Origin of the sequence: Kitasatospora sp. NPDC092039 (assembly GCF_044756065.1) — a bacterium.
Taxonomy (GTDB): domain Bacteria; phylum Actinomycetota; class Actinomycetes; order Streptomycetales; family Streptomycetaceae; genus Kitasatospora.
Window position 1 is genome coordinate 1 of the sequence record NZ_JBIVSD010000032.1, and the last position, 55,688, is coordinate 55,688.

53 protein-coding genes, 1 tRNA gene and 2 pseudogenes (1 of these 56 running past the window's edge) are annotated in these 55,688 nt (G+C 72.5%); 30 read left to right on the forward strand and 26 right to left on the reverse strand.

The features are described from left to right. Together ACIQI7_RS36810 and ACIQI7_RS36815 are read right to left on the reverse strand one after the other, a co-directional pair. Window positions 1–268: pseudogene (locus ACIQI7_RS36810) on the reverse strand (hypothetical protein); the annotation flags it as partial. 9 nt (window positions 269–277) lie between these two features. After that, window positions 278–1,696, reverse strand: a complete 1,419-nt coding sequence (locus tag ACIQI7_RS36815) for an MFS transporter (protein WP_401118652.1) — start codon at window positions 1,694–1,696, stop codon at window positions 278–280. Between the two features lie 114 nt (window positions 1,697–1,810). On the opposite strand from ACIQI7_RS36815, the gene ACIQI7_RS36820 reads away from it, so the two are divergent. Then, entirely contained in the window at window positions 1,811–2,785 is a 975-nt protein-coding gene (locus ACIQI7_RS36820) for a LysR family transcriptional regulator (RefSeq protein ID WP_401118654.1), read from the forward strand. Between the two features lie 78 nt (window positions 2,786–2,863). Here the strand turns inward: ACIQI7_RS36820 and ACIQI7_RS36825 are convergent, their stop codons facing one another. Continuing rightward, a complete protein-coding gene (locus ACIQI7_RS36825) occupies window positions 2,864–3,478 on the reverse strand; it encodes a YceI family protein (RefSeq protein WP_401118657.1) in 615 nt (204 codons plus the stop codon). A gap of 203 nt (window positions 3,479–3,681) precedes the next feature. On the opposite strand from ACIQI7_RS36825, the gene ACIQI7_RS36830 reads away from it, so the two are divergent. The 8 genes from ACIQI7_RS36830 to ACIQI7_RS36865 all read left to right on the forward strand — a co-directional run bounded on the left by ACIQI7_RS36830 (window position 3,682) and on the right by ACIQI7_RS36865 (window position 11,735). Beyond that, a complete protein-coding gene (locus ACIQI7_RS36830) occupies window positions 3,682–6,903 on the forward strand; it encodes an SNF2-related protein (protein WP_401118661.1) in 3,222 nt (1,073 codons plus the stop codon). Beyond that, entirely contained in the window at window positions 6,900–7,100 is a 201-nt protein-coding gene (locus ACIQI7_RS36835; protein WP_401118664.1) for a hypothetical protein, read from the forward strand. The genes ACIQI7_RS36830 and ACIQI7_RS36835 overlap by 4 nt, the downstream gene beginning before the upstream one ends. 153 nt (window positions 7,101–7,253) lie before the next feature. Beyond that, window positions 7,254–8,174 (forward strand): RNA polymerase sigma factor SigJ, encoded by a 921-nt coding sequence (sigJ, locus tag ACIQI7_RS36840; RefSeq protein ID WP_401118773.1) that lies wholly within the window; start codon window positions 7,254–7,256, stop codon window positions 8,172–8,174. A gap of 34 nt (window positions 8,175–8,208) precedes the next feature. Next, on the forward strand, window positions 8,209–9,306 hold the full coding sequence (locus tag ACIQI7_RS36845) for a MerR family transcriptional regulator (protein ID WP_401118667.1): 1,098 nt from the start codon (window positions 8,209–8,211) through the stop codon (window positions 9,304–9,306). Window positions 9,307–9,400: 94 nt separating this feature from the next. Beyond that, window positions 9,401–10,204, forward strand: a complete 804-nt coding sequence (locus ACIQI7_RS36850) for an alpha/beta fold hydrolase (protein WP_401118669.1) — start codon at window positions 9,401–9,403, stop codon at window positions 10,202–10,204. Between the two features lie 134 nt (window positions 10,205–10,338). Then, entirely contained in the window at window positions 10,339–10,746 is a 408-nt protein-coding gene (locus tag ACIQI7_RS36855) for a helix-turn-helix domain-containing protein (protein ID WP_387752766.1), read from the forward strand. Window positions 10,747–10,748: 2 nt separating this feature from the next. Next, window positions 10,749–11,264, forward strand: coding sequence for a hypothetical protein (locus tag ACIQI7_RS36860; RefSeq protein ID WP_401118672.1), 516 nt, complete (start codon window positions 10,749–10,751; stop codon window positions 11,262–11,264). A 117-nt stretch (window positions 11,265–11,381) separates the two neighbouring features. Then, window positions 11,382–11,735, forward strand: coding sequence for a DUF2516 family protein (locus ACIQI7_RS36865; protein ID WP_401118674.1), 354 nt, complete (start codon window positions 11,382–11,384; stop codon window positions 11,733–11,735). A gap of 161 nt (window positions 11,736–11,896) precedes the next feature. Here the strand turns inward: ACIQI7_RS36865 and ACIQI7_RS36870 are convergent, their stop codons facing one another. After that, window positions 11,897–13,393: a PP2C family protein-serine/threonine phosphatase gene (locus ACIQI7_RS36870; RefSeq protein ID WP_401118677.1), complete on the reverse strand. Its 1,497-nt coding sequence runs from the start codon at window positions 13,391–13,393 to the stop codon at window positions 11,897–11,899. A 237-nt stretch (window positions 13,394–13,630) separates the two neighbouring features. On the opposite strand from ACIQI7_RS36870, the gene ACIQI7_RS36875 reads away from it, so the two are divergent. Further along, window positions 13,631–14,191: an O-acetyl-ADP-ribose deacetylase gene (locus ACIQI7_RS36875; RefSeq protein WP_387753184.1), complete on the forward strand. Its 561-nt coding sequence runs from the start codon at window positions 13,631–13,633 to the stop codon at window positions 14,189–14,191. A 188-nt stretch (window positions 14,192–14,379) separates the two neighbouring features. Here ACIQI7_RS36875 and ACIQI7_RS36880 read toward each other — a convergent pair whose 3' ends face one another. Next, entirely contained in the window at window positions 14,380–15,213 is an 834-nt protein-coding gene (locus ACIQI7_RS36880) for a class I SAM-dependent methyltransferase (protein WP_401118680.1), read from the reverse strand. A gap of 214 nt (window positions 15,214–15,427) precedes the next feature. Between ACIQI7_RS36880 and mshA the strand changes: the two genes are divergently transcribed. Next, the gene (gene mshA / locus ACIQI7_RS36885; RefSeq protein ID WP_401118776.1) at window positions 15,428–16,798 is read left to right on the forward strand and encodes a D-inositol-3-phosphate glycosyltransferase; all 1,371 of its coding nucleotides are present in this window, start codon (window positions 15,428–15,430) and stop codon (window positions 16,796–16,798) included. Between the two features lie 54 nt (window positions 16,799–16,852). Then, on the forward strand, window positions 16,853–17,425 hold the full coding sequence (locus tag ACIQI7_RS36890) for a YbjN domain-containing protein (RefSeq protein ID WP_401118682.1): 573 nt from the start codon (window positions 16,853–16,855) through the stop codon (window positions 17,423–17,425). Between the two features lie 9 nt (window positions 17,426–17,434). On the opposite strand, the gene ACIQI7_RS36895 is transcribed toward ACIQI7_RS36890, so the two are convergent. Beyond that, window positions 17,435–18,736, reverse strand: a complete 1,302-nt coding sequence (locus ACIQI7_RS36895; protein ID WP_401118684.1) for an MDR family MFS transporter — start codon at window positions 18,734–18,736, stop codon at window positions 17,435–17,437. Between the two features lie 175 nt (window positions 18,737–18,911). Between ACIQI7_RS36895 and ACIQI7_RS36900 the strand changes: the two genes are divergently transcribed. After that, window positions 18,912–19,670 carry a phosphoglyceromutase gene (locus tag ACIQI7_RS36900; RefSeq protein WP_387752783.1) on the forward strand — a complete coding sequence of 253 codons (759 nt, stop codon included), beginning with the start codon at window positions 18,912–18,914 and terminating at the stop codon, window positions 19,668–19,670. A gap of 271 nt (window positions 19,671–19,941) precedes the next feature. Beyond that, window positions 19,942–20,538: a lytic polysaccharide monooxygenase gene (locus ACIQI7_RS36905; protein ID WP_387752786.1), complete on the forward strand. Its 597-nt coding sequence runs from the start codon at window positions 19,942–19,944 to the stop codon at window positions 20,536–20,538. A gap of 73 nt (window positions 20,539–20,611) precedes the next feature. Here the strand turns inward: ACIQI7_RS36905 and ACIQI7_RS36910 are convergent, their stop codons facing one another. Further along, entirely contained in the window at window positions 20,612–20,791 is a 180-nt protein-coding gene (locus ACIQI7_RS36910) for a hypothetical protein (RefSeq protein WP_387752789.1), read from the reverse strand. A gap of 184 nt (window positions 20,792–20,975) precedes the next feature. Then, the gene (gene phoU / locus ACIQI7_RS36915; RefSeq protein WP_401118689.1) at window positions 20,976–21,665 is read right to left on the reverse strand and encodes a phosphate signaling complex protein PhoU; all 690 of its coding nucleotides are present in this window, start codon (window positions 21,663–21,665) and stop codon (window positions 20,976–20,978) included. Window positions 21,666–21,971: 306 nt separating this feature from the next. On the opposite strand from phoU, the gene ACIQI7_RS36920 reads away from it, so the two are divergent. Next, the gene (locus tag ACIQI7_RS36920; protein ID WP_401118691.1) at window positions 21,972–23,381 is read left to right on the forward strand and encodes a sensor histidine kinase; all 1,410 of its coding nucleotides are present in this window, start codon (window positions 21,972–21,974) and stop codon (window positions 23,379–23,381) included. A gap of 2 nt (window positions 23,382–23,383) precedes the next feature. Continuing rightward, window positions 23,384–24,079 (forward strand): response regulator transcription factor, encoded by a 696-nt coding sequence (locus ACIQI7_RS36925; RefSeq protein ID WP_031069385.1) that lies wholly within the window; start codon window positions 23,384–23,386, stop codon window positions 24,077–24,079. A gap of 100 nt (window positions 24,080–24,179) precedes the next feature. Here the strand turns inward: ACIQI7_RS36925 and ACIQI7_RS36930 are convergent, their stop codons facing one another. After that, window positions 24,180–24,821: a DUF461 domain-containing protein gene (locus tag ACIQI7_RS36930; RefSeq protein WP_401118694.1), complete on the reverse strand. Its 642-nt coding sequence runs from the start codon at window positions 24,819–24,821 to the stop codon at window positions 24,180–24,182. A gap of 440 nt (window positions 24,822–25,261) precedes the next feature. Between ACIQI7_RS36930 and ACIQI7_RS36935 the strand changes: the two genes are divergently transcribed. The 7 genes from ACIQI7_RS36935 to ACIQI7_RS36965 all read left to right on the forward strand — a co-directional run bounded on the left by ACIQI7_RS36935 (window position 25,262) and on the right by ACIQI7_RS36965 (window position 32,389). Further along, window positions 25,262–25,744: a CarD family transcriptional regulator gene (locus ACIQI7_RS36935; protein WP_014136563.1), complete on the forward strand. Its 483-nt coding sequence runs from the start codon at window positions 25,262–25,264 to the stop codon at window positions 25,742–25,744. 297 nt (window positions 25,745–26,041) lie between these two features. Next, window positions 26,042–26,797, forward strand: coding sequence for a 2-C-methyl-D-erythritol 4-phosphate cytidylyltransferase (ispD, locus tag ACIQI7_RS36940; protein ID WP_387753189.1), 756 nt, complete (start codon window positions 26,042–26,044; stop codon window positions 26,795–26,797). Further along, window positions 26,787–27,287 carry a 2-C-methyl-D-erythritol 2,4-cyclodiphosphate synthase gene (ispF, locus tag ACIQI7_RS36945; RefSeq protein ID WP_401118696.1) on the forward strand — a complete coding sequence of 167 codons (501 nt, stop codon included), beginning with the start codon at window positions 26,787–26,789 and terminating at the stop codon, window positions 27,285–27,287. The genes ispD and ispF overlap by 11 nt, the downstream gene beginning before the upstream one ends. A gap of 143 nt (window positions 27,288–27,430) precedes the next feature. Further along, window positions 27,431–27,823, forward strand: a complete 393-nt coding sequence (locus ACIQI7_RS36950; RefSeq protein WP_387752802.1) for a PPOX class F420-dependent oxidoreductase — start codon at window positions 27,431–27,433, stop codon at window positions 27,821–27,823. 97 nt (window positions 27,824–27,920) lie between these two features. After that, a complete protein-coding gene (cysS, locus tag ACIQI7_RS36955; RefSeq protein WP_401118699.1) occupies window positions 27,921–29,315 on the forward strand; it encodes a cysteine--tRNA ligase in 1,395 nt (464 codons plus the stop codon). Between the two features lie 137 nt (window positions 29,316–29,452). Further along, complete coding sequence (gene rlmB, locus ACIQI7_RS36960) at window positions 29,453–30,445, forward strand: 23S rRNA (guanosine(2251)-2'-O)-methyltransferase RlmB (protein WP_401118702.1); 993 nt, start codon at window positions 29,453–29,455, stop codon at window positions 30,443–30,445. 273 nt (window positions 30,446–30,718) lie between these two features. Continuing rightward, window positions 30,719–32,389, forward strand: coding sequence for a DoxX family membrane protein (locus ACIQI7_RS36965; RefSeq protein WP_401118705.1), 1,671 nt, complete (start codon window positions 30,719–30,721; stop codon window positions 32,387–32,389). A gap of 127 nt (window positions 32,390–32,516) precedes the next feature. On the opposite strand, the gene ACIQI7_RS36970 is transcribed toward ACIQI7_RS36965, so the two are convergent. From ACIQI7_RS36970 to ACIQI7_RS36980, 3 genes are all read right to left on the reverse strand, one after another. Further along, on the reverse strand, window positions 32,517–33,320 hold the full coding sequence (locus ACIQI7_RS36970; RefSeq protein ID WP_401118708.1) for an NDP-sugar synthase: 804 nt from the start codon (window positions 33,318–33,320) through the stop codon (window positions 32,517–32,519). Between the two features lie 161 nt (window positions 33,321–33,481). Beyond that, window positions 33,482–33,937: a hypothetical protein gene (locus ACIQI7_RS36975; protein WP_401118710.1), complete on the reverse strand. Its 456-nt coding sequence runs from the start codon at window positions 33,935–33,937 to the stop codon at window positions 33,482–33,484. Window positions 33,938–34,101: 164 nt separating this feature from the next. Then, window positions 34,102–35,193 carry an ABC transporter ATP-binding protein gene (locus tag ACIQI7_RS36980; protein ID WP_387752818.1) on the reverse strand — a complete coding sequence of 364 codons (1,092 nt, stop codon included), beginning with the start codon at window positions 35,191–35,193 and terminating at the stop codon, window positions 34,102–34,104. Between the two features lie 281 nt (window positions 35,194–35,474). Here ACIQI7_RS36980 and ACIQI7_RS36985 point away from each other — a divergent pair. The 3 genes from ACIQI7_RS36985 (at window position 35,475) to ACIQI7_RS36995 (ending at window position 37,686) form a co-directional block, all read left to right on the forward strand. After that, a tRNA-Thr gene (locus ACIQI7_RS36985) sits at window positions 35,475–35,548 on the forward strand. A 332-nt stretch (window positions 35,549–35,880) separates the two neighbouring features. Continuing rightward, complete coding sequence (locus ACIQI7_RS36990; protein WP_401118714.1) at window positions 35,881–36,072, forward strand: hypothetical protein; 192 nt, start codon at window positions 35,881–35,883, stop codon at window positions 36,070–36,072. Window positions 36,073–36,372: 300 nt separating this feature from the next. Continuing rightward, window positions 36,373–37,686: a DUF3631 domain-containing protein gene (locus ACIQI7_RS36995; RefSeq protein ID WP_401118717.1), complete on the forward strand. Its 1,314-nt coding sequence runs from the start codon at window positions 36,373–36,375 to the stop codon at window positions 37,684–37,686. A 423-nt stretch (window positions 37,687–38,109) separates the two neighbouring features. Here the strand turns inward: ACIQI7_RS36995 and ACIQI7_RS37000 are convergent, their stop codons facing one another. The 7 genes and pseudogenes from ACIQI7_RS37000 to ACIQI7_RS37030 all read right to left on the reverse strand — a co-directional run bounded on the left by ACIQI7_RS37000 (window position 38,110) and on the right by ACIQI7_RS37030 (window position 44,264). Further along, on the reverse strand, window positions 38,110–40,428 hold the full coding sequence (locus ACIQI7_RS37000; protein ID WP_401118719.1) for a hypothetical protein: 2,319 nt from the start codon (window positions 40,426–40,428) through the stop codon (window positions 38,110–38,112). 161 nt (window positions 40,429–40,589) lie between these two features. Further along, window positions 40,590–41,378: a hypothetical protein gene (locus tag ACIQI7_RS37005; RefSeq protein WP_401118722.1), complete on the reverse strand. Its 789-nt coding sequence runs from the start codon at window positions 41,376–41,378 to the stop codon at window positions 40,590–40,592. 28 nt (window positions 41,379–41,406) lie between these two features. Beyond that, a complete protein-coding gene (locus tag ACIQI7_RS37010; RefSeq protein WP_401118725.1) occupies window positions 41,407–42,090 on the reverse strand; it encodes a hypothetical protein in 684 nt (227 codons plus the stop codon). Window positions 42,091–42,172: 82 nt separating this feature from the next. Continuing rightward, entirely contained in the window at window positions 42,173–42,304 is a 132-nt protein-coding gene (locus ACIQI7_RS37015) for a hypothetical protein (protein WP_401118727.1), read from the reverse strand. Then, window positions 42,301–43,487, reverse strand: a pseudogene (locus tag ACIQI7_RS37020) (cupin domain-containing protein). Before ACIQI7_RS37020 ends, ACIQI7_RS37015 begins: the two are co-directional and overlap by 4 nt. A gap of 13 nt (window positions 43,488–43,500) precedes the next feature. Next, complete coding sequence (locus ACIQI7_RS37025; protein WP_393030924.1) at window positions 43,501–43,641, reverse strand: hypothetical protein; 141 nt, start codon at window positions 43,639–43,641, stop codon at window positions 43,501–43,503. 227 nt (window positions 43,642–43,868) lie between these two features. After that, window positions 43,869–44,264: an ATP-binding protein gene (locus ACIQI7_RS37030; RefSeq protein ID WP_401118731.1), complete on the reverse strand. Its 396-nt coding sequence runs from the start codon at window positions 44,262–44,264 to the stop codon at window positions 43,869–43,871. Between the two features lie 253 nt (window positions 44,265–44,517). Here ACIQI7_RS37030 and ACIQI7_RS37035 point away from each other — a divergent pair, with 253 nt between their 5' ends. From ACIQI7_RS37035 to ACIQI7_RS37045, 3 genes are all read left to right on the forward strand, one after another. Then, entirely contained in the window at window positions 44,518–45,033 is a 516-nt protein-coding gene (locus ACIQI7_RS37035; RefSeq protein ID WP_401118733.1) for a helix-turn-helix transcriptional regulator, read from the forward strand. 327 nt (window positions 45,034–45,360) lie between these two features. Beyond that, on the forward strand, window positions 45,361–45,831 hold the full coding sequence (locus ACIQI7_RS37040; RefSeq protein WP_401118735.1) for a hypothetical protein: 471 nt from the start codon (window positions 45,361–45,363) through the stop codon (window positions 45,829–45,831). Beyond that, the gene (locus tag ACIQI7_RS37045) at window positions 45,828–46,646 is read left to right on the forward strand and encodes a class I SAM-dependent methyltransferase (RefSeq protein ID WP_401118738.1); all 819 of its coding nucleotides are present in this window, start codon (window positions 45,828–45,830) and stop codon (window positions 46,644–46,646) included. The genes ACIQI7_RS37040 and ACIQI7_RS37045 overlap by 4 nt, the downstream gene beginning before the upstream one ends. Window positions 46,647–46,700: 54 nt before the next feature. Here ACIQI7_RS37045 and ACIQI7_RS37050 read toward each other — a convergent pair whose 3' ends face one another. From ACIQI7_RS37050 to ACIQI7_RS37080, 7 genes are all read right to left on the reverse strand, one after another. Then, entirely contained in the window at window positions 46,701–49,022 is a 2,322-nt protein-coding gene (locus ACIQI7_RS37050) for an RNA-binding domain-containing protein (RefSeq protein ID WP_401118740.1), read from the reverse strand. 382 nt (window positions 49,023–49,404) lie between these two features. Then, window positions 49,405–50,610, reverse strand: a complete 1,206-nt coding sequence (locus ACIQI7_RS37055) for a sensor histidine kinase (protein WP_401118743.1) — start codon at window positions 50,608–50,610, stop codon at window positions 49,405–49,407. Next, window positions 50,607–51,410: a two-component system response regulator CseB gene (gene cseB, locus ACIQI7_RS37060; protein ID WP_401118745.1), complete on the reverse strand. Its 804-nt coding sequence runs from the start codon at window positions 51,408–51,410 to the stop codon at window positions 50,607–50,609. Before cseB ends, ACIQI7_RS37055 begins: the two co-directional genes overlap by 4 nt. Next, a complete protein-coding gene (locus ACIQI7_RS37065; protein ID WP_401118747.1) occupies window positions 51,407–52,276 on the reverse strand; it encodes a hypothetical protein in 870 nt (289 codons plus the stop codon). Before ACIQI7_RS37065 ends, cseB begins: the two co-directional genes overlap by 4 nt. A gap of 218 nt (window positions 52,277–52,494) precedes the next feature. Next, the gene (locus ACIQI7_RS37070; protein WP_401118749.1) at window positions 52,495–53,235 is read right to left on the reverse strand and encodes a class F sortase; all 741 of its coding nucleotides are present in this window, start codon (window positions 53,233–53,235) and stop codon (window positions 52,495–52,497) included. Between the two features lie 82 nt (window positions 53,236–53,317). Then, entirely contained in the window at window positions 53,318–53,770 is a 453-nt protein-coding gene (locus ACIQI7_RS37075; RefSeq protein WP_401118751.1) for a hypothetical protein, read from the reverse strand. Window positions 53,771–54,055: 285 nt separating this feature from the next. After that, window positions 54,056–54,847, reverse strand: a complete 792-nt coding sequence (locus tag ACIQI7_RS37080) for a hypothetical protein (protein WP_401118753.1) — start codon at window positions 54,845–54,847, stop codon at window positions 54,056–54,058. A gap of 226 nt (window positions 54,848–55,073) precedes the next feature. Here ACIQI7_RS37080 and ACIQI7_RS37085 point away from each other — a divergent pair, with 226 nt between their 5' ends. Then, on the forward strand, window positions 55,074–55,688 hold the beginning of the coding sequence (locus ACIQI7_RS37085; protein ID WP_401118756.1) for an MFS transporter. Its footprint extends 669 nt past the window's final position; 615 of the gene's 1,284 nt are visible here — the first part of the coding sequence; the start codon lies at window positions 55,074–55,076; its stop codon lies beyond the right edge, outside the window.

A 55,688-nucleotide genomic window follows, 5' to 3' on the forward strand; every position in this document is an offset into this window, starting at 1 on the left:
TCGGTCGCCAATGCTCCGCAGTGGCTCCCTCCTCCGCCTTGCGATGCACGCACCCCAACGCCGCCCCGCCCGCCCTCCGGGCGAACGACGGGAGTCCGAAGACAGACCCGGGTCGGTACGCCGCCTCGGGCTCGGGCCAGCGTCTGGAGAGCGCGAGCACGAAGCCCTTGCCCCAGCCGCCGAGGTCGTTGCAGACGTGCGCGATCACCTTCACGCCCTTGCCCTGGGGCGTGGTGGCATCGCCTCGGACGTAGGTGATTTCCCCCATGCCTCGACGTTAGAGGGTGCCACTGACAATCGGCTCGGCATTTTCCGCCGCCCCGCCCCGGCCGCCGTCGACCGCCCCGCTCCGGCCCCCGTCCGCCGTCCCGCTCAGGCCGCAGTCCAGCGCCGTGCCCCGGCCGCCGTCGACCGTCTCGCCCACCGCCGTGCCCGCCGTGCCCGCCGCGCCGTCCGTGGCCGGCGCCTCGCGCACCGTCAGGTGCCGCCGTCCCGCCAGCGCGATCAGCAGCGCGGCCCCGGCGGCCACGGCGGGCAGGGCGTAGCCGGTGCCCGGCGCGGCCTGCTCGGCGACCGTCCCGGCGAGCGCCGCCCCGGCCGAGATGCCGACCACGATGCCGGACACCGCCATCGCCATCCCCTCGTTGAACTGCCGCTGCGGCAGCAGCTCCTGGACCAGCGTCATCCCGGTCACCATGGTCGGAGCGGTGGCGGTGCCGGCCGCGAACAGCGTCACTCCGAGCAGCCCCAGCCCGGCCCCGCCCAGCCCGGCGGCGAGCGGCAGCAGCAGCACCGCGGCCATCGCCGTGGCGCCGAGCAGGAAGCGCGCACCCGGTGCCCGGCGGGGGGTCAGCAGCCCGAACAGCAGTCCCGCCACGCAGGAACCGGCCGCGACCAGGGCCAGCAGCAGGCCGGCCGAGGCCTTGTGGCCGAGCGCGTCGGCGTACGCCACGGTGGTGATCTCGGTGGCGCCGAAGACCATGCCGGTCGCCAGGAAGGTCAGCACCAGCACCCGCAGTCCGGGCACCCGCAGCGGGGAGCCGTGCCGTCGGCCGGCCGCCTCCCGCCCCTGCGCCGGGGCGGCGGGCAGCGGGGGTTCGGTGCGCCGCTGGGCGGCGAACAGCAGGGCGCCGGCGGTGCCGAGGGTGCCGGCGGTGATCAGCCCGGCCTCCGGCGCGAGCGTGGTGCAGAGCAGCATCGCGAGGACCGGCCCGGCCATGAAGCAGAGTTCGTCCAGCGCCTGTTCGAAGGAGTTGGCCAGGTGCCGGGCGGCCGGGTCGTCCCGGTACAGGTGGGCCCAGCGGGAGCGGGCCATGCCGCCGAGGTTGGGGGCCGCCGAGCAGGCCGCGGCGCAGAGCGGGAGCGTCCAGTCGGGTGCTCCGAGCCGGACGCAGAGCAGCAGTCCGGTCAGCGGAACGGCGTTGTACAGCGCGGCCGGTACCGTCACCCGCGCCTGCCCGTAACGGTCCACCAGCCGTCCGATCAGCGGCATTCCGACGGCGCCGGCGACCAGCCCGGCCGCCGAGACCGCGCCGGCCAGCCCGTAGGAGCCGCGCCGCTCGGAGAGCAGCACCACCAGTGCGACGCCGTTCATCGACAGCGCCAGCCGGCCGAGCAGCCCGGCCAGGGTGAAGGCGGCGGCGCCGGGGGCCGCGAACAGCCGCCGGTAGGAGGTGAGGAGTGCGCGCGGGGGCATCGGGCTCCTGTGAGCAGGGGGAAGGGGTGTGCACCCAGCCTGGCGCCGGCGGCGGGCGGCCGTCCAACACCTGTTCCGCCGCACTCACAACACGCTGTTGTTAATCTTCCGCCCATGCCCCGTGACCTGCACCCCCGTCTGCTCCGCGGCTTCGTCGCGACCGCCGAGACCCTGCACTTCGGCCGGGCCGCCGAGCGGCTGCACATCGCCCAGCAGGCGCTCAGCCGGGACGTCCGGGCGCTGGAGGGGCTGCTCGGCGAGGCGCTGTTCACCCGCACCACCCGCAGCGTCGAACTCACCCCGGCCGGAGAGCGGTTGCTGCCCCGGGCGCGCCGGTTCCGAGCCCTGCACGACGAGATCCTCGCCGGGGCGCTGACCGGGGCCGCCGGCCGACCGCTGCTGCTCGACCTCAACAGCGACGTCAGCGGCCCGGACCTCACCGCCGACCGGGTGCTCGAACGGGCCCGCGCCGCCTGGCCGGAGGGCGAACTGCTGGCCCGCTTCCACGGCGGACTGGCCGCGGCCGCCGCCGAACTGCTGGCCCACCGGCTGGACGCCTCCTTCGGCCGCTTCGCCGGGCTGCCGGCCCCGGTGCGCGGCCGGCTCGTCCAGCTGCCGGTGCGGTTGGAGCGGGTCTCGGTGATGATGGCGGACACCCACCCGCTGGCCGACCGCCCGGTGCTGCGGGTGGCCGAGCTGGCCGGGCACCCGGTGGACGTCTGCGCGGGCAACCCGGCCACCACCGAGTGGACCGACCTGGGCACCCGGCTGCTGCGCGAGCACGGCCTGACGGCGGCCGCGCCGTACGTGCCGCCGGTGGGCGTGGACGAGACCGCCCGCTACCTCGTCCGGCACGGCGATCCGATGCTGACCACGGTCGGCGGCCCGCGGATCCCGGGGACGGTTCACGTGCCGCTGGTGGAGCCGGTGCCGCTGAGCCTGGTCAGCCTGGTGCACCGGCCCGGCGAGCGTCACCCGGGGCTGCGGGCGCTGGCCGCCGCGGCGGGCGCGCTCGGCGCGGCCGAGGGCTGGCTGCGCCGCCCGGCGGGCAGCTGGCTGCCCGCGGCGGACGCCGCGCTGCTGCCGTAGCCGCCCCGCCGCGGGAGGGAAGGAAACCGCCCCTGCCCCGGGGGGAAGGGCAGGGGCGGTGCTCAGGGGGAGGTCGGCTCAGGCCGCCTTGACGGCGGAGATGTCGAAGCTGAGCTTGACCTTCTCGCCGATCAGGACGCCGCCGGTCTCCAGGGCCGCGTTGTAGGTCAGCCCGAACTCGGTGCGGTCGACGACGGCCTTGCCCTCGAAGCCGACCCGCTCGGCGCCGTACGCGTCGGTGGCGCTGCCGGTGTACTCCAGGTCCAGCACGACCGGGCGGGTGGTGCCCTTGATGGTGAGGTCGCCGGTCATCCGGTACGAGTCGCCGCCGAGCAGCTGGGCGGAGGTGCTGCGGAAGTGGATCTCCGGGTGGGTCTCGACGGCGAAGAAGTCGCCGGTGCGCAGGTGCTCGTCGCGCTGGGCCTGGTTGGTGTCGACGCTGCCGACCTTGATCACCAGCTCGGCCGAGGAGTTGCCGGGGTGGGACCCGTCCAGGTGCAGCCTGCCGTCGTACTCGGTGAAGCGGCCCTTGACGTTGGTGACCATCGCGTGGCGGACCGAGAAGCCGATCTCGCTGTGCGTGCTGTCGATCGTCCAGTCGCCGGTCAGGTGGGCGAGGTCCGGGCCGGCCGGGGTCTGGACGGTGGTCGCGGCGGGGGCGGTGACGGTCTTGGTGCGGTTGAACAGGCCCATGGCTTCCTCCTTGGTTCGAAGCCGGTTGTTTAGGCTTCAACTTGTTGGCTCCAGCGTAGGACAACTTCGTTCAACTTTCAACCATGCGTGGCGGCTTCCCTCGGACGGCTCAGCGGACCGGCCCTGTCGGCCCTCCCGGTTAGGCTGCGAGGAACGGTTCCACCCCTGTGAGGAACGGTTCCACCCCGCCCGGAAGGCCTCCGATGTTCGTCCTGCACGCGCTCTGGCGGGCGGACGGGCAGCTGGCGCTCTGGGCCGAGGACGCCCGCGCCCACCCCGGCGCCACCGAGCGGCCCCTCGACCGGCCCGCCCCGCGCGCCCATCCCTACGCCTGCCCGGCCGGCGAACTGTCCGCCGTGCTCGGCGGCATCGGCCCGGGCCTCGGCTGGCTCGCCGGGCAGGCCTCCGAGCGCTGGGCCACCCTCCTGCTGCCCACCGTCGGCACCGTCCCCGCCCCCTCTCCCGACCTGCCGGTCACCCCGCCGCGCGGCGGCGCCGTCCTCGCCCCCTGGCGGGTGCCGGCGCTGCTCTTCGACACCGGGGCCGCCGCCCAGCTGCTCGGCGAGGTCTTCGACCCGGTCTGGGCCGTCACCGGCACCGACCTGCCCGCTGCCGGGCGGGTCGAGGTGGTCCACGGCCCCTCGCTGCGCTGGCTCACCGGCGTGCACGACCTCGCCTGGCGGACGGTCGGCCGCGGCCGGGTGCTGCCGCTGCCGGTCGGGGCCGCCGACGGCCGCCCGCGGGCCCGGTGGCGGCCCGACCTCACCCCCGCAGGGCGCCGCGAGGCCGCCGCCCTGGCCGCGGGCTGCCCGCCCGTCCTGCTGGGGGAGTGGCCGCACGGGCCCGGCGGCGGCGACGCGCTGCTGGGTGCCGCCCTGGGCGCCCTGGTGGACGCCGAGGCCCGCGCCGCACTGGCGGACACGCCCTTCCCACCGCCCGGCGCGGCCGGGGCCGTCGCCGAACGCTGGCTGCACGCCCTCGGCACCCCCGACGGCGGGTTCGACGGCGGCCCGCCCGGGGAGGTCGCCGAACTGCGCCGCCGGCTCGGCGCCTGGTACGCCGCCGCCGAGCCCGTCGACCCGGCGGTGCGGCTCTGCTTCCGCCTGGTCGAGCCGCTCGGCCCCGACCAGGACGACCCCGAGGGCCGCCCCTCCGACGACGCCTGGCAGCTGGAGTTCCTGCTCCAGGCCGTGGACGAGCCCTCCCTGCTGGTCCGCGCCGCCGACCTGCACGAGGGCGGCGCCGCCCACGCCGCGCTGGCCCGCAGGACGGCCGACCCGGTCGACGTCCTGGTCGCCGAACTCGCCCGCGCCGCCCACCGCTGGCCCGCCCTGGACGGGCTGCGCCACCGTGCCCGCCCGTCCGCCCTGCCGCTCGACCGGGCCGGCGCGCTGGACTTCCTGCGCACCGCCGCGCCCGCCCTCGCCGAGGGCGGCTTCGGGGTGCTGCTGCCCGCCTGGTGGCGCCGCCGCCCCCGGCTCGGGCTCGCCCTGCGCGCCACCACCCCGCCCGCGCCCGGCTCGCTCGCGGTCAGCAGCCAGGTGGACCGGGACGCCGTGGTCGCGTTCCGCTGGCAGGCTGCGCTCGGCCCGGACGGGGACCCGCTCAGCGAGCGGGAACTGGCCGAACTCGCCGCCGCCAAGCAGGGGTTGGTCCGGGTGCGAGGCACCTGGCTGGAGGCCGATCCGGCCCAGATCGCCGCCGCGCTCGCCTTCCTCGCCGACCGGCGCGACGGCGTGCTCGCCGCCCCGGAGCTGCTGCGGCTCGCCCTCGACCCGGACGCGACGGTCGCCGGGCTGCCGGTCACCTCGGTGCGCGCGGACGGCCCGCTCGGCGAACTGCTCGCCGGGCGGGCCGGCGCAGCCCCGGCACCGGAGCCGCCGCCGGACTTCCGGGCGGTGCTGCGCCCGTACCAGGAGCGCGGACTGGCCTGGCTGTGGACCATGTCCGGGCTCGGCCTCGGCGCCGTGCTGGCGGACGACATGGGCCTCGGCAAGACCGTCCAGACCCTCGCCCTGCTCGCCTCCGAGAAGGCCGCCGAGCAGGCCTCCGGGCAGGCCGCTGCGAAGGCGTCCACGACGGCCGCCGCGCAGCAGGCCCGTGGGAAGGCCGCCGAGCGGCCCGAGGCCGCCGCCCCCACCCTGCTGGTCTGCCCGATGTCCCTGGTCGGCAACTGGCAGCGCGAGGCCGAGCGCTTCGCCCCCGGCCTGCGGCGGTACGTCCACCACGGCGCCGGCCGCCTCGGCGCCGAGCGGCTCGCCGAGGCCGTACGGGGCGTGGACCTGGTCATCACCACCTACGGGCTGGTCCAGCGCGACCTCGCCGCCCTGCGCGCGATCCGCTGGCGCCGGGTGGTCGCCGACGAGGCCCAGCACATCAAGAACACCGGCACCGCGCAGTCCCGGGCGATCCGCGCGCTGCCCGTCACCCGGCACCGGATCGCGCTGACCGGCACCCCGGTGGAGAACCGGCTCGCCGAACTGCACGCCGTCCTGGACTTCGCCAACCCCGGCCTGCTCGGCCCGGCCGAGCGCTTCAAGGAGCGCTACGCGATCCCGGTCGAACTGCACCGCAGCCCCGAGCGCACCGCCGAACTCCGGCGCCGCACCGCCCCCTTCGTGCTGCGCCGGCTCAAGTCCGACCCGGCGGTGGCGGCCGAGCTGCCCGCCAAGCAGGAGATGACCGTCTGGTGCAACCTCACCGCCGAGCAGGCCGGCCTCTACCAGGCCGTGGTCGCCGACCTGCTGCGGCGGGTCGAGGGCATCCGGGGCGTGGAGCGGCGCGGCACGGTGCTGGCCGCGATCGGCAAGCTCAAGCAGGTCTGCAACCACCCGGCCCAACTGCTGCACGACGGCTCGGCGGTGGGCGGCCGCTCGGGCAAGGTCGCCCGGCTGGCCGAACTGCTGGAGGAGGCGCTGGCCGAGGGCGACCGCACGCTGGTCTTCACCCAGTACGCCGAGTTCGGCACGATGCTCCGCCCGTACCTGGAGCGCCGGCTCGGCGAGGAGGTGCTCCACCTGCACGGCGGGGTCTCCCGGGCGCACCGCGAGGAACTGGTCGAGCGCTTCCAGTCCCCGGACGGGCCACGGGTGTTCCTGCTCTCGCTGCGGGCCGGCGGCACGGGCCTCAACCTGACCGCCGCCAACCAGGTGATCCACCTGGACCGCTGGTGGAACCCGGCGGTCGAGGAGCAGGCCACCGACCGCGCCTTCCGGATCGGCCAGCGCCGGGACGTCCAGGTCCGCCGGCTGGTCTGCGTCGGCACCGTCGAGGAGCGGATCGACGAACTCCTCGCCGCCAAGAGGTCGTTGGCCGAGGCGGTGGTGGGGGAGGGCGAGCACTGGCTCACCGACCTCTCGGCCGGGGCACTGCGCGAACTGGTCGCCCTCACCCGGGAGGACGCCGTGGCCGAGGAGGACGCGTGACCGACGACCCCCGACCGCCCGTGGTCAACGTCGCCGCCTACTGGCGCGGCGACTTCACCCTGCGTCCCGTCCCCACCGAGGAGGAGGACGGCCCCGACGAGCCCTCGCTGCGCCGCCTCGGCCGTTCCGGCATCACCGTGCACGGCCGCGACCTCGCCGTCCTGCTCGCCCCCGCCTACGAGGCGTTCCGGGGCTGAGCGCGGCGGCTACCGTGCGGTAGCGTCGCGCGGGTGACCGACACCCACGACACCGGGCCGGCCCGCGTGACCGGGCCGACAGGAGACCCCGGACCGGCCGGCGGTACCCGGCCGGCGGATCCCCGGCTGGCGGCCTTCGAGCAGCACCGGCGGATGGTCTTCGGCATCGCCTACCGGATGCTCGGCAGCGTCGCCGACGCCGAGGACCTGGTCCAGGACACCTGGCTGCGCTGGAGCGGCGTCACCGGTCCGGTCGCCAGTCCCGGCGGCTTCCTGGCCCGTACGGTCACCAACCTCGCGCTCAACAAGCTGGACTCGGCCGCCGTCCGCCGCGAGTCCTACGTCGGCCCCTGGCTGCCCGAGCCGCTGGTCACCGAGCCGGACGCGACCGACGGCGTCGAGCGGGCCGAGACCGTCTCGGTCGCCCTGCTGGTGGTGCTGGAGAGCCTGTCCCCGCTGGAGCGGGCGGTGTTCGTGCTCAAGGAGGCCTTCGGCTTTTCCTACCAGGAGATCGCCGGGGCCCTGGACCGCACCGAGGCGGCCTGCCGCCAGGTCGGCAGCCGGGCCCGGGCGCACGTGCGTGCCCGCCGGCCGCGCTACGACGCCCCGCCCGAGCTGCGCCGCCGGGCCACCGACGAGTTCCTGGCGGCCTGCGTCGGCGGCGACCTCAACCGGATGCTGGACCTGCTCGCCCCCGACGTCGTCAGCTGGACGGACGGCGGCGGGGTGATCCGGGCCGCGCTGCGCCCGGTCACCGGCGCCGAGAGCGTCGCCCGCTTCATCCTCGGGGTGCTCCAGCGGCTCGGCGAGGGGGCCGGCGCCCGTCCGGTCCTGGTCAACGGCGAGCCCGGCGTGCTGGTCACCGTGGACGGAGCGGTCGACTCCGTCTCGGTGTTCGAGGTCGCCGAGCAGCCCGACGGCGCCGTGCGGATCTCCGGGATCCGCAGCGTCCGCAACCCGCACAAGCTGGCCCACCTGGCCGGCCTGGGCTCCGCCCCCGGCCCCGCCCCCGCTCCCGGCCCCGCCCCCGCCCCCGCCCCCGGTGACGGCCCCGGCCGGCCCGGCCCGGCTTGACCCTCGACCAGGTCGAGCCCGCAGAGTCACCGGCATGGAGAGCGAGCTGCACAGCATCGGCGAACTGGCCCGCGCCAGCGGACTGGGCGTCGGCACCCTGCGCTACTACGACGGCGCCGAGGTGCTCACGCCCGCCTGGGTCGATCCGCAGACCGGCTACCGCTGGTACCGGCCCGGCCAGCTCGCCGACGCCCGGCTGCTGGCCCGGCTGCGCCGGGTCGGCCTGCCGCTGGCCGGCATCCGCGCCGTGCTCGGCGCCCGACCCGGCGGCGGCGAGGCCCGGCAGGTGCTCGACGCGCACCTGCGCCGGCTGGAGGACGGCCTCGCCGACGCCCGCCGCGAGCTCTCCCTGATCCACGCGATGATCGACCAGAGGGAGCAGCCGATGACCACCACCCCCGCCGGACTCCGGTTCACCGTCCCGGCCGACGGCCTCGCGGCCGCTTTGGACGCGGTCCGCTTCGCGGTCTGCGGGGACCCGGAGCTGCCCTCGCTCGCCGGCGTGCTCTTCGAACCGGACGGTCCGGTGCTGCGCCTGGTCGCCACCGACCGCTACCGGATGGCCTTCGCCGCGGTGCCCGCCACGGATGACTCGCCCGAGGGGCCGGTGGCCGGCACGGTCGTCCCCATCGCGCTGGTGGACGCGCTGCGCGCGCTGCTCGGCGCGGGGGCGGCCGAGGTGGCGCTCACCCTCGGTGGCGGACTGGTCCGGGCCGAGGCCGGGGAGCACCGGATCGAGGGCGCCGCGCTCGACTGCGACTACCCCGACCACCGGGCCGTCGCCCGGCTGGAGCCCGAGCACCGGATCGCCCTGTCCGCCGCCGACCTGCGCGCCGCCGTGGAGAGCGGCGCCACCCGCACCCTGCCCTCCGGCCCGGGCGGCGCCGACTGCGAGGTCACCGTCCTGACCCTGGGCGGGGACGGCCGGCTGGCCGTCGCCGACGACCCGGCCCCGGAGGGCTACCGACTGGCCGTCAACCGGGACTTCCTGCTCGACGCCCTCGACGCCGGGCGGCCCGGGCAGCTGCTCCTCGAACTCGGCGGCCCGATCGCCCCGCTGGCCGTCCGCAGCCCCGGGCGGGCGGGCACCTTCTCCGTCCTGATGCCGATCCGGCTGCCCGAGTCCGGCTGACCGGCTGACCGGCGGAGCCGTCCGGCGGCGGGGTCCGGCGGGACGCCGGCGGGGATCCGGAAGGAAGCCGGAGGGACTCTGGAAGGATCACCGCATGAGCCCGCACACCGATCCCCCCGCCGCCGAGCTCCACGTCCCCGCGCCCGGCGGCGGGCGGCTGTGGGCGGAGCGCCGCGGCACCGGCAGCCCGGTGGTGCTGCTGCACGGCTCCGGCATGGACTCCCGGCTGTGGGACGCCGTCGCCCCGGCGCTCTCCCGGCACCACGACGTGATCCGCTACGACGCGCGCGGCCTCGGCCGTTCCAGCGCGCCGGAGCGGGCCTTCGACGACGTCGCGGACCTGGGCGCCGTGCTGGACCACGCCGGTCTGCGCAGCGCCGCCCTGGTCGGTCTGAGCATGGGCGGGGAGACCGCGCTGGACTTCGCCCTCGCCCACCCCGGCCGGGTCACCGCGCTCGGCCTGGTCGGCGCCTCGGTCAGCGGCCACGACTGGCCGCCGTCCCCGGAGACCGCCGCCTACGCCGAGGCCCGGCGGCGCGGCGACGCGGCCGCGCTGGCCGAGCTGGAGCTCTCGGTCTGGGCCGCGATGGGGGCCGGCGCGCCGGGCGGCGAGCTGATCGCGGCGATGGTCCAGGAGAACGCGGCCCGTCGGATCGTCAGCGAGCACCACCTCGCGGGCGCCCCGGCCCGGGCGGCCGAGCCGCTCCTCGGCACCGTCACCGCCCCCACCCTGGTCGTCCACGGCGGCCGCGACCACCCGGAGATCGCGGCGATCGCCGAGCGGCTCGCCGCCGACATCCCCGGCGCCCGCGGCCACCTCGTCCCGGACGCCGACCACTACCTCCCGCTGCGCACCCCCGAACGGCTCACCGCACTCCTCCTCGCCCACCTCGCCTGACCGGCCCGCCCGCGCTCGCCTCCCGGCGCCGTTCCCGCCTTCCCACCTGGCGCCCGGGCCGCCTCGCGCCCGGCGCGTTTGCTCTCGCTAGCACCCTGCTTGCATTTGCAAGCAGGGTGCTGCAGGCTGTCCGCATGGCCTCACTGAACGTCGGCTCGCTGGGCGAGTACATCCGCGAGCAGCGCCGCAACGCCCAGTACTCGCTGCGCCAGCTGGCGGAGGCCGCCGGCGTGTCCAACCCGTACCTCAGCCAGATCGAGCGCGGGCTGCGCAAGCCGAGCGCGGAGATCCTCCAGCAGATCGCCAAGGCGCTGCGGATCTCGGCGGAGACGCTGTACGTCCAGGCCGGGATCCTGGAGGAGCGGCGGGGCGAGGGCCTGGAACTGCGGGCCTCGATCCTGGCCGATCCGCTGATCAACGAGCAGCAGAAGCAGGCGCTGCTCGCGGTCTACGACGCCTTCCTCAAGGAGAACGCCGCCTCGGCCCCCACCGCGCCGACCGACGGCCCAGCCACCCAGAACACCCACCGGGAGGACCGGTAACCATGCCCATCACCGACGAGATCAAGAAGACCCTCAGCGACCCGACCCCGCTGTACGCCCTGGCCGGCGCCGGGGACCTCGCGTACGAGAAGCTGCGCGAGGTGCCGGGCCGGGTCGAGGCGCTGGCGGCGGACCGCAAGGGCGCGCAGGAGAAGGCCACGGCCACGCTCCACGAGGCGCAGTCGCTGCTGACCGGGGCGCAGGCCAAGGTCGCCGAGACCGTCACCACCCTGCCGACCGACTTCAAGGCCCTGCAGGAGCGGGCCCAGGGCTTCGCGCTGCAGCAGGTGGCCCGCGCGGTCGAGCTGGCGGTGAAGGCCAGGGAGACGTACGACGAGCTGGCCGAGCGCGGCAAGGTCGTGGTGGACAAGGCCCGCCCGGGCGCGTCGGAGGAGCCCGAGCGGCCCGAGGTGGTCGTGGAGCGGGTCGAGGCCGAGCCGGTGGCGGACGGCGGCGCCGAGCCCGCGCCGAAGAAGTCCGCCCGGGCCCGCAAGAACGCCGCCGACGCCGCGGAGTGACCTCGCGCCCCGTGGGGCACGACAGGTGACCGTGGGACGTTGACCCCGTCGCGGACGGTCGTCGTGCCAGGATGGACGGCGGTCGCAGCGCCGGAGTCGAGAGCAGAGGAGATCGAAATGGTCGGAGTGTTTCAGATTCTGGCCTTTTCCTACCTGAACCCGGTCTGGTGGGCGACCGTCGCCATCCTCGCCTACAAGCTGTTCGCCCTGGTCGACGCGGCCACCCGCCGGGAGGACGCCTACCGGGCGGCCGACAAGAAGACCAAGGGCTTCTGGGTGGCGATCCTGGCGGTCTCCTTCGGCTGGGACCTCCTGTTCGGGGTGAACTTCTTCACCGGCATCGGCACCCTGGCCGGTCTGGTCGCCTCGATCGTCTACGTGGTGGACGTCCGCCCGGCGATCCGGGCGCTGACCGGCGGCGGTGGCGGGCAGGGCGGCCGGAGCAACACCGGGCCGTACGGCCCCTGGTAGGCACGGCACCGGACAACGCGACGGCCCGGGCGGGGAGTTCACCCGCCCGGGCCGTCGCCTGCTCCGCCGCCGCATGCTCCGCCGCCTGGCCGACCGTCCGGCTGCCGGACCGCCCGCCCGCCGGGCCGCCCGCCTGCCCGGGCCGCCCGCCTGTCGGGACGTCAGCCGAGGATCAGCTGCACCGGGTTGCGCTCCAGCAGCAGCACCGCGACGTCGTCGGTCAGCGCACCGCCGTTCAGCTCCTCGACCTCGGCGATGGCGCTGTCGACCAGCCGCCCCCTGGTCAGTCCGGCGGCCTGGTGGTCGCCGACCAGGTCCGCGAGCCCGTCCTGGCCCAGCCGGCGGGACCCGGCCCCGACCCGGCCCTCGATCAGCCCGTCGGTGTAGAGCAACAGCCGCCAGCCGGGCCGCAGTTCGACCTCGTGGGCGGGCCAGGCGGCCTGTCCGTCGTGGCACGGCAGCAGGCCGAGCGCGGGCCCGGCGAGGTCGGCGGGCAGGCTGACCGGCTCGTGGTCCCGGCCGAGCAGCAGCGGCGCCGGGTGCCCGGCGAGGTAGAGCCGGGCCCGCTCGCCGGCGCCGAGCGAGTCGAGGTCGCTGCCGGTGCCGCCGGGCTCGATGACCAGCATGCAGAGCGTCGCGAAGATCTCGTCGCTGCGCCGCTCGTGCTCCAGCACGTGCTGGAGGGTGGTGAGCAGGGCCTCGCCGGTGAGGCCGGCGAAGACCAGGGTGCGCCACGCTATCCGGAGCGCCACGCCGAGCGCGGCCTCGTCCGGGCCGTGGCCGCAGACGTCGCCGATCACCACGTGGACGGCGCCGTCGTCGGTGCGCACGGCGTCGTAGAAGTCGCCGCCGAGCAGCGCGCGCCGGCGGCCGGGGCGGTAGCGCCGGGTGAAGGAGAGCCCGGCGCCGTCGAGCAGCGGGGTGGGCAGCAGGTGGCGCTGGAGGCGGGCGTTCTCCTGGCCGCGCAGCTCGGCCTCGACCAGGCGCCGCTGGGACTCGTCGGCGCGCTTGCGCTCGACGGCGTAGCGCAGGGCGCGGGCGAGCAGCGGGCCGTCCGTCTCGTGCTTGAGCAGGAAGTCCTGGGCGCCGGCCGCGACGGCGGCCGCGCCGAGTTCGGCCCCGGCGGCGTCGGTGAGCACCACGACCGGGGTGTGCGGGGCGCGGCGGAGCAGCTCGTGCAGGCCCTCCAGCCCGTCCGAGGCGTCGGAGGGGTGCGGCAGGTCGGCGGGCGCGGCGAGGTCGAGCAGCACGCAGCCGAACTCGGGGGTGCGGGAGCGCCCGCGCCGGGCCCAGGGGGCGGGCGGGGCGAGCAGTTCGGTGGCCTGGTCCAGGCCGCGGGCCCAGTGGATCTCGATCGAGGCGCCGCTGTCGGCCACCGCGGCCTTGATCAGCTGGGCGTCCGAGGCGTCGTCCTCGATGACCAGCAGCCGCAGCGGCCCGCCGTCGGCCGGCCCGTCCGCCGCCGGAGGGCCGGACGGGTCGGGGACGTGGGACGGGTGGGAGGCGTGCGCGGCCCGCGAGCGGGGGTGGGGTATCGGGGGAGTCGCCGTGGCCGGTCCGGTCGTGGCGTGGCTGCGGGCATGGCCGACGCGGGCGCCGTCGTGGGCGCCCGGCAGGTCCGCGGCACCAGGTGCCCGCCCGTCTCCCGTTGCGGGCATCGATCGTTCCTCCCTTTCCCCGACTGCGTAACGGTCGACGTCCGTCCGCAGTGCCCGCCTGGCACCGCGCGTCGGGGAACTTCTCGCGACCATAACGTGATCTCCGGGGATTTCTCCGGCCGACCGGCGCCGTTGTGGTTATTGCCACGCCGGTGGCGGTGTGGTGTCTGGACTCGGACGACGACTCGGCTCCCGTCCCGGCGGCTGCCGGGCGGCCCGGGGGAGGAACGGGAGATGGTGGCACGGATCACCCTGGTGAAGGGTGACATCACGGAACAGGCGGTGGACGCGGTGGTGAACGCCGCCAACTCGTCCCTGCTGGGCGGCGGCGGGGTGGACGGCGCGATCCACCGCAAGGGCGGGCCGCGGATCCTGGAGGAGTGCCGCCGCCTGCGCGCCTCGCACTGGGGCAAGGGGCTGCCCACCGGCCGGGCGGTGGCGACGGCCGCCGGACGGCTGCCGGCCCGGTGGGTGGTGCACACCGTCGGGCCGGTGTACCGGGCGGAGGAGTACGAGGAGCGGGCGGAGCTGCTGGCCTCCTGCTATCGCGAGTCGCTGCGCACCGCGGCGGAGCTCGGCGCGCGCACGGTGGCCTTCCCGGCGGTGTCGGCCGGGATCTACGGCTGGCCGCCGGCGGACGCGGCCCGGATCGCGCTGGGCACCGTCGCCGAGGTGCTGGGCGGCGGTGACGCGGAGGCGGGCGCGGAGCTGACGGAGGTGCGGTTCGTGCTGTTCGGGTCGGAGATGTACGAGGTGTTCGAACGGGCCTGGCGGGAGCTGTCCGAGCGGGACGGCTGACGGCGCGGCGGGGTCGTGGTGCGGGGGGCGTGGTGCGGGCCGGGCGGTGTGGGGTGCCGCCGCTCGGTCGGGTCCATCGTGGCGTGCGGGGCGTCAACATGCCAGAGATATTCGATAACTCGTTCGAGTGAATGTATCGGGTCGCTCACCAGCTCCGGCGCGCACCGGCCCCCGCGCTCCCGTGCCCGCTACGGGGCGAGCGCCGACCAGGGCACCGTGACCTCGCCCTGCCGCCACCGCCCGCGCGCGTCCACCAGCGGCCAGTTGCCCGCCAGCGCCGTGCAGGCCGCCACCCAGCGCTGCCGCGCCCCGAACGCCCCGTACGGCGCGGCCGCCGCCCAGGCCCGGTCGAAGTCGGTCAGGAAGCGGTGCACCGGCCGACCCGGCACGTTGTGGTGGATCAGCGCCTTCGGCAGCCGCTCGGCCAGGTCGGAGGGCTGGCCCAGGCCGCCCAGCCGGGCCGCGAAGGTCACCGTCCGGGGCCCCTCCGGGCCGAGCGCGACCCAGACGTGCCGCCGCCCGATCTCGTCGCAGGTGCCCTCGACCAGCAGCCCGTCCGGGGCGAGCCGCGCGCACAGCCGCTCCCACACCCCGGCCACCGCCGACTCGTCGTACTGCCGCAGCACGTTGGCCGCCCGGATCAGCTGGGCCGGTGCGCCGCCGTCCAGCGGAACCTCGAAGCCGCCGCGCCGGAAGGTGAGCAGCGGCGGCTCGGCGTACGGCAGCGCGGCGGCGACCCGCTCCGGCTCGATCTCGATCCCGACCACCCGGACGTCCGGCCGCACCGTGCGCAGCCGCCCGGCCAGCTCGACGGCGGTCCACGGCGCGGCGCCGTAGCCGAGGTCCACCGCGACCGGCGGGCGCTCGGCGGCGCGCAGCGCACGGCCGAGGGCGTGGGCGATCCAGCGGTCCATCCGGCGCAGCCGGTTGGTGTTGGTGGTGCCCCGGGTGACCGTCCCCACCGGGCGCCCGGTCCGTCCGCGGGCGGGCGCGGCGGGAGCGGGGTCGAAGGAGGCAGCCATGCCCAGAAGGGTAGTCGGACCTTCGGCGGCACCGCGCTGACCTGGGACGACGGCGGCCGCTCGGGCCGGGGGGCGGGGCGGGAATGCCGGACGCGGTCCGTGTGGTTGGCACACTGGTGGTGATGTGTGCCCGGACGGGGCAGCGCACACCGGACAACGGGCGGCCCGGACGGACCGCCTCGACGGGCCGCACAGAGGAGGCTTCAGCCAGGTGATCCAGCACCCCGTCCGTTCGGTACGCCGTGTCCAGCCCGCCGCCCCCGCGCGCGGCCGGCTCCAGTCGCTCGTCCCCGGCCGCCGTCGCCCGCGCCGGATCGCGATGCTGAGCGTCCACACCTCGCCGCTGCACCAGCCCGGCACCGGTGACGCCGGCGGGATGAACGTGTACATCGTCGAGCTGGCCAAGCGCCTGGCCGACCTCGACATCGAGGTCGAGGTGTTCACCCGGTCGATCAGCTCGGATGACGCGCCGACGGTCGAGCTGGCACCGGGCGTGCTGGTGCGCCACGTCACCGCCGGGCCGTACGAGGGCCTGGTGAAGGAGGACCTGCCGGCCCAGCTGTGCGCCTTCACCCACGCGGTGCTGCGGACGGAGGCGGGCCACCGCCCCGGCCACTACGACCTGGTGCACTCGCACTACTGGCTCTCCGGGCAGGTCGGCTGGCTGGCCGCGCAGCGCTGGGGGGTGCCGCTGGTGCACACCATGCACACCATGGCGAAGGTCAAGAACGCCGCGCTGGCCGAGGGCGACACGCCCGAGCCCGCGGCCCGGGTGATCGGGGAGACCCAGGTGGTGGAGGCGGCCGACCGGCTGATCGCCAACACCACCGAGGAGGCCGCCGAGCTGGCGCTGCACTACGCCGCCCGGCCGGACCAGCTGGCCGTCGTCCACCCCGGGGTCAACCTGGACGTCTTCCGCCCCGGCGCCCCGTCGGCGTCGGCGGCCGCGCGCGCCCGGCTGGGCCTGCCGCAGGACGCCGCGGTGCTGCTGTTCGCCGGCCGGATCCAGCCGCTGAAGGCCCCGGACGTGCTGCTCCGGGCGGTCGCCGCGCTGCTGGACCGCCGCCCCGAGCTACGCGAGAACCTGGTGGTGCCGGTGGTCGGCGGGCCGTCCGGCACCGGGCTGGCCCGGCCGGAGAGCCTGCACAAGCTCGCCGCCCAGCTGGGCATCTGCGACGTGGTGCGGTTCCACCCGCCGGTCGGCCAACCGCAGCTCGCGGACTGGTACCGGGCGGCGACGGCGCTGGTGATGCCCTCGTACAGCGAGTCCTTCGGGCTGGTCGCGCTGGAGGCGCAGGCCTGCGGCACCCCGGTGGTGGCGGCCGCGGTCGGCGGCCTGCCGGTCGCGGTGCGGGACGGCGAGACCGGCACCCTGGTGCCGGGCCACGACCCGGTGGACTGGTCGTACGCGCTGGAGCCGTACGCCACCGACCGGGCCATGGTCGCCCGGCGCGGCGAGGCGGCGGCCCGGCACGCGGCCCGCTTCGGCTGGGACACCGCCGCGGCGACCACCGCCGAGGTGTACGCCGGCAGCATGGCCCGCCCGGCCGGCCGGCTGGCCGCGGCCCGCCGCCGACTGGCCTGAGCGCCGGGCGGCTCGGGCTGCGCCCGCCCGGTACCGGCGAGTAACGTCACCCCCATGGCAATCCGCACCAAGGACGAGGCCCTGACCCTCCTGCGCACCGCCCTGGACGACGCCGGGGTGGCCTGGGAGCCGGCCGCCGCCGACCCGTACACGCTGGTGGCGGCCCTCCCGGGCACCCGGAAGCTGAGCACCGCCTGCGCCCTGCGGGTCGGCGACCACACCCTGTCGGTGAACGCCTTCGTGATCCGCCGTCCGGACGAGAACCACGAGGCCGTCTACCGCTGGCTGCTGGAGCGCAACACCCGGATGTACGGCGTCGGGTACGCGGTCGACGCGCTCGGCGACGTCTACCTGGCCGGCCGGCTGCCGCTCGAGGCGCTCACCCCGCAGTCCGTGGACCGGCTGCTCGGGACGGTGCTGGAGAACGCGGACGAGCCGTTCAACACCCTGCTGGAGCTGGGCTTCGCCACGGCGATCCGGCGCGAGTGGGAATGGCGGACCAAGCGCGGGGAGTCCACCCGCAACCTGGCCGCCTTCGCCCACCTGGCCGCGCCGGAGGCCCCGCCTGCGGGCGCCCGGGACACCCGGGACACCTCGGGAACCCCGGAAGCCCCCGACGTCGGCTGACTCGTCCGGTCAGGCGCCCGTCGGCGCCTTCGCGGGCCGCGCGACCGGCTCCGCGACGGGCTTCGGCTCCGCGAGGGCCTCCGCCGCGGGCGCCGGAACCGCCACGACCTCGCCGGACCCGGTGCCCTTCGCGGCGCCGGTCCGCCCGCCCAGCAGCACGTAGCCGATCGCGGCGACCGTGCCGCAGACCCCGCACGCGCCCCACAGCACCACGCTGCCGGCCCGCTCCAGCAGCACGCCGCCCACGGCCGGGCCGAGGAACGAGGCGAGCGACCAGGACAGCGAGTAGACGCCCTGGTAGCGCCCGCGGGCGTGGGTCGGCGACAGCTCGGCGATCAGACCCATCAGGGTCGGGGTGTAGAGGATCTCCCCGATCGTCCAGACCGTCACGGTGAAGGCGTAGAACCACGCGGACGATCCGGCCAGGGCCGTCACCCCGAACCCCCAGCCGATGAACAGCGCGGCCGCCGCCAGCATGGCCGAGCGGCTGCGGTTCTCGACCCACCGGGTGAGCGGGATCTGCAGCAGCACGATCAGCAGCCCGTTCAGGCCGATGACCAGGCCGTACTCGGAGGACGTGATCCCCCGGCGGCCCATGTCGACCGCGAGGGTGGTGGCTCCCTGCTGCAGCACCAGGGCGAGCAGCAGGGTGAGGCCGACCACGGCCATGAAGCGGCTGTCCCGGAACACGGTGCCGAGACCGACCGCCGGCTCGTCGGCCTTCGCGCCCGCCGGGGCGTCGGGCCTGGTCTCCGGGATCCTGATGAAGATCACCACCGCGCAGAGCACCGTGGAGAGGGCGTCCAGCAGGAAGAGCGTCAGGTAGCCGTGGGTGGCGATCAGACCCGCGACGGCCGAGGAGAGGCCGAACCCCAGGTTGATCGCCCAGAAGTTCAGCGAGTAGGCGCGGACCCGGTCGGCGGCCGGGACGATGTCCGCGATGATCGCCGAGATGGCCGGCCGGGTGGCGTTGTTGCAGAACCCCACCAGGAAGGCCACCACGGCGATCGCCACCCGGCCGTCCGTGAAGCCGAGCACGGCGGTGAACAGGGCGGTGCCGAGCTGGGCGGCGAGCAGGGTCGGACGGCGCCCGACCCGGTCGGTGAGCACCCCGGCGATGATCGAGGAGACCGCCGAGCCGAGGCCGAACAGGGCGGCGACCAGGCCCGCGTAGGTGGCCGAGTACCCGCGGCTGCTGGTGAGGTAGAGCGCCAGGAAGGTGACCACGAAGGCACCGAGCCGGTTGACGAGGGTGGAGACCCAGAGCCACCAGAACTGGCGCGGCAGCCCGCCCGCCGTTTCCTGGACCATTCTTCGGAACCGGGCGGTGACGAGCATGTGGGGGCTCCTGAGGGCAGGCGTCCGCCGAGCGGTACGGCAGGCCCGGTCAGCCGACGCGTGTAAGTGGCAGATTCGCGCGGCACACATTACCCAGAGGGCGAAGGTCCCCACCAGGGGTTTTCCCGCCCCCCACTAAGCTGGGGCCATGGCTGACACGACGTACCGACTCATCCTGCTCCGCCACGGCGAGAGCCAGTGGAACCAGAAGAACCTGTTCACCGGTTGGGTCGATGTCGACCTCAACGAGAAGGGCGAGAAGGAGGCCGCCCGCGGCGGCGAGCTCCTGGCCGCCGAGGGTCTGCTCCCTGACGTGCTGCACACCTCGCTGCTGCGCCGCGCCATCCGCACCTCGCAGATCGCCCTGGACAAGGCCGACCGGCACTGGATCCCGGTCAGCCGCAGCTGGCGGCTGAACGAGCGCCACTACGGCGCGCTCCAGGGCAAGGACAAGGCCCAGACCCTGGCCGAGTTCGGCGAGGAGCAGTTCCAGCTGTGGCGCCGCTCGTACGACACCCCGCCGCCGGTGCTGGCCGACGACGCCGAGTACTCGCAGGCCGGCGACGCCCGCTACGCCGACATCCCGAGCGAGCTGCGTCCGCGCACCGAGTGCCTGAAGGACGTCGTCGAGCGGATGCTCCCGTACTGGTACGACGCCATCGTCCCGGACCTCGCCGCCGGCAAGACCGTCCTGGTCACCGCCCACGGCAACAGCCTGCGCGCGCTGGTCAAGCACCTCGACGGCATCTCCGACGAGGCCATCGCCGGCCTGAACATCCCGACCGGCATCCCGCTGGTGTACGAGCTGGACGCCGACTTCAAGCCCGTCGTCCAGGGCGGCCGCTACCTCGACCCGGACGCCGCCGCGGCCGCCATCGAGGCCGTCAAGAACCAGGGCAAGAAGTAGGCCCAGGAGCGCAGAGGCCCCGCCGCCCGGTTGGACCGGGGGTGGGGCCTTCGTTCGTTTCCGGCCGGTTCCGGACCAACCCGCTTGCCCGGTAGGGGAGTTGGGTAGCCGGAAAATGGTTCAGACCATTGACGGTCCAGGCGGCGGCTCCTACCGTGAGGGCACCGGACCGGCGCAGGCATGCCAGGAACTCCCCGTCCGGGCCGCCGCACCCCTACGCGCGCGTCTGCGCCCCCGGCGCACACTCCATCCACCCCCACGGAGGAGCACCATGCGCACACGCCACATCGTCGGGGCGGCCGTCGCCGCGCTGGCGATCCCGCTGACCCTCGCCTTCCCGGCCTCGTCCCACGGCTGGATCTCGACCCCGCCCAGCCGGGCCGCGCTCTGCGACAGCCACGTGGACGCGGTGCCGTGGGACTGCGGCGCCATCCAGTGGGAGCCGCAGAGCGTCGAGGGCGGCAAGGGCTTCCCGGCCCTCGGCCCCTCGGACGGCACCATCTGCGCCGGCGGCAACTCGCGCTTCGCCGAGCTGGACGACCCGCACGGGGGCGCCTGGCCGACCACGCCGGTGACGGCGGGCCGCCCGCTCACCTTCACCTGGACGTTCACCGCCCGGCACGCGACCACCGACTTCCGGTACTACCTGACCAAGCCGGGCTACGACGCGAGCCAGCCGGTCACCCGGGCCAACCTGGAGCTGACGCCCTTCCTGACCGTCCCGTACGGCGGCAAGCAGGTGCCGAGCACGCTCAGCCACACCGCGACCATGCCGAGCGGCCGGACCGGCCACCAGGTGGTCGTCGCGGTCTGGACGATCTCCGACACCCCGAACGCCTTCTACTCCTGCTCCGACGTCCGGTTCTGACACCGGCGGCAACGCGCGAGGTGCACGGCCGTGGCCGGCCGTGCACCTCGGAACCCGGCGGACGACGGCCCGCTCAGTGGCCGCCGCAGCAGCCGCCGTCCGCGCCGCCGCACTGGCAGGGCGCGCCGGACTGGCAGCCGCAGCCGCAGCCGGGGCCGCAGCCGCAACCGGCCGCGACGACGGGGAGGAACTTCGGGGCGGGCGGCTCGACGGTGTCGTGGGCGGTCGCCGGTCGGGTCGGGTTGGCCTTCATCGAGCTTCCCTCCTAGTGACGGGCACAGTCCTGTGCCCCCACTGTCGAGTGAAACCGCCGGACGGAGCGGCGTCAACGGGCGCGCAGTGGTGGAGCGCACGGCAGTCCGTGCGCCCGCACCACCCTCGTCACAGGTTTACCCACCCCTCGGGGCGGGCCGGACCGGCGGTCCGGCCCGCGGCGGTCAGTCGACCGGCGAGGCCTCGGCGGCCTCGGCGGCGGCCACGAACTCGGCCACGTGCTCGCCCGTCACCAGGTACACCACGCGCTTGGCGACCGACACCGCGTGGTCCGCGAAGCGCTCGTAGTAGCGGCCGACCAGGGTGATGTCGACGGCGGTCTCGATGCCGTGGTGCCAGCGCTCGTCGATCAGGTGCGACAGCAGCTCGCGGTGCAGGGTGTCGATCGCGTCGTCGTCCTGCTCCATCTCCAGCGCCTTGTCGACGTCCTTGGTGGCGATGACCAGACCGGCCTTGGCCACCAGGCGCTGGGCGAGCTGGCCCATCTCCAGGACGGTGGAGTGCAGGTCGCGCGGCACGGCGGTGTCGGGGTAGCGCATCCGCGCGACCTTGGCGACGTGCCGCGCCAGGTCGCCGCAGCGCTCCAGGTCGGCGCTCATCCGCAGCGAGGTGACGACGATGCGCAGGTCCGTGGCGACCGGCTGCTGGCGGGCCAGCAGGTCGATGGCCCGGTTCTCCAGCTCGTGGTGCAGCTCGTTGATCTTCTCGTCGGCGGCGATCACGCTCTCCGCCAGCGCCAGGTCCGCGTCGAGGAGGGCGGTGGTGGCGCGGCCCAGGGCAGAGCCGACCAGCCGGGCCATCTCGACCAGGCTGTCGCCGATCGCATCGAGTTCCTCGTGGTACGCGTCGCGCATGTTCTCTCCTCAGTAGCTGTGTCGGTGGCGGTGCCGACCGGTCAGCCCGTCCGACCGTCGTTCCGGTGTCCGGGTGACCGCTGCTGGTGGCGCGCATCGTACGCGCACACCCGAGCCGGTGGCCGCTGTTCGGCGCACCGATCTCTCCCACACGGGCTGCCTGGCCAACTTTCGGCCGTCAGGGCGACGGTGCACGGCCGCCACGGTGAATCGGCGGCTTCCTGAAGGTGAATTCTCGGCAACGCGTGGTCGATGCCTTGATCCAACGCTTGGGGAGTGCCCTGGCCGTGCGCTTACGCTGGCCACATGGACGTGAACGTGGCCGCCGCCGCTGCCTGTGCCATAGCCGGGCTCGGCGTCGGCCTCACCGCCTCCATCGCCTTCCGCTGGAGCGAGCGCGAGCAGGCCAAGGGCAGGTACGGCGGAACCGGCGGCAGGAACCCAGGCCGGCACCAGTCGCTCGGCACCGGCAACCCCGAGCCGCCGCTGCCGCCCGGGGTCGACACCGTGCTCTCCGTGCTCCGCTCCTGCGCGATCGTGCTGGGCGAGGGCGACGAGGTGGTCAAGGCCAGCTCGGCGGCGTACGCGATGGGCCTGGTGCGCGGCGGCGCGGTCGCCGTGGACCAGATGCTCGCGCTGGCCCGCTCCACCCGCCGGGACGGCGAGATCCGCCAGGTCGAGCTGGAGGTGCCCCGGCCGGGCGCGGCCCGCGCGGCGGAGCCGCTCGCGGTCTCCGTCCGGGTGGCCCCGCTGGGCTCCCGGCTGGTGCTGGTGCTGGTCGAGGACCAGACCGAGCGGCGCCGGGTGGAGGCCGTCCGCCGGGACTTCGTGGCCAACGTCAGCCATGAGCTCAAGACCCCGGTCGGCGCCCTGTCGCTGCTCTCCGAGGCGGTCGTCGACGCGTCCGACGACCCGGAGGCGGTGCAGCGCTTCGCCGGCCGGATGCAGGTCGAGGCGGCCCGGCTGGCCAGCCTGGTCCAGGAGATCATCGACCTGTCCCGGGTCCAGGACGACCGGCTGATGGTCGATCCGGAGCCGGTCGCGGTGGACGAGCTGATCGCCGAGGCGATCGACCGCTGCCGCCAGCAGGCCGCCGCCAAGCAGATCCTGATCGCGGCGGGCGGCATCGCCGGCCTCTACCTGCACGGCAACCGAGGCCAGCTCGCCGCCGCGCTCGGCAACCTGGTCGAGAACGCCGTCAACTACAGCCCGCCCCGCACCAGGGTGGCCATCGCCACCCGCCGGATCTCCAGCGCCGCGGCGCTCGGGGAGGCGGACGGCGAGCTCATCGAGATCTCGGTCACCGACCAGGGCATCGGCATCTCCGAGAAGGACCGCGAGCGGGTCTTCGAGCGGTTCTACCGCGTCGACCCCGCCCGCTCCCGGGCGACCGGCGGCACCGGCCTGGGCCTGTCCATCGTCAAGCACGTCGCGGCCTCGCACGGCGGCACCGTCTCGGTGTGGAGCGTCGAGGGCCAGGGTTCGACCTTCACCGTGCGCCTGCCCGCCGGGCAGGAGCCCGCGGAGGACGGGCCCGACGACGGATTCGACGACGGGCCCGACCACGGGCCGGACCACGGGCCGGACGGCGACCCCGCCGGACCCGCCGCCGCACCCAGAACCCTCATCACGGACCGTACGGCCCGTCCGCTCCCCGCCGGGGAGCGGGAACAACACCTGTCAGACACAACCCCGCAGTTTGCCCCGGAGGCCTGATCGTGACCCGAGTACTGGTGGTAGAGGACGAGGAGTCGTTCAGCGACGCCCTCTCGTACATGCTCCGCAAGGAGGGCTTCGAGGTGGCCGTCGCCGCCACCGGCCCGGACGCCCTGGAGCAGTTCGAACGCAACGGCGCCGACCTCGTCCTGCTCGACCTGATGCTGCCGGGCCTGCCCGGCACCGAGGTCTGCCGCCAGCTCCGGGTGCGCTCCAACGTCCCGGTGATCATGGTGACCGCCAAGGACAGCGAGATCGACAAGGTCGTCGGCCTGGAGATAGGCGCTGACGACTACGTCACCAAGCCGTACTCCACCCGCGAGCTGGTCGCGCGGATCCGCGCGGTGCTGCGCCGCCGCGGCGAGGACGGCGGCGCGGGCGACAACGGCGGCGGCCCGGGCGCCCTGGAGGCGGGCCCGGTCCGGATGGACGTGGACCGCCACGTGGTGACCGTGGACGGCGCCAAGGTCGACCTGCCGCTCAAGGAGTTCGACCTGCTGGAGATGCTGCTGCGCAACGCGGGCCGGGTGCTCACCCGGATGCAGTTGATCGACCGGGTGTGGGGCGCCGACTACGTCGGCGACACCAAGACCCTGGACGTCCACGTGAAGCGCCTGCGGGCCAAGATCGAGCCGGACCCGGGCGCGCCGCGCTACCTCGTCACGGTCCGCGGCCTGGGCTACAAGTTCGAGCCGTAAACCGCCCCGACCACGCGGAAGGCCCCCTCCGGCAGCCGGAGGGGGCCTTCGCGTCGCTCCGGCGGGCCCGGGCGGGCCCGCCCGGCGGCGGGGTGGGGCGTCAGTGCGCGGCCGGGGCGGCCGGGGTGGTGGCCGTGCCGGTGGGGGTGGCGGCGCCGGTGGCCGGGGCGGTGGCACCCGGGGTGGCGGACTTGGAGGGGGTGGCGGTCGGGGACGAGGTGGGCCCGAAGCCCTTGTAGAGGCCGCGGCCGTGCTCGCCCGAGTCCGGGCTGACGCCGGCCTGGGTCTCGACCTTCTGACCGTCCTTGAAGGTGAAGACGGTCGGGACGAAGCCGCCGACGTGGACGGTCGCCGAGGCGACGTAGGCGGACGGGTTGTCCTGGCCGCCGATCACCACCGACCCGCCGGCCGGGACGACGATGCTGGACAGCGGGGCGCCGGCGGCGTCCTTGAAGGTCGCGGCGGCACCGCCGACGGTGACGGACTGGAGCTCGGTCGCGGTGTCCGCGGAGTTCGCGATGTTCACGACCACGTTGGCGGCACCGGTGTGGTCGCCCGCGGCGCCCTCCTCGGTGACGACCACGATGTTGTTCAGCCGGATGTTCGTGCCGAGGGTCGCCGCAGCGTTGTCGGGCTTGATCTGCAGGGTGTCCGGCGTGTTGCCGGCGGCGCAGGAGGACAGCGAGGCGATGGCGATGGCGGCGATGGCGGCGATGCTGCCGCGTCGAAGGCTGCGGCTCACGGCGGCGGCTTCTCCCTAGGTCACGTGTCGGTCGGTCAGGTCTCAGATTATCGACCTCGCTTATGCGCTCCTCACGGGGTGGTCCCCGTGTCGCACTCCCGGGGGCCGTCGAGGGCCGTCCGGCGGTACCTCCGGCGCCGCGTCCGACACGTCCGGGTCACTCGGCGGACAAGGTTCGACCAAGATCGAATAACGATTGCGCCGCGACCCGGAAAGGGGTGAAAGCTCAAGATCCAATCATGGTTGCGGGGGTGTTGCGCAAGGGTTTCGCCGAACCCCGGAACCGCCTCCGACCTGCGGGAAGCCCCTCTCGAACACCGGTCGCAGCACGTCATGGGGGTCCTTGTCAAGCCCCGAGACCGGCCCTGACCTGCGAAAACGCCCTTCGGGTGGGCCGAGAAGCGTGTTATTCTGGAAAGCCACGGAAGGGGTCCTGTCACATGACGTTCAAGGTTGGCGACACGGTGGTCTACCCCCATCACGGGGCCGCGCTGATCGAGGCCATCGAAACTCGCCAGATCAAAGGTGTGGACAAGACCTACCTGGTGCTCAAGGTGCAGCAGGGAGACCTGACGCTCCGCGTGCCCGCCGAGAACGCGGAGTTCGTCGGTGTGCGCGATGTAGTCGGCCAGGAGGGTCTGGACCGGGTCTTCGAGGTGCTGCGGGCACCGTACACGGAAGAGCCGACCAACTGGTCCCGTCGCTACAAGGCGAACCTGGAGAAGCTCGCCTCCGGCGACGTCATCAAGGTCGCCGAGGTCGTCCGCGACCTCTGGCGCCGCGAGCGCGAGCGCGGCCTCTCGGCCGGTGAGAAGCGGATGCTCGCGAAGGCGCGCCAGATCCTCGTCAGCGAACTCGCGCTGGCGGAGAACACCAACGAGGACAAGGCGGAGACGCTGCTCGACGAGGTCCTCGCCTCGTAGCGCACGCCACCGCAGTGCGGTCGGGCTGCCGCCCAACGCTCACAGCGCCCGGTGCCGGCGCGCCACTCCTCGGACGGACCGTCCGGGAGTGGTGCAGTGGCACGTCGGGCGCTGAGGCATGTCCGGACCACGCCACCCGCTCCGGCCGACCGAGGCCGACCAGACCGTTTCTGCACCCGCTGTCGTGCGGAGTTCGCGGAGCTGTGCGGCGGGCGGTGGACCGTGGTTCTTCGGAAGGGGCCCGGTGCGCCCGCCGGGCACGCCATGGCCATACCCACTTCGCCGAAGGAGTGAAACCTGAACGCGTCAGGAGCAGTCGCAGCAGCAGTGGTGCCCGCCGCCGGACGCGGTGAGCGGCTGGGGCCCGGAGCCCCGAAGGCCCTGCGGGAACTGGGGGGCGTGCCGCTCCTGGTGCACGCCGTCCGGGCCCTGGCCCGCAGCCGGGCGGTCGGCCTGGTCGTGGTCGCCGCACCCGCCGACGGGGTGGCCGAGGTGGTCGCCCTGCTGGACAGCCACGGGCTGGACGGCAAGGACATCCGCGTGGTGGCCGGCGGGGCGACCCGCCAGGAGTCGGTCCGGCTCGGCCTGGCCGCCATCCCGGACGAGGTCGGGATCGTGCTGGTGCACGACGCGGCCCGTCCGCTGGTCCCGGTCGAGGTGGTGGACGCCGTCGCGGCCGCCGTCCGGGCCGGGGCGCGGGCCGTGGTGCCGGCGGTGCCGCTGGCCGACACGGTGAAGCGGGTCGAGCCGAACCCGGGCGGCCCCGAGCCGGTGCTCGACACGCCCGAGCGCGCCACCCTGCGCGCGGTGCAGACCCCGCAGGGCTTCGACCGCGCCGCCCTGGTCGAGGTGCACGCCAAGGCGCTGGCCGAGGAGGGCGCGGGCACCGCCGACGCGCCGCCGGTCACCGACGACGCGGGCCTGGTCGAGCGCTACGGCGGCCGGGTCGTCGTGGTGCCCGGCCACGAGGAGGCGTTCAAGGTCACCCGTCCACTGGACCTCGTGCTCGCCGAGGCCGTACTCGCCCGCCGGAGGGCCGCCGATGCCTACTGACCCGCAGATCCCCGTGATCCCCCGGATCGGGATCGGCACCGACGTGCACGCCTTCGAGGCCGGCCGCCCGCTCTGGGTGGCCGGGCTGGAGTGGCCGGACGCCGAGGTCGGGCTCTCCGGCCACTCGGACGCCGACGTCGCCGCGCACGCCGCCTGCGACGCGCTGTTCTCGGCCGCCGGGATCGGCGACCTGGGCGCCCACTTCGGCACCGACCGCCCGGAGTGGGCCGGCGCGTCCGGGGTGAAGCTGCTCGGCGAGGCGGCCCGGCTGGTCCGCGAGGCCGGCTTCGAGATCGGCAACGTCGCGGTCCAGGTGATCGGCGTACGGCCGAAGATCGGCAAGCGCCGGGCCGAGGCGCAGGCCGCGCTGTCCGGGGCGGCCGGCGCCCCGGTGTCCGTCTCCGGCACCACCACCGACGGGCTGGGGCTGACCGGCCGGGCCGAGGGCCTGGCCGCCATCGCCACCGCGCTGGTGTACGAGCGGCGTTGAGCCGTGCGCGGTGAGCGGGCCGGAAGATCCCGCGCCTGACGGGTGTTCACCGGGTGTCCCCGGGGCCCGAGTCGCTAGTGTTCGACTCGGGCCCGTGCGGGGCTTCCGCTCGGGCCGCGCGCCGCGACGAGAAGAGGTTTCCGATGGGTGTCGAACTCGCCGACAAGGTCAAGGATCTGCTCGACAGCAAGAGCTTCGCCGTGGTCTCCACGATCCAGCCCGACGGGAGCCCGCAGGCTTCGGTGGTCTGGGTCAAGCGGGACGGCGACGACATCCTGTTCTCCACCGTCCAGGGCCGCCGCAAGCACCTCAACCTGGTCAGGGACCCCCGGGTGTCGCTGGTCATCAACTCGAAGGACAACCCGTACGAGTACTTCGAGGCGCGCGGCGAGGCCACGCTGACCACCGAGGGCGGGCGGGAGCTGATCGACGAGCTGTCCCACAAGTACATGGGCAAGGACTACGGCTGGGACGGCCCGGAGGACGTCCGGGTGGTCGTCCGGATCTCCCCGCGCAAGGTGGTCGGCAACATCTGATCCAGCCGCCCGCGCCGCACCGTTTCCCCGGGACCGCGCCCCCGTTGTCCCGGGGAATGTGGCGGGGCACCCCCCGGTGCCCACTACGCTTGACGCTGTGAGCATTCGTCTGTACGACACCAGCACCCGCCAGGTACGCGACTTCGTCCCGCTTGTACCGGGTTGTGTCTCGATCTACCTGTGCGGCGCTACCGTCCAGTCGGCGCCACACATCGGGCACATCCGGTCGTACCTCAACTTCGACCTCATGCAGCGGTGGTTCGCCTACCGCGGCTACCAGGTGACCTTCGCCCGCAACGTCACCGACATCGACGACAAGATCATCGCCAAGGAGCGCGAGCTCGGCACGCCGTGGTGGCAGATCGCCTACGAGAACGAGCGCGCCTTCAACGACGGCTACGACGCCCTCGGCTGCCTGCGGCCGACCGTCGAACCGCGGGCCACCGGGCACATCCCCGAGATGATCGAGATGATGCGGGGGCTCATCGAGGAGGGCCACGCCTACGCGGCCGACGGCAACGTCTACTTCGACGTGCGGTCGTACCCCGACTACCTGGCGCTCTCCAACCAGAAGCTGGACGACCTGCGCCAGCCGGAGGGCGAGGGCGAGACCGGCAAGCGGGACCAGCGCGACTTCGCGATGTGGAAGGCCGCCAAGCCGGGCGAGCCGAGCTGGGAGACCCCGTGGGGCCGCGGCCGTCCGGGCTGGCACCTGGAGTGCTCGGCGATGGCCCACAAGTACCTGGGCACGGCCTTCGACATCCACGGCGGCGGGCTGGACCTGATCTTCCCGCACCACGAGAACGAGATCGCCCAGTCCAAGGCCTACGGCGACGACTTCGCCAACTTCTGGGTGCACAACGCCTGGGTCACCATGGCCGGCGAGAAGATGAGCAAGTCGCTGGGCAACTCGGTGCTGGTCTCCGAGATGGTCCGGGCGTGGCGGCCGATCGTGCTCCGCTACTACCTGGCCGCCCCGCACTACCGCTCGATGATCGAGTACAGCGAGGAGTCGCTGCGCGAGGCCGAGGCCGGCTTCGGCCGGATCGAGGGCTTCGTCCAGCGCGCCGTCGAGCGCTGCGGCTCGGTCGACGCGGCGCCCGAGGTGCCGCCGGCCTTCGCCGAGGCGATGGACGACGACTTCGGTGTGCCGCAGGCGCTGGCCGTCGTGCACACCGCCGTCCGCCAGGGCAACAGCGCCCTGAACGCGGACGACAAGGAGAGCGTGGTGGCGCGACTGGCCGAGGTCCGTGCGATGCTCGGTGTACTGGGACTCGACCCGCTCGACCCGCACTGGGCCGGGACGGAGCGCGGCGAGGACCTCCACGGCGTGGTCGACTCGCTGGTCCGCCTGGTCCTGGACCAGCGGCAGGCGGCGCGCGAGCGCAAGGACTTCGCCACCGCGGATGCCATCCGCGACCAGCTCGGCCTGGCCGGGCTGGCGATCGAGGACACCCCGTCCGGCCCGCGCTGGACGATCAACAGCCAGTAACCCCATCCGACGATCGGGGTGATGGGTGGGCCGTACCGGACCGGTGCGGCCCTCCCGCATGACGTAGCGCATGCCGTCGGCCGCCACCGGGCAGACCGGGACGGCCGGGGCATGCCGGACAGACAGGAAGTACAGCCATGGCCGGCAACAGCCAGCGCAGGAACCGCCGCAACCCCGGATCGAAGAAGGGCGCGTCTGTCGGTACCGGCGGGCACAGCCGGAAGGCCCTCCAGGGCAAGGGCCCGACCCCGCCCGGCGCCGAGCGCAAGGGCCACCCCAAGCAGCGCGCCGCCAACGCCGCGCTCAAGCGCGAGCGGGACGCCAAGGCCCGGGCCGGCATGCGCCGGGCCGGCGGCGGCGGTCGTGGCGGCCGCGGCGGCGCGGGCAGCGCCGAACTGGTCTTCGGCCGCAACTCGGTGGTCGAGGCCCTGCAGGGCGACGTGCCGGCCAACGCGCTGTACGTCCAGCAGTTCATCGACACCGACGACCGCGTCCGCGACGCCTTCCAGGCCGCCAACGACCGCGGCATCCCGCTGATGGAAGCCCCCCGGGCCCAGCTGGACCAGATGACCGGCGGGATGAACCACCAGGGCCTGGTGCTCCAGGTGCCGCCGTACGAGTACGCGCACCCCGAGGACCTCCTGGAGGAGGCCTCCGACGCCGGCCAGGACGCGCTGATCATCGCGCTGGACGGCGTGACCGACTCGCGCAACCTGGGCGCCGTGGTCCGCTCCGCCGCCGCCTTCGGCGCGCACGGCGTGGTCATCCCCGAGCGCCGCGCGGCCGGCATGACCGCCGGTGCCTGGAAGACCTCCTCCGGCGCCGCGGCCCGGCTGCCCGTCGCCCGGGCCACCAACATGACCCGCACCCTGGAGGCCTACCAGAAGGCCGGCCTGATGGTGGTCGGCCTGGCCGCCGACGGCGAGGCCGAGATCGGCGACCTGGAGCTGCTGACCGGCCCGGTGGTGATCGTCGCGGGCAGCGAGGGCAAGGGCCTGTCCCGGCTGGTCTCGGAGACCTGCGACATGCGGGTCCGGATCCCGATGTCCGGCCTGACCGAGTCGCTGAACGCCGGTGTCGCGGCGGGCATCGTGCTGTACGAGGCCGCTCGGCTGCGCGCCAAGCGCTGAGGTTCCGCGGAGCACGGCCGGGTCCTGCCGGACGCCGCTGGGACCGGCCGGGCGCTTCGGGGTGCCCTGGGACCGGCCGTGCGCTGAGCACGGCCGGGGCGCTGAGCACGGGCGGGGCGCGGAGCGCAGGCGATCTCCTGAATTCCCCGCAATCCGAGTGGAAGGCGATCGGGCCCGACCGGGCCCGATCGCTTTTTTCATGATCACTTCAATGGTGCGCCGGACATCCACCCGGGAGAGTGTCCAAAGCGGCGGTCACCCGGTTAGACGGGCGTGGACACCAGAACACCTCGGCGCCCCCTGTTCGGCGACGGCAGCACCGGGATAGACGCGGGCCCCGGCCTCAACACCGTCAAGGTGGAGTCGGACCCTTCGCGGCTCAGCAGCACCCAGGCGAGCTTCCGGCTCCGGCTCGGCGCCCCGGTGGCGCCGCTGATCGAGGCCCCGGCCGGACTGCTGTCCACCGGTGCCGCGTTCGGCGACCCGTACGCCTACCAGGGCCTGATCCGTCGTCCGCTGGTCACCCCGCAGGTCGTCGTGCCGGCCTCCACCGTCCCGGTGCTGGCCGGGGTCGGGGCCGGGGCCGGCGGCGCACCGCGCCGCAAGGGCCGGGTCACCGCCGTCACCTGGACCGGCCAGGCACCCCCCGGGGACCTCGCGGCCACCCAGCTGCTGGAGGCGGTGCGCCAGGGCGGCACCCCGGCCGGCGGCGTCCGCCTGGTCGACGCGGACACCCAGCTGCTCCCGTCCCTCGCGGGTGCCCGGGTCCTGCCGCGCCAGCCCCGCGAGGGCGCCGGCACCGCCACCGACGCGGGCGTCGGCCCGGTCGGCGAGCCGCACGGCTGGACCCCGAGCGGCGAGCTGCCCGAGGTCTCCGCCGTCGACGCCGAGGGCAAGCAGCCCTGGTACCCGGGCCGCCGGGTCGACCTCGGCCTGGTGCTGCTGCCGCTGCGCGCCGTCCTCGGCTCGCTCTCGGTCTACGCCGGGTTCAGCAAGCTCTGCGACCCGGTGTACTTCGACGGCGGCGAGCGCGGCTCGATGATGCGCTGGCTCTCCTCGCTGCACCCCTGGAAGGTCGCCGAACCGCTGCTGGCCTTCGCCATGGCGCACCCGGTGGGCGCCGGCCTGGTGGTGTCGTTCACCCAGATCGTGGTCGGCGTGCTGACCGTCCTCGGCCTCTGGCAGCGGTTCGCCGCCGGCGCGGCGATGGCGCTCTCCGCCGCGCTGCTGTTCACCGTCAGCTGGCGGGCCGTCCCGGTCTACGACACCCCGGACCTGATCTTCCTCGCGGCGTGGAGCCCGCTGCTGATCGCCGGGGCGCCGTTCGCCTCGCTGGACGGGCGGCTCAGCCTGGAGGCCTGGCGCCGGTTCGGCGCCGACGCGCCCGGGGCGCTGCGCCGCCGGGTGCTGCGCCGCGGCACCGTCGTCACCACCGTCGTGGTCGGCCTGACCCTGCTGCTCGGCTCGATGCTCGGCGCCGCCGTCCGCACCGGTGCCCGGGCGCACCAGGCGCCGGACCGCCCCGCCACCGACTACGGCACCCCGGTCTGGCCGTCCGGCAGCCCGTCGGGCGCCCCCGGCGGCAAGGGCACGTCCACCACGCCCCCGCCCGCCACCCCGCGCCCGGCCACCCCGACGCCGAGCGCGCCCGCCCCGTCCACCACGCCGTCCGCCAAGCCGGCCACCCCGACGCCGAGCGGCAAGGGGCACTCGGCCAAGGCGGAGGCCGGGTCGGGCGCCTCCCCGGCCGCGTCCGCGCCGTCCGGCGGCTCGGGCGGCACCGCCCCCGCGTCGCGCAGCACCCCGGCGGCCGGCGGCGCGGGGTCGGCGCCCAAGTCCAGCCCCACCTCGGGCGGACTGCTCGGCGGGGTGCTGGGCAGCGCGCCGCTGACCGACCTGTCCGGCGGCCGGGCCACCCACCCGGGGGCGCCGACCGCGACCTGAGGCCCCGGGGGCGACGATCGGCCGGGTGCTCCGTGGGGGAGCACCCGGCCGACGTGCGTCCGCGTGCGGTGGGCCGGTCGCCGGTCGCCGGTCGCCCGTCGCCCGTCGCCCGTCGCCGGTGGGCCGGTTACCGGGGCGCCCGGCCCGCGCCGGAGGCGAGCTCCTTGGCGGCCTCGGTGAGGTCCTTGGCGGTGTCGATGGCCCGCCAGTACACGCCCTGCGGCAGCTGGTAGCCCGCCAGCCGCTTGCCGCGGGCGAGTTGGGGGAAGGTGGTGCGCTCGTGGTCGCCCGCGTCCGGCAGCAGCCCGGCGAACTCCGGGCTGAACACGTACAGGCCGGCGTTGATCAGGAAGGGCGAGGGCGGGGCCTCGATGAAGTCCAGCACGTTGCCGAACTGGTCGGTCTCCACCGCGCCCCAGGGGATCCGCGGCCGGGCCAGCGCGAGCGTCGCGACGGCGTCCCGCTCGTGGTGGAAGGCGGCCATCTCGCGCAGGCTGAAGCGGGTCCAGATGTCGCCGTTGGTGGCGTACCAGGGCTCGTCCGGGCGGGGCAGCGCCTTGGCCGCGTACTTGAGCCCGCCGCCGCGTCCGAGCGGCTCCGCCTCGACCACCGTGCGCACCCGCAGCGGCAGGTCCGCCTCGTCCAGCCACTCCTCCAGCACGCCGGCGAGGTGCCCGCAGGAGACCACGGCGTCGGTGACGCCCTCCTCGGCCAGCCAGGCCAGCTGGTGGCCGAGGATCGGCGTGCCCGTCCCGGGGATCTCGACCAGCGGCTTGGGGCGGTCGTCCGTGTAGGGGCGCAGCCGGGAGCCCTGACCGCCGGCCAGGATGACGGCCTGGGTGACGGGCGTCGTGGTCGGCCGCGGCGGGCGGGGCCGGGGGTGCGGGGCGGCGGACGGGAGGTCGGCGGCGGGGCCGGAGTCAGCGGTCATGCCTGAACAATAAGGCGGCGGACGAGGGCGTCCGCCGCCTCGGGGGCGTCCGTCGCCGCCGCCCGCTCAGGGGCCGCGGCCCTCCCGACTCCCCGGCCGTCTCCGGCCTTCCTCAGCCGTCTCCGACCGTCTCCGGCCTGCCTCAGGGCCTCTCCGGCTCCTCAGCCGACGACGCCGGCCGCGAACGACCCGTCGCAGACCGGGCGGGCGAAGGAGCGGGCCCGCTGGACGTCGCCCTGGTACTTGCGCACCGCCGCCCTGCCCAGCTCACCGGCCAGCGAGGTGCAGTAGGGCGTCAGCGACGGCTGCTCGCGCATCGAGCGCTCCAGCAGGTCCAGCGCGGCGGAGGGGTTCTTCGCGCGCAGCTCGTCGAGCAGCGCCACCCGCAGCGACTCCTGCGGGGCGAGCCCGTCCGAGCCCTTGGCCGCGGCGCCGGCCGCGTTGTTGGAACGCCCGATCCCGGCGCCGTCGCCGCTGGAGGCCGCCACGACCTGCTGGTCGAGCCCGGTCGGCGGGGCCCACGGGACCCGGGTCACGGCGAGGGTGCCGGTGGTCACCAGGACGACCGGCAGGGTCAGGGCGACGGTCTGGCCGATACGGCGCACTAGCTGCTTCACCCTCAGGAGAGTAGCGGTGAGTGCGGGCCGGATCGCCCTCCGTTACACCATCGAGTGACGCGGTGTCCGGTTTTGTCCCCTTGCCGGGTTGACGCGGGGGTGTACGGACGGAGCCCGCCGGACCGCGGGGGTCCGACGGGCTCCGGTGTCGCGCGGAGGCCGCGTCAGTTGCTCAGGCGCAGGCCGGAGCTGGTGGAGAAGACGTGGGTCTCGTTGGCGATCGGCACGACGTGGATGGTCTCGCCGCGGGCCGGGATCTGGCGGCCGGGCACGCGGACGACCAGGTCGTGGTCCTGGCCGCCGATCTGGGTGGTGCCGTAGACGAAGCCGTCCGAGCCGAGCTCCTCGACCACGTTGACGGTCACCGCGACGCCCTCGATGCCGCCCGACGGGACGATCTCGAAGTGCTCGGGGCGCACGCCGACGGTCACCGTCTTGTCGGTGCCGGCGCCGGCCAGGTCCTCGCGGGAGATGTTGACGACCGAGCCGCCGAACTTCACGCCGCCGTCCACCAGCGGCACCTCGACCAGGTTCATGGCCGGCGAGCCGATGAAGCCGGCCACGAAGAGGTTGGCGGGCTTGTCGTACATGGTGCGCGGGGTGTCGACCTGCTGGAGCAGCCCGTCCTTGAGCACCGCGACCCGGTCGCCCATGGTGAGCGCCTCGGTCTGGTCGTGGGTGACGTACACCGTGGTGATGCCCAGGCGGCGCTGGAGGCCGGCGATCTGGGTGCGGGTCGAGACGCGGAGCTTGGCGTCCAGGTTCGACAGCGGCTCGTCCATCAGGAAGACCTGCGGCTGACGGACGATCGCGCGGCCCATCGCGACGCGCTGGCGCTGACCGCCGGAGAGCGCCTTCGGCTTGCGGTCCAGCAGCGCGGTGAGGTCGAGGATCTTCGCGGCCTCCTCGACCTTGGTACGGATCTCCGCCTTGTTCACGCCGGCGATCTTGAGCGCGAAGCCCATGTTGTCGGCGACGGTCATGTGCGGGTAGAGCGCGTAGTTCTGGAACACCATGGCGATGTCCCGGTCCTTCGGCGGCAGGTGGGTGACGTCGCGGTCGCCGATCCGGATCGCCCCGGTGTTGACGTCCTCCAGACCGGCCAGCATGCGCAGGCTGGTCGACTTGCCGCAGCCCGAGGGGCCGACCAGCACGAGGAACTCGCCGTCCGCGATCTCCAGGTCCAGCGCGTCCACCGAGGGCTTGTCCGCCCCGGGGTAGACGCGGGTCGCCTTGTCGTACGTGACAGAAGCCATGGTCGTTGCTCTCCTTCACCGGCAGGAACGTGCCGGACGATCCGAGTAAAGGGGTCCGATGTACTCCGCCGGCCACCAGTGGTCTGGACCACTGAACGAACCGGCTCCCGGCGACGCTACCTGCGCTCCCGCCGCTTGTCAGCCCCCACCCCACCCGATTTCGGCATCGGTTCCATCACGCCCACCCGCCCCACCAACCCCCGGATATCCCCCCACCTCGCCACCCGGGCCCGGTAGACTGCCCCCCGGTGCCGCCGTGATCCATCGCGGACGGCCACCGTGCCTCCTTAGCTCAGCTGGCCAGAGCACCGCTCTTGTAAAGCGGGGGTCGTCGGTTCGAACCCGACAGGGGGCTCTGGGTTCCACCCCGGATGAGCTGCAGGTTTGGCCTTCTGGGGGCCTTATCGTCGGCCTCGGACTTCTCGTCCGAGGCCGTTTTGCGTGAGCGATGCGTGAGCGGATGGCCCGGTGAGCTGGGTGTTCACAGTGGACTGGGCAACCTTGCGCGGTCTGTTCGCCCGGGGAACGAGCCGGGCCGCCGCCTCGGCGATTGCCCGGTCGACCTGCGGGAGCAGGGTCGTGTACGTGTCCGAGGTGATGCCGATCGAGGAGTGGCCGAGCATCTCCTTGATCGAGTGCAGGTCCGCACCCGCCGCGTGAGCGAGGCTCGCCGCGCCGTGGCGGAGGTTGCCGGCCGCGATCGACCTGGACACCGCGAACCGCGCCATCGGGCTCGGCCGCAGCAAGGGCTACGAACTGGCACGACGGGATGCCTATCCCTGCTGCGTGTTGCGGCTCGGCAAGAAGTACGGGGTGATCACCGCAGACCTCCTGCGATTGCTGGGCATCGACGTCACGCCTGGCGGTGAGGCTGCGTGACGACATGGCCGCTGGTCGGTCCACGAGGTTGTCTGCCGTGAGAGGACTGCCGCCAGAGCAGTGGATCTTCCGCCAGGGCGGTCGTATCGTCGCGTCGCCCGTCGGTCGTGCGGCCGCGCAACGCAGTCCATCCGCCTGCGAGTTGAGCCAAACCGGCTTGCTCACTCCCGCAAGCCAGGAATGCGACGGCCCTCGGTGCTACCAACACCGAGGGCCGGACGAAGTCGCCAGATCAGCGAATCAGTTCAACCGGTGGCAGCGCGACGGTCCAGGTCGCGCGCCCCAGCGAGGAGCTTCACCGTGAACTCTACTTCTCCGCAGCCCGCATCGGGAGGCCAGGCGCAGGACTGGCCTCCTGTGGCCGTCCCGGGTCAGCCCGGTCACTTCCGACCAGCGGTCGGTCAGAACGACGTACTGACCGACGGGGGTGACCGGGACACCGTTCCTCTGACCGGTCAGGTCACCTCCGAGGCGGTCAGTGACCGGGTCACCGAGGACGTCCCGGTCAGTCCGCCCACCCCAGGCGCTGAGCTCCTGTCCGAACTGCGTTCAGCCATAGTCCGGTTCGTCATCCTGCCGTCCGCCCACGCGCTGGACGCGGTGACCTTGTGGGTGGCCGCCACCCACCTGCAGCTCGCGTGGCAGCACGCGCCGCGCTTGGCGGTGATCGGACCGGCCAAGCGGTGCGGGAAGTCGCGGCTGCTCGACGTGATCACCGAGACGGTCCACGACCCGCTAAGCACGGTCAACGCCACTCCGACCGCCATCTTCCGGTCGATCACCGACAAGCCGCCGACCCTGCTGGTGGACGAGGCGGACACCCTGTTCGGCACCATCAAGGTCGCGGAGAGGAACGAGGACCTGCGCGGCCTGCTGAACGCCGGCCACCAGCGGAACCGGCCCACGCTGCGGGTGTCCGGGCCCGACCACAAGCCGATGAGGTTTCCCACCTTCGCCATGGCGGCCCTGGCCGGTATCGGCGACCTCCCGGACACGATCATGGACCGGTCGGTCGTCATCCGCATGCGCCGCCGGGCGCCGGGCGAGCAGGTTGCCGCGTTCCGTTCCAAGCGGGACACCCCAGGCCTGCACCACCTCCGCAATGGCCTCCGGGCCTGGCTCGTGCCCCTGACCGACACGGCAGCCGACCTGGAGCCGTCGATGCCGGTCGAGGACCGCGCAGCTGACACCTGGGAGCCCCTGGTGGCGGTCGCCGACCTCGCCGGAGGCGAGTGGCCCGCCCGCGCCCGAGCGGCCTGCCGAGCCATGACCGCCCACGACTCCGGGCAGGACGAGGACGGCGGCCTGAAGACCAGGATCCTGGCCGACATCCGGCGAGTCTTCGCCGCAGGCGGCAACCCGGACGCCCTGTCCACCGAGCACCTCCTGACCGCCTTGAAGGCCGACAGCGAGGCGCCCTGGGCCGAGCACGGCACCAACGGCCTGACTGCACGCGGCCTGCAGCTCCTGCTCAAGGACTACGGCATCAGCTCGGCGAACATCCGCTTCGATCGGGACACCCAGCGCAAGGGCTTCACCCGCAACAGCTTCCTCGACCCCTGGAGCCGCTACTGCCCGGAACCCGTCGAGCAGCCTGCCGCCGTCGGCATCTGAGCCTCCACCACCCGTACCACTCGTCCCCGCCCAGCTCGGAGCGGGGACGGGTCGCTTCCCCGCAACGAGTTCTATCGTCCCTGGACCACCACCCGTACCACCGTGACCAGGCACGCAACGAGTGGGACGACTGCGACGCCGTCACGGCGTCCAGGAACACCGCAACGGACAGGCCGCCGGGGGTGACCGGACTGATACCGCAGGCGGAGCAAGTTGTGGGGTAAGTCATCCTTACCCCGGCCGCGCCCCTGGGGGCGGGCAAGGGTCGCCTACGACGGTCCTACGGCCTTCGTACGCGTGTGGCACGCCCAGGAGGGCGAAGGGGAACCAGCGGGTGGCCGCACAACGGCGGGTAGCCACCGGTCGAGCGACGCCGTCCTGCCGGCCATCTTCGGCGTCGTCAGCCGCCTCGCCATCACCTTGCTACAGATCGTCGAAGGTGCTGCGAGAAGCTACTGATCCAGGATGGAGATCCTCCCCGTTAGATGAGTGGGGCACGCCGGACTGAGTGAGCAACTGTTGATTCTTGAACTTTTCGGGGCGGCTGATCGCGTCGATAGCCCTGAGTGCCTTCTCGAGCTCCCACACCGCAGAGTCATCCGACCTCATGAGCTCCTGAAATGCGTAGAAAGATTCGCAGAGAGGGCGATAGTGGGAGGTGGTGTCGCTATCCTGGGGCGCCCGATCGGACCAATCTCTCAAAATTTCGTCGAGGCGCGGGATGATGGACCTGCGAGCCGAGAGCGAAATGGCCATTAGCTCACCCGGATCCATCAGGAGTCGAAAGTCGGGAGAGTCGAACCATGATCCATCGGGAAACTCTTCCGTAATCCTCTTGATTTCCTTCAGTGCGCGCTGCCTTGTGTGCTCGTCGAGAATTCCTGCGGTCCGTAGTCTGGCGAGTACATCAACCTCTGGGGAAAGCGCTAGCATCGGCCTAATTTTCAGCAATACCTCGACCAGGGACCAATCTCGCGCCATGTGAAGCGTGAGGAAGTCGTCGCTGCAGCGGTATGCGAGAAATCGACAGTACTGACTCCAAGACCTATGGTCTTTGGTGGTCGGTCTAATTTGGCAAAGGATCTCGGAAAGGCGGGGATAGAGTTTGGGTGGAATTCTGACGAGCGTACCTGCGGCTTTTTCGTTGAGCGCGTCAAGGCGTGACAACCCCGAGGCATCTTGGATCCCTTCAATGAAGAGATCCAACATGGTGGGATCCTCCGCCATCAAGGCGGCGAACCCCTCGCGTAGCGTTGGATGTCGAAAAGACCAGCAGTCCGCGCCTCCGTCGTAATCGGAGCTTCCGTAGCGCAGGAATGTTCCCCCCAATTGCGAGAGCGATTGTAGGGCGCTGGCGGATGAGCACCCGATTTTAGTAAGGGCGGCGGACTGGAAATCACTTAGATGGATGGGGTTGGGAAGATTAACGGCCATGTAGACGAGGGCCAGAGCGCCAATGTGAGACCGATCCATGCCGACGTATACGTCCCGAAGGAAAGACCCCGGGTCCGCCATAAACTCCTGAACGTGTCTCCGCGTGATGCACAAGCCTTGAGTGAATCTTGAAGATCCCAGGCGTCGTGCCGCCTCCGGGCGAAATGGCTCGACTGAAGCGGCTACTTCTAGATGTGGCTTGATCCACGACAAGAACCGCGGTGGTTGATCACCCATTCGAAGATGGTTGTAGAGTATCTGCTGGCGGCTAACGTAGTCCAGATCCTCCACGCTTACGACGACCTTGCCCTCCCGAAGGCGCGGGTAAGAATACTCCTTGAGGTATCTGCGAGCTTCCTTGTAGATATAATCTCGCGAGGTCAAGACGAACTTTGCCCCCATGCTTACGGCGGCCATTATCTTCGGAAGTCTACGACACCACTCGTCTGTCATTCCTCGCTCGTGCCTGACGGAGCCAAAAGCATCGTCGATCCAGAAGAATTGATTAGGCTCGTAAGGGTTCCAGTGCTCCACTGCCTCAATGGCGCTGCTTGCGAGCACGACATTGCAACCCCAATTATCAATCGCGGCGACAGCTAGAGCTGCTGCGATTGTTGACTTGCCGACCGCAGGCTCGCCAAGGAGCAAGACAAAACTTTCGGCGGAAAGCGAATCGGCAGCGCGATAGTAGCCCCTTGTGGCGACAAATGTTGACAGGTCGTCGCTTAGATAGTTAAGGAAGGCGCGGGATTGGGCGTAAGCTCGTTCGTCGATAATTTGCGACAGATCACCCAGTCCATATATGTGCGGGACTAGCATCCGAAGGCGCGGGGTTGTGGCGATTGTTTGGTTTAACCAGCGCCCGCCAAGAACCAGGGGATATTTCACCCCCAATTTTCTCAACCTGTTAACGATTGCTTCCTCGGCGTTGCCGCTGAGTCGCGCGTTGCTGACCAGGATATATGTCTCGCACAGGTTGGCTTGTACGAGCCGTGGGACTTTGGCGAATTCGTCCCGAAGGCCTGCAGCGGTTACCGTAGAGTCGCGGTTAGTGTGCTTGCACTGGATCACGAAAGCGCCAACTCCTGAAGGCATATCCGACGTGGCGCCGGGATGACTTCTCCACTCGCCATAGAAGGCGCCGTCTCTTCCACCATCCGCACTGTCCGCAAAGGGCTGAAAGAACTGCCCAATCACTTCACGGAAGATCATTGCCACTAAGTCCTGGAAGGCGCGCCACCCGAGCGTATGTAGCTGGAAGTCGGGCGGCCCTGGGGCTGAGACTGCTGGCATGTGATGATCGGTCACATGTGCAGGTTACGCTGCACCGACCTTGCCTTCGATGGTGTTGCGAAAGATCTCCATGGCAACTGTCACCGCTCGATCTTGGCCGGCGAAGTGATGGTTTCAGAGCGTCGCGGACGGCGAGAGTGGCCGTCGTGGCGCCTTCGCCGTTCGCAGAGGCGCTCTCATCTGGTGATCTCCGAGAGCCACGTACGCAGGGGCCCCTCGAGGTCGAGATTGTCGCCTCGCGTGGTGGTCTGGAGTAGTTCGGTGATGACGGCCAGTCCAGCGAAGCGCCCGGCTGGGGTGGCGAGGACGTGAGCGAGGCGGCGGTGGACCTCGGCGGCAGTCTCCGGGACGAGGAGGCTGTAGGCGTATAGGAGAGCTGCGTCGTAGCCTGCGGGCGCGGCGCCCCAGCCCTCCCAGTCGAGCACAGTGAGTGTAGGGCTGGTGAGGTTGGCCCAGTGCAGGTCGCCGTGGGACGTTGCCCAGGCGGGAACGGTGGTGTTGACGGGAATGCCCAGGTATTCCGGCATGGCCCGGTCCAGGTATTCCTGCCGGACCGCCACCCGGTGGCTGGGAACGGTGGCAATGGCGTCGAGGGCGGTGCTGAGTCCGTCCCACCAGGCGTTGTCCAGGTCGGGCGCTTCCCGAAGGATCGGCTCGTGGGTGGTGATGGTGGAGGCGGTGATCTTGTCGTACAGCTCTGCCAGGTAGCCGTGCTCGCCCTCGGCCCAGGTGCGCCGCTCCCGCAGGCGCGGCCTGGGTACCGCAGGAGGCATGAGTTGTTCTGCCTTCTGCGGCCCCTCCCAGAGCTTTCCGCCGGCCTTGTCGACCGGGACGGACACCAGGCGGAGCCAGCCTTCGCCGGATGTGGTGGCGACCGGGCGGCCGAGGGTACGTCCGCGCCAGCCCCATGCTTCGCGAGAGCCGCTCGGCGTCGCGTTGAGCGCCGCTGCTGCTGTGGCGTGCATCCCGCGCATCCGCCTGGCGGTGTCCGGCTCAGGTTCCGAGTACATCAACGACCCTTCGAAGTACGTCCGGAGACAGTGACGGTTGGCCGACGGCTTCGGCGGTCTGCCTCCAGTGTTCCGGGTTCCCCGTCGACAGGAGCACGCGCTTCACTCCTGGGGCTGAAGCAACGACGGCGAGGGCGGCCTCGGCAGGGGTCTTGCCAGGGCTGATCAGCTCGGACAGTTCCGGGGGCACCATGCCGGGAATCTCGCCACCGTGGAGCGGGGCGGAGGCGAACACCTCCAAGCCCGCAGCCAGGGCATCGGCCAACGGGCCGTGTCCGTCGAGAGCCTGGGCGACGGGTGCGAGGTGGACGAGGGAGACCGGGAGCTGGATGGCCCGCAGGTGATGATTCGGCCTGCCAGCTTTGGCCGCGAGTTCGATCAGCGTGGGTACGTCGAAGAGGCCGCTACTGAAGCCGCGCCAGGTCACCACTCCATAAGCACTGATGACCTGTTGGCTGCACACCTCCTCCAGGGCCAGGAAGGCGTTGAAGAGCCGATCGGTGATCTCGCCGTTCGCGCAGTCGTGTTCGGGGTTGTGCGCGAACACCAGATCGGGCACCCGGCCGAGCATGCGCCTGCTGCGCGCGAGCTGCCAGGCGATGTAGTCCGGGGGCGAGGCAGTGCCCGCGTTCGGCGTCCGCAGCGGACAGGGCACCAGCTCGCACACCGATGTGCCTGGCGTTGGCCGGGACGAAGCCCACCTTCGTGGAGAAGCACAGATCCGGGTAGGCAGCCAGAACCACAGCGAGTCACGTCTCCGCCCAGCCGCCTGCGTAGTTGGGCGCGGTGTCCACCCAGTTGGCACCCCGGGACGCGGCCATCACTGCGGCCTCGGCCACATCGGGGCAGCGGTAGGTGCCGAGGCCCAGCCGGGCCGTCATCGCGCACCTCCGATCGCGGCGGCCTGGCCGTCGACCAGCTCCGTCACGACACCGGCCGCCTGCCCGAGAGTGATGCCTGCGGCCTGTGCGAGATCGGCCAGCCGGTGAGGTTCCCCGTCGGCGAGGAGCGCGAGCATCGGCTCGGCCTTGGCGGCGAACGTCCACTCCTCACCGCCGGCGGTCAGCCGGACGGTGCCGTCGGACACGGCCGTGAGCGCGGGCCGCGTGGTGACCAGGCGCACCTGGAGGTCGGCGTCCGGCGGAGCCGCCGTGATGTGGGGCAGCGACGGTGCGAGCCGGGCTCGCTCGGTGGCGTCACGCGCGGAGGAGAAGCGGGCGATCAGGTCGTCGCTTTCCAACTCGGCCGTGATGAGCTTGCTGATCGTGTTGAGGAAGGCGTGCTGCTCCTCGGCGGTCCCGAAGCGCGGGAGGTCCGCCTGGACCGCCTCGTGGGCGCGCAACGTCTCCGACAGCCAGGTGATCAGATCGGCGCCCGTCGTGCTCTGCAGACCGCACGTGGCGTGCAGCGAGTGCTGGCCCTCGGAGGCGGCGACGGCGTGCCACCAGCCCTGGGGCAGATAGAGCACATCTCCGGCGGTGAGGACCAGATCGGCGACGGGCTCCTCGGGCGGCGGTTCGGGCGTCTCGACGTCGCGGTGCATCGGCACCGTGCGGGTGGGGCCGTAGATACGCCAGCGCTTCGCGCCGTCGAGCTGGACGACAACCACGTCGTGATCGTCCCAGTGGACACCGAAGCCTTCGATGCCGGTCCAGGAGTCGTACAGGTTGACCTGCACGCCGGTTCGCAGCCAGCGCTCCAGCTGGCCGGCCAGAGCACCGATTCCGGGGTGCAGCTCGTCGACGGCGTCCAGCACCAGCGTGGCACCCTCAGCCAGACGCTGGTGCAACTCGGAGGGCTGGAGCTGGTGCCAGACGGTGCTCCGCCGGGTGACGATCGGCCGGGAGTACGTGTGCGCGGCAGCTGCTCCCCGTTGGTGGCGAGTCGGAAGCGAGGGGGTTCGAACCGGTGGTGGGTCAGGATGGCGTTGAGGTCATCCAAGCTCATGAGTCCTGCGAGTGACGCGGCTTCACCGCGTGCGACCTTGAAGCTGCGGCCGAGCGTCTGGGCGAGGAAGTCATCCCCGCCCAGACGCTCAACCACCGAGAAGTGCTCGGCGGTCATCGTGATGCAGCCGTCAGTCGTTGGTGTCGGTTCGGCCGGTGGAGCCGCCGTCCGACGGCTGCTCGCCACGCGAGCGGGCCGCGGCGACCTTCGCGCGGGCGACCAGCAGGCCGTCGCCCTCCAGCTCGGTGTTGTTCGTCAGGTTCTCGGGCATGAAGCACTCCTTCGGAATGATGGGGCAGGCCGACTGCCCGGCCCCGTCGTGGGTGGAGCGATGGATCCGTTGCCGGGGCAAGCCGCCGGCGAGGAACCGCAGGTGTTTATGCCGCGTAGCTGTTGACCAGCGCGGGCACCTGTATCCCCCAAGCCCGCGTCGGGGCGGGAGGAAGTCTTGTCAGACGCTTGTTGGCGCGACGCCCCGTGCCTTCGGGGCAGCGGCCCTCACCAGCGCGGTGAGTCGCTCGTCGCCCGAAACGGCAGCGGTGGTGCCGACCTCGAACCAGATCCGTTTGCCAGCGGGGCCGGCTCGGCGCCCCAGTTCGTCGCGAGCGCCGCCACCAGGAACAGCCCTCGCCCGTCGGTGGCGTCGAGATCGATCCCGCCTGCAGCCGGCAGTTCGTGGCCGACATCCGTCACCTCGACGCGCCGCCGCTCACCGTCCCAGGACACGTGTACGACGCACGGGGCGCGGGTGTGGGACACAGCGTTGGTGATCAGCTCGATGGACAGCAGCTCGACATCGCGGAGCGCGTCCTCCGCCAGCGGCAAGCCCCAACCGCGCACGGCCCGTATCACCCGCCGCCGGGCGTCCGGCACGGCCTCGGCACTGGGAAGCACGCGAAAGCCGAACGGGCGGGGGCAGTGGCTTGGCGGGTGGCGACGGACATGAGCGCGGACCTTTCACCGGGACGAGGTCGGCAGCGGGCCGATTCGCGCCGGGATTCACCCGGCAGGTATCTACAGAACCGCCTCCAACGCCGGTGAACCAGAGCAGAATTGAAGCGGCGATGAAGCATCCGTGCTGCAAACCTGGGCATGACCTGGCCTGTTATGGCTACGGACGAACTGACGTACCTCTGGAGGACGCGGGATGGCATCCAGGAGGTCCCGGCTGATCCAGCGCAGGGAGGCTGTCGGCCACACCCAGGAATCCTTGGCTGAAGCCCTCGACGTGGACCGTACGACTGTGGGCCGATGGGAGAGCGGTAGGGGTGCCCCGCAGCCCTGGATGCGGCCGAAGCTCGCCCGGGCCCTGGGACTCTCGGTCGACCAGTTGGCCGACCTGCTGGCAGCACCCTCTGCAGCCGCCGAAGCAGTCCCACCGCCCAGCATCGTCGGCGACGCCTCGCCTCCTGTGCCTGCCCGGCGCACGGGCCGCGACAACGATCTCGTAGTGGCCGTGACAGTCGACTCGGCAGAGTCCGCGCTCTTCCTTCGCTTCGCGAGCGCGTCCAACGTGGACGACACACTGCTTGAACAGATCGACGCGGACATCGCGAGGCTGGCAGGGGACTACGTGAGCAAGCCGGTGTCCGAGCTCTTCCACGACATCGGAACCCTCCGGCGAGGAGTGTTCGACTTACTCCGAGGCCGCCAACACCCGTGACAGACAAGCCATCTCTACCTGCAGGCCGGACGCCTCTGCGGCCTGGCCACCCATGTCGCCCTCGACCTCGGCCAGTACACAGCTGCAGCTACGCATTCGCGAACGGCTTGGCGCTGCGCGGAGTCGGCTGGCCACAACGGCCTCCGGGCCTGGATCCGATCCGTCCAGTCCCTGATCGCCTACTGGCAGCAGGACCACCGCCAGGCCGCCGAACTGGCCAGAGCCGGGCTGCCGTACGCGGACAGCGGGACGATCGCAGCCCGCCTGCTCAGCCTCGAAGCACGGGCCACCGCCGCGCTCGGCGACAGCACGAGCGCGCTACGAGCCGTGGAAGCTGCCGAGGCGGCGCGGAGCGCCGTAGCTGCCGTGGATCTTCCCGGCGTATTCACGTTTCCCGAGGCCAAGCAGTGGACCTACGTCGGCACCACCCTCCTTGCTCTGGGCAGTCAGCGTCACATGAACCGCGCCATCGAGGCGTCCTCCAGGGCCATCGCCCTGTACGAGTCCGCACCGCAGCAGGAACAGTCCTCTGGTGACCTGCTGGCCGCCCGCCTTGACCTCGCCAACGCCCACCTCGCCCACGGTGACCTCGACGGTCTGCAGGAGAAGCTCTCGGTGGTGCTGAGCGCCGCACCGGACCGGCGAACAGCGAGCATCTCCAGCCGCCTTCGGGCGCTGAGCGCTCGTCTCGCCGAGCCCGGCTACGCAGGCTCCCCGGTCGTCCTGAGTCTCCGTGAGAATGTCAGAGAAGCCTGCTCTCGACCAGCACTCACGAACCCTCCGGAGCTGCCCCAGTGACGAGCAACACCGCGCAGCAGGACGCCGCAGTCGCCGACAAGGCGATCCTCGCGAACAGCGCATACGCCGACGGACGCCACCTGGCCGCCCGCCAGTCGATCTACCAGTGGCAGCAGCCGCAGTACGACCTGCCCGGGGTCATCGTTGAAGAACTGGCCGACACCAGCGGCACCGTCATCGACGTCGGCTGCGGCAACGGCAAGTTCGTCAGCCGCCTGCACCACGACCGCCCGGACCTCCAGATCATCGGAATGGACATCTCGGCGGGCATCCTCGCCGACGTCGCGAAGCCGGTCCTGGTGGCCGACGCCCAGGCCCTGCCCTTCGCCGACGACAGCGCCGACGCCGTACTGGCCCTGCACATGCTGTACCACGTCAGCGACATCACGTCCACGATCGAGGAGTTGGCCCGCGTCCTCCGGCCTGGCGGTGTGCTCATTGCCTCGACCAACAGCGACACCGACAAGCGGGAGCTGGACCAGCTCTGGGCCAAGGCTGCAGGAGACGTCCTCGGGATTCCGGAGGGGCCGGCGCGAGTCTCGCTAAGCTCCCGCTTCTCCCTGGAGAAGGCCCGCGGCTACCTCGGAACGGCGTTCAAAGACGTCCAGGTGCGGGAACTGCCCGGAATTATCGAGATCACCGACCCTGCGCCGATCGTCGCCCACCTAGCTTCCTACGAGGCGTGGGCAGCCCAATGCGGTGTCCCGTTCCATGAGACCGTCAGCCGAGCGGCTGAGATCGCTGCTGCGACAATCGATGCCCGAGGCTTCTTCAAGATCACGTGCCTTGGCGGGATTTTGGTATGCCAGCTGTAGGGGCAAGTCGTGCCCTGCTCCTGCGGGCAGCGCAGGCACGACCCCCGCGGGCACCTATTCAAGCTCAGCGATGTGGTGAGCCTGTGAGCTCAGGTGTGGATGGTGGGCCAGCAGGGCCTTGGCTAGCACCAGATCCTCTCGCGCCTCGTCGGTGCGCCCAAGGCGCCTGTAATTGATGATTCGGGTCTTGATGGCCATGAGGAGTGTTTCACTCGGGACCTCCTTCATGGACTCATCATCGATGATCTTTGTGAACGTCCTGATAGCGGCGTCGGTTTCTCCAGCGCGACTTAGTGCAACGCCAAGTTGGTGACGCAACACGAGATCGCTGGGCGAGAACTCTACCGCTCGACGCAGAGCATTTACCCGTCCATACTTGTCACGCTGGGCGTCGCACACTCGAGCCTTCACGCTATATGCGAGCCCCCCAGTGAGTTTATTTGCTCGGCTGCATGCAATATTGGCAAAGTTTATCGCCTGGCCAATTCGTTTTCTGGCCAGCTCGTAGTTGGCGCTCATGGCGAATACGTATGCACTCGTTGGAGCGACTTCGCGAGCCTGCTTGAACAGATCATCTGCGGACTCGAGGTTTCCTGAGAATGTTTCGGATTCTCCGCGGCGGCATAGAATTGTGCCACGCTTCTCGTTGTCGGTCTGAATTCCATATCGCTCGAAAACGCTAACGAAGCGTTCTACTTCCCATGATTTTAGCTCCATCTGCTGTGTATATTGCTGCACCCGGCGTCGCGCGTCGGTCTCCAGAGTGCCGAACTGCGAGAGCTGGCGGCCGGCGAAAGCAAGCGTGATGGGTAGACTCACGAATACCGCCTGCCCGTCCGCAGGGTGGAGCTGGCGACTCACAAGCGTCGCTTCCTCCAGCTCTCGCAAGGCTGTGTCCAGGCGGTCGTGCGACATTTCCGCGGCGAGGGCAAGAAGCTGGATCCCGGGAGGGGTGTCGAAAATGTACATTACCGACAAGGCCCGCTTTGCGTCTTGCGATAGGACGTCCCAGATGTTGCGGAAGCTAAATTCCAGTACCGGCGAATCCTCTCCCTTGACGTCTTTCAGTGCGCTGTCGAGGTCTCCTCGCAATTTGAATCGCCCGAGTGCCCACTGAATGGCCAGAGGGAGTCCTCCGCAGGCTTTGTTGATCTGCTCGATCCGGCGATCCGTGAGCTGCAGATTGATCTGGAGCTCTTCTGCCTTCACCGTCGCAAACTCGCGCGTCTCGGCATTATTTAGCTCGGGAACAGTTACCGGATATTCCCACCCGCCAGTCTTGCGCCGGCTGGTGATGATGACCTTTGCCAGCGACTCTGGAGGGAGTTCCTGGACGAAAGAGATAATCCTTCCGTCGTCTACTGTCTCCAGATTGTCGAGCACAATTAGAGTTGGCCATACGGAAAGCCACTCAATTACTGTGCTCTTCTTCTCCTCCAGGGCGTCAGGAGGCTCCTCGCTGAAGAGTCTAAGGATTTGGTCGAGCAGCCCTTCAAGTGAATAGAGGGTCCTGCTCTCGGATCGAGTGATGCCACCAGCGGTTAGAACCGTTTCCTTGGCGGTCAGTTGAAGGATGGCCTCGAAGGTTCGGTCCTCGTAAAAATGGTATGCGGCCCATGTGGCAAGCGCGGACTTTCCGACTCCGCCAGGTCCATGCACATTAATTATCCAGATGCGTGGATCTCTTGTCACTGCGGAAACGAGCTGCTCTCGGAGATTGTTGCGCCCAACAAAGAACCGGTAGTCCTTCTCAAGGAGTCGATAAGTTCCCGAGTCAACCGCAAATGGGCTTTTCGTTTCTTTATCAAGACTGTCTTGGTCTGCACGTTCCTCGAGGTCGTCGAGTAGCTCCTCGAGCTCCTCGCTGTTGTCGATTCGAACGGTGGAGTCGCCGCGGCGGAAATATATCTCGCCTCGCCGAAGGCCGAAGGATTCCTTGATGCAAAAGTCGTGCTTTACGAGGGTGGGTGTGCGTCGCTTTTTCCGCTTGGCGGCGGAGCGGATAAAAATTACTGCAAACCAGCGAGGTTCTCCGGTGTAGCGAAGCTGATGCTGCACAATGTCGACGGCGATCTCGATTCCCGCTGCACGGCGAATCTTGTCGCGAAGGAGCTTCGCATCGTAGGGAAGCTCGCTGGCCAGGCCCACAGGTACCCAGCTCCTATCCTGAACGCCGACCACGATGTACCCGCCGCCGGTATTCTTCATGGCTAGGGCATCTCTGGTGAAGGATGCCGCGCCGTGATCATTTTCCAGATGCAGTTCCTGCTTGAAATCAAGCCATTCGCACTCGCCGCGACAATCGATCAGATATTTGAGGGCCTCCATGCTCAGATCGCCCTCTCGTACCATTCGTTCGATGGTGGCGAGGTTCATCCGCTACCCGCTCTCTGCTCAGGCTTGCATCAGGGTGTTGCCGAAGGACCGGCGTGGATCCCGGCAGTCTAGTGAGGCAAGTGAGGCTTGGGGGCTGGAATGACAAGGACGAGTCCAAGGCGGGAGCCGCTTGGAGCGGGTGCGTGAGCGCTGGGTGAGCGAACGGGGTGGCAGGAGCCGAGCGGAGCTGGATCACGAGACCCGCCGCGTGGCGCTGACCTGCAGGTTCAGCGCCACGCGGCATCAGGTGTCACGTGCCGTCATGGTCCGGGTTCGTCTTGTATAGCGGGGGTCGTCGGTTCGAACCCGACAGGGGGCTCCGAGCAGCAGTGGGAAGGGCCGGTCCGACGGGTGTCGGGCCGGCCCTTCGGCGTTGCCGGGGTCAGTCCGGGGGGAGGGTGAGGGTGGCGAGGGCGCCGCCGTCGGGGTGGTTGGCGAAGGTCAGGGTGGCGCCGATGACGCGGGCGTGGCCGGTGGCGATGGTGAGGCCGAGGCCGTGGCCGCGGCCGCGTTCGGGGGCGTTGGTGCGGAAGCGCTGGGGGCCGTGCCGCAGGAGGTCCTCGGGGTAGCCGGGGCCGTGGTCGCGGACGGTGATCCGCGGGCCGTCGACGTGCAGGTGGACGGGGCCGGCGCCGTGGCGGTGGGCGTTGAGGAGGAGGTTGCCGAGGATGCGGTCCAGCCGGCGCAGGTCGGTGCGGACCCGCCGGTCGGCGGTGACGTCGACGGTGACGTCCAGGCCGGTGAGGGTGACGGTGCGGCGGGCCGCGCGTTCCAGGGGGACGGCGGAGAGGTCGGGGGACTCGGCGTCCGCGTCCAGGCGGGACACCTCCAGCAGGTCCTCGACCAGGCCGCGCAGCGCCTGGACCCGGTTCTGCACGAGCTGGGTGGGGCGGCCGGGCGGCAGCAGTTCGGCGGCGGTGACCAGCCCGGTGAGCGGGGTGCGCAGCTCGTGGGCGACGTCCGCGGTGAAGCGCTGCTCGTCCTCCAGCCGCCGGTGCAGGGTGCGGGACATCAGGTCGACGGCGGCGGCGAGGTCGGCCACCTCGTCCTTGCCGTCGACGAGTTCACCGATCCGGGTGTCCGTCCCGCCGGCCGCGATGCCCCGGGCGGCGGTGGCCGCGGTGCGCAGCCGGCGGCTGATCCGGTCGGCGACGAGCACGCCGGCCAGCACGGTGGTGAACACCGCGGCGACGACGGTGAGCAGGATGATCCGGTCCAGGTCCGCGATGGCCTGCCGGTCCTGGGCGAAGTCCACCCGGACGGACAGCACCCCGTTCTGCACCGGTCCGGCCGCCCACATCGACTCTCCGCTGCCGTCGGCGGCGAGCAGCGAGCCGTGCCGGCCGCTCGCGGCGAGGGCGCGCAGCCGCTCGGGCAGGGCCGGGTCGTTCACGGCGGCGCCGCGGCCGGACGGGGCGCCGCCGCGGCCGTAGTCGTCCAGGGCGGAGTCGAGGACGGCGAGTGCGGAGGAACGGGCCTGGTCGACGTGCTGACGGATCATCGCCTGGTGGACCAGCAGGCCTACGGCCACCGCGACCAGGACGGCGATGGCGGCGACGGCGGTGGCGATCTGGCGGCGCAGGGTCATGCCGGGCGCCGCAGCTTGTAGCCGAACCCGCGGACGGTCTCGATCCGGCCGGAGCCGATCTTGGCGCGCAGCCGCTGCACGTGGACGTCCACGACCCGGGTGTCGGCGCCCCACTCGTAGTCCCAGACGCGTTCGAGCAGGGTGGAGCGCTCCAGCACGATCCCGGGCGCGGCGGTGAACTCCAGCAGCAGCCGCAGTTCGGTGGGGGTGAGCGGGACGAGGCGGCCGTCCACCCGGACCTCCATGCTGTCGGTGTCCACCTGGAGGCCGTCGAAGCTGCGCACGGCGGGGGAGGGGGCGGGGGCGGGGGCCTCCGGCGGCCGCGGGGTCCCGGGGACGGCCGGCGGTGGTGGTGGCGGCGGGGTGTCGGCCGCCGGGACGACCCGGACGCGGCGCAGCACGGTACGGATCCGGGCGACCAGGACGGCGCTCTCGAAGGGCTTGACCACGTAGTCGTCGGCGCCGGCCTCCAGCCCGGAGACCACGTCCACCGGATCGGTGCGGGCGGACATCATCAGGATCGGCAGCTGGCTCTCCTCGCGGATCCGGCGGCAGAGGCCGACCCCGTCGAGCAGCGGCAGCATGACGTCGAGCAGGAGCAGGTCGGGCCGGACGGCGTGGAAGGCCTCCAGCCCCTCCAGGCCGTCGGCCGCCGTGGTGACCGGGAAGCCGTAGCGTTCCAGGGCCATCCGGGTGGCCTCGCGGATCACCTCGTCGTCCTCGACCAGGAGGATGTGCGGGTGGGCGGGGGTGCCGGCGGCGCCGGTGTGGGTGGAGTCGGTGCCTGCGGGGGTGGTCATCGCTTCGCTTCCGGGAGCACGGCGGGGGCGGAGGGCACGGTGGACGGCCGGGCGCCGCGCGGGGACGGGACGGCGGCCCCGGGGGCCGCGGGCTGCGGCGCGAGGGGGGTGCGGCGCACCGGTCCCGGGCTGGCTTCGGGCGTGGCGGTGGCCGCCCGGCCGGTGTCCGGGCCGGTGGCCGGGCCCGTGGGCGGGCCGGTGGGCGGCAGCACGCCGACGCCCTCGTCCCGGCGTTCCTTCAGGGCGAGCCTGGCCCCGTCCCACTGGTAGTGGCTGCTGGTCTGGACGTAGGCGCTGGTCGGCTCGTACAGCCAGAGGTCGGGGCCGATGGTCGCGGCGCTGAACGCCGGCTGGACCGGCACCTGGAGGACGGGCAGCAGGCGGTCCCCGACGAGGGTGTAGACGTGCAGCACGACCCGCCCGGGGGTGACGACGACGGAGATCAGCTCGGGCTGCCCGTCCCCGGTGACGTCGCGGAACTCGGGGGCGCGGACCTCGCAGTCGGCGCAGGTGCCGAGCGCCTGCCGCTCCTCCGGGCCCACCGTCGGGTCCTTGGCGAGGACGGTGCGGACGTCGACCGCGGTGATGTCGTGCCCGGGGACGGTCACGTCCGGTACGGGCTGCGGCGGCTCCTGGGTGGCACCGGCCGCGGGCGTGGCCGGCGGCGGGGAGGTGGGCAGCTGGGGCCAGAGCGGCCGGGGCACCGGCGGCGGGGTGACGGCCTCGGCCGGGCCCTGGTCGCGCAGCTCGCCGGGGGTGGCGGGGCCGAAGGCCAGGGCGGCGAGGGCGAGGACGACGACCAGGCCGGCCAGGGTGGCCACCGGGACGGCGCCGGGTCGGCGGCGGGATGGTGGGGTTGCTGCCACGGTCGGTGTCGTCCTCCTGATCTGCGGCGACGTTTCGGCCGTCGCTCCCGTCACCGCCCCGGTGGTAGGTCGCGCGAACGGCGGCCGGCGGTTCCGCGGCGGGGTCCCGTGCCGTCGTCGGGCCGGTTCCACGGGGGCTCCGGTCCGTGACGCGGCCCCGAGTTCCGCCGTCGGGCCGGGGCGGGGCGGGGCGCGGCGGGGCCGCGTCGGCGTCGGCGTCAGGCCAGGTCCGCCAGCACGATGATGTTGTCCGTCCAGTGGCCGTCCGAGCCGATCCGTCCGCCGCAGGTGATCAGCCGCAGTGCGGGCGCGGGCGTGTCACCGTACACCTGTTCGGTCGGGAAGCGGTCCTTGGCGGCCTGGAGCAGGGTGCGGACCTTGAAGTCCACGGTGCCGCCGTCCGCGCGCCGGATCCGGATCAGCTCGCCGGGCCGGAGCTTCGGCAGCTGCTTGAAGACCGCCGGGCCGTGCGCGGTGTCGTAGTGCCCGATGAGCACGGCGGGGCCGGTCTCGCCGGGGGTGGGGCCGTTGCGGTACCAGCCGACCTCGTCGCCCCGGTCGGCCGGCGGCACCTCGACCGTGCCGTCGGGGTTCAGGCCGAGTTCGGCCACCGGGGCGTCCACCCCGACGGAGGGGACCAGCAGCCGGGTCGGCGGCGACGGCGGGTACGGCTTGGGAGCGACGGGTGCGGTGGGCGCGGCGGGCGCGGTGCCGGTCGTGGCTCCGGCGCCCTGGGCCGCCGCCGGGGTGCCGGTCCCCCCGCTGCCGTGCCCGGAGGTCTCGACCCGTACCACCGGGGTCTCCCGTCCGGACAGGGCGAGCGAGGTGCCGAGCACCAGGCAGAGCAGGCCCGCGGTGCCGAAGGCGGTACGGCTCAGCGGGCCCGGGCCGGGCCGGGCGGCGCGTCGGCGCCCCCGCCGGCGGCCCTTGGCGCGTCGGCGGCTGTCGGTCCCCGCCACCGGGGCGGCCCCGGCGCCGCTTCCCCGACTGGCCGGGTACGGGGAAGCGGCGCCGGGGTGCCCGGCGGACTCGGGACCGGTGTCAGCCGCGCGCACCGGAGCGGCGGCGCAGGACGGCGAAGCCCAGGCCCGCGGCGCCGACGGCCGCGACGGCGCCGCCACCGGCGAGCATCAGGCCGGAGCCGTCGGAGGCGGCGGAGCCGTCACCGGCCTGCGCGGCGCCCCGGGGCACCTCGCGGACCTGCGCCGGCTGGGCGCCACCGGGCGCGGCCGGGGCGGGCGAGGCGGCGCTCCTGGGAACGGTCACGGCGGGCGAGGCCTCGGGCTTCGGCGCCTCGGCCCTCGGGGCGGCCGGTGCGGGCGCGGAGGTCTTCGCCGCCGCGTCGACGTTCGGGCTGGCGACGCTGGGGGCGGCGGGCTTCGGCGCGCTGTCGGCCCAGGCCTGCCCGCCGGTGACGGTGGCCAGCAGCGCGGCGCCGGTCAGGGCGCAGGCCGCCAGGACGCGGCGGGCGGGCGAACGGTGGGTACGGCTCATGCGGGGTGTCTCCCTCTGCATCGGTCGGTGCGTGGTGGACGCCGCTCCGCGGTGCGGTTCGCGGGGTCCGCCGTGCTGGTGTCGCGGGACGTCCGTCGTCGGCGCCGGACGCGTACGTCCTCGTCGTGGACGCCCTCCCGGCCGGTTCGAAGGGGTCGGCCGGTGGCGTCGTGGACGACGGTAGGAGGGCCGTGTCGCGGTCCTCGGCCGGTCGTGTCACGGCCGCCCATCGGCTGCGTAACGGCGGCGCGGAGCCGCTCGCGCCTCCGGCCGACGGCCGCGCGGTTACCGCCCCGACCGGAGCCGGCGGAGGGTCCAGTCCGGGCCGAGGGGCCGGGTGCGGGCGGTGAAGAGTTCGGCGGCGCGCCGGTAGGAGAGGCGGGCGCGGCCGGTGTGGGGGCAGCGGTCGCGGGCGGGGGTGCCGGCGGGTGCGCGGCGGTCGGTGAGGAAGAGCGGGCCGGCGGCGCGGCCGGCCATGAGGAGGGGGAGCAGCCGGGCGGTGCCGGACTGCCAGTGGACGGCGGGGTATCCGTGACGGGTGCGGCGGCGGGGCAGGTCGAGGTGGTCGGTGTCCAGGGCGAGGACGGTCTCGATCGGGGCGCCGGACTCGTGCAGCAGGTGCCAGAGCGTCTGTTCGCGCAGTGGCGCGCGGAGGGCGAAGAGGGTGCGCAACTGCTCGGCGTCCAGGGCGGGTTCGGCGGGTTCGGGCAGCCGGTGGGGGCGGAGGTCGGCGGTCGGGTCGTCGTCGAGCCAGCCCCTGGCCCGCCACCAGGCCACGGCCGCGCGCAGGGTGGAGAGTTCCCGGTTGAGGGTGCGCGGGTCGGTGTCGGCGCCGCGCCGGGCGGCCGCGGCGCGGAGCCGTGCGGCGGCGTCGGGGTGGTCGAGCAGGGCGAGCGGCAGGACGGGCGGCCGGGCGCGCCGCCGTTCCTGGCCGGTGGGGGCGGGCCGGTCGGCGAGTGCCCAGGCCCAGGTGTCCAGCGCGATCCGGTAGATCCGGCGGGAGCCGTCGGAGAGCCCGGAGGCGGCCAGGTAGCGCTCGACGGCGACGGCGTACTCGACCGGTGGGAGCTCTGCCACGGTCCGACCTCTTTCCGCAGTAAACGGCATTCCGACGACATTCTCGAAGACGCTCGATGCTATCCGCGGTTCGCGGTGAACGGCTAGCAAGCAGCAGGTGAGAGGCCTTTCGACGGGGTATTTACTGCGGTTGTCGACCGCCTCGGCGGAATTGATGCGAAAAGACTCAGGTTTTCTCCCGGAAACCCTTGAACCGCACTCCCGTCGAACCCCAGACTGGCTGCCCATGGCAGTGGACACAGACCGGATCCCGGCCCGCCGAAGGCGCCCGGGAGACCGTCTCGCCGTGCTGGGCGAGCGCGATTTCACCCGCTTCTTCATCGGGTACACGACCTCCCTCGTCGGCTCCTCGATGGCGCCGGTCGCGGTGGCCTTCGCGGTGCTCGACACCGGGGGAGAGGGGACCGCGCGAAGCGGCACCGACCTGGGGTGGGTGATGGCGGCCCGGATCCTCCCGGTGGTGCTGGTGCTGCTGGCCGGCGGGGTCATCGCGGACCGGCTCGGCAGCCGCCGGGTGATGCTGGGCTCGGACGTGGTGCGCGGCCTGGTCCAGGCGCTGTTCGCCGGGCTGCTGGCGGCCGGGCACGCGCCGGTCTGGGCGATGGTCGCGCTGGTGGCGGTCTGGGGGGTCGGCGAGGGGCTGTTCATGCCGGCCTTCGGCGCGATCGTGCCCGACCTGGTGCGCCGCAAGGAACTGATGGCGGACGCCAACACCCTGCTCGGGCTGGCCCGTTCGGTGTCCACCGTGGTCGGCCCCGCCACCGCCGGCCTGGTCACCGCCGCCTGGGGCCCGGCGGCGGTGCTGCTGGCCGACGCGGTGACGTACGGCGTCGGCGCGGTC

Excerpts from the sequence above, each read along its gene's own strand:
- ACIQI7_RS36920 (WP_401118691.1), top strand. The coding sequence starts at position 21,972 with ATGGACGTGAACGTGGCCGCCGCCGCTGCCTGTGCCATAGCCGGGCTC.
- cseB (WP_401118745.1), bottom strand. The coding sequence starts at position 51,410 with ATGACCACCCCCGCAGGCACCGACTCCACCCACACCGGCGCCGCCGGC.
- ACIQI7_RS36815 (WP_401118652.1), bottom strand. The coding sequence starts at position 1,696 with ATGCCCCCGCGCGCACTCCTCACCTCCTACCGGCGGCTGTTCGCGGCC.
- ACIQI7_RS37055 (WP_401118743.1), bottom strand. The coding sequence starts at position 50,610 with ATGACCCTGCGCCGCCAGATCGCCACCGCCGTCGCCGCCATCGCCGTC.
- ACIQI7_RS36865 (WP_401118674.1), top strand. The coding sequence starts at position 11,382 with ATGGTCGGAGTGTTTCAGATTCTGGCCTTTTCCTACCTGAACCCGGTC.
- ACIQI7_RS36905 (WP_387752786.1), top strand. The coding sequence starts at position 19,942 with ATGCGCACACGCCACATCGTCGGGGCGGCCGTCGCCGCGCTGGCGATC.
- ACIQI7_RS37005 (WP_401118722.1), bottom strand. The coding sequence starts at position 41,378 with ATGCACGCCACAGCAGCAGCGGCGCTCAACGCGACGCCGAGCGGCTCT.
- ACIQI7_RS36830 (WP_401118661.1), top strand. The coding sequence starts at position 3,682 with ATGTTCGTCCTGCACGCGCTCTGGCGGGCGGACGGGCAGCTGGCGCTC.
- ACIQI7_RS36935 (WP_014136563.1), top strand. The coding sequence starts at position 25,262 with ATGACGTTCAAGGTTGGCGACACGGTGGTCTACCCCCATCACGGGGCC.
- ACIQI7_RS36870 (WP_401118677.1), bottom strand. The coding sequence starts at position 13,393 with ATGCCCGCAACGGGAGACGGGCGGGCACCTGGTGCCGCGGACCTGCCG.
- ACIQI7_RS36820 (WP_401118654.1), top strand. The coding sequence starts at position 1,811 with ATGCCCCGTGACCTGCACCCCCGTCTGCTCCGCGGCTTCGTCGCGACC.
- ACIQI7_RS37050 (WP_401118740.1), bottom strand. The coding sequence starts at position 49,022 with ATGAACCTCGCCACCATCGAACGAATGGTACGAGAGGGCGATCTGAGC.
- ACIQI7_RS36825 (WP_401118657.1), bottom strand. The coding sequence starts at position 3,478 with ATGGGCCTGTTCAACCGCACCAAGACCGTCACCGCCCCCGCCGCGACC.
- sigJ (WP_401118773.1), top strand. The coding sequence starts at position 7,254 with ATGGTCTTCGGCATCGCCTACCGGATGCTCGGCAGCGTCGCCGACGCC.
- rlmB (WP_401118702.1), top strand. The coding sequence starts at position 29,453 with ATGGCCGGCAACAGCCAGCGCAGGAACCGCCGCAACCCCGGATCGAAG.
- ispF (WP_401118696.1), top strand. The coding sequence starts at position 26,787 with ATGCCTACTGACCCGCAGATCCCCGTGATCCCCCGGATCGGGATCGGC.
- ACIQI7_RS36890 (WP_401118682.1), top strand. The coding sequence starts at position 16,853 with ATGGCAATCCGCACCAAGGACGAGGCCCTGACCCTCCTGCGCACCGCC.
- ACIQI7_RS36910 (WP_387752789.1), bottom strand. The coding sequence starts at position 20,791 with ATGAAGGCCAACCCGACCCGACCGGCGACCGCCCACGACACCGTCGAG.
- ACIQI7_RS36980 (WP_387752818.1), bottom strand. The coding sequence starts at position 35,193 with ATGGCTTCTGTCACGTACGACAAGGCGACCCGCGTCTACCCCGGGGCG.
- ACIQI7_RS36850 (WP_401118669.1), top strand. The coding sequence starts at position 9,401 with ATGAGCCCGCACACCGATCCCCCCGCCGCCGAGCTCCACGTCCCCGCG.
- ACIQI7_RS37075 (WP_401118751.1), bottom strand. The coding sequence starts at position 53,770 with ATGAGCCGTACCCACCGTTCGCCCGCCCGCCGCGTCCTGGCGGCCTGC.
- ACIQI7_RS37015 (WP_401118727.1), bottom strand. The coding sequence starts at position 42,304 with ATGACGGCCCGGCTGGGCCTCGGCACCTACCGCTGCCCCGATGTGGCC.
- ACIQI7_RS36845 (WP_401118667.1), top strand. The coding sequence starts at position 8,209 with ATGGAGAGCGAGCTGCACAGCATCGGCGAACTGGCCCGCGCCAGCGGA.
- phoU (WP_401118689.1), bottom strand. The coding sequence starts at position 21,665 with ATGCGCGACGCGTACCACGAGGAACTCGATGCGATCGGCGACAGCCTG.
- ACIQI7_RS36860 (WP_401118672.1), top strand. The coding sequence starts at position 10,749 with ATGCCCATCACCGACGAGATCAAGAAGACCCTCAGCGACCCGACCCCG.
- ACIQI7_RS36855 (WP_387752766.1), top strand. The coding sequence starts at position 10,339 with ATGGCCTCACTGAACGTCGGCTCGCTGGGCGAGTACATCCGCGAGCAG.
- ACIQI7_RS37035 (WP_401118733.1), top strand. The coding sequence starts at position 44,518 with ATGGCATCCAGGAGGTCCCGGCTGATCCAGCGCAGGGAGGCTGTCGGC.
- ACIQI7_RS36900 (WP_387752783.1), top strand. The coding sequence starts at position 18,912 with ATGGCTGACACGACGTACCGACTCATCCTGCTCCGCCACGGCGAGAGC.
- ACIQI7_RS37025 (WP_393030924.1), bottom strand. The coding sequence starts at position 43,641 with ATGCCCGAGAACCTGACGAACAACACCGAGCTGGAGGGCGACGGCCTG.
- ACIQI7_RS36970 (WP_401118708.1), bottom strand. The coding sequence starts at position 33,320 with ATGACCGCTGACTCCGGCCCCGCCGCCGACCTCCCGTCCGCCGCCCCG.
- ACIQI7_RS36895 (WP_401118684.1), bottom strand. The coding sequence starts at position 18,736 with ATGGTCCAGGAAACGGCGGGCGGGCTGCCGCGCCAGTTCTGGTGGCTC.
- ACIQI7_RS36950 (WP_387752802.1), top strand. The coding sequence starts at position 27,431 with ATGGGTGTCGAACTCGCCGACAAGGTCAAGGATCTGCTCGACAGCAAG.
- ACIQI7_RS36880 (WP_401118680.1), bottom strand. The coding sequence starts at position 15,213 with ATGGCTGCCTCCTTCGACCCCGCTCCCGCCGCGCCCGCCCGCGGACGG.